The 57671-nt window shown below is 62.8% G+C and carries 47 protein-coding genes and 3 pseudogenes (2 of these 50 cut by a window edge); 30 read left to right on the forward strand and 20 right to left on the reverse strand.

Annotated features, from left to right (window positions below; translation table 11 throughout):
• The 4 genes from H0I86_RS14320 to H0I86_RS14335 all read right to left on the reverse strand — a co-directional run.
• Positions 1 to 1660: the start of a T1SS-143 repeat domain-containing protein gene (locus H0I86_RS14320; RefSeq protein ID WP_180925515.1), read on the reverse strand. 2930 nt of this gene lie to the left of the window's left edge; the window shows 1660 of its 4590 coding nt (coding positions 1-1660); it begins with the start codon at positions 1658 to 1660; the stop codon falls past the left edge of the window.
• Positions 1661 to 1965: 305 nt separating this feature from the next.
• On the reverse strand, positions 1966 to 4794 hold the full coding sequence (locus H0I86_RS14325) for a DUF5801 repeats-in-toxin domain-containing protein (protein WP_180925516.1): 2829 nt from the start codon (positions 4792 to 4794) through the stop codon (positions 1966 to 1968).
• A 173-nt stretch (positions 4795 to 4967) separates the two neighbouring features.
• On the reverse strand, positions 4968 to 5432 hold the full coding sequence (locus H0I86_RS14330) for a VOC family protein (RefSeq protein ID WP_180925517.1): 465 nt from the start codon (positions 5430 to 5432) through the stop codon (positions 4968 to 4970).
• 169 nt (positions 5433 to 5601) lie between these two features.
• The gene (locus H0I86_RS14335) at positions 5602 to 6108 is read right to left on the reverse strand and encodes a hypothetical protein (protein WP_180925518.1); all 507 of its coding nucleotides are present in this window, start codon (positions 6106 to 6108) and stop codon (positions 5602 to 5604) included.
• A 321-nt stretch (positions 6109 to 6429) separates the two neighbouring features.
• Here H0I86_RS14335 and H0I86_RS14340 point away from each other — a divergent pair, with 321 nt between their 5' ends.
• A complete protein-coding gene (locus H0I86_RS14340) occupies positions 6430 to 7428 on the forward strand; it encodes an acyltransferase family protein (protein WP_180925519.1) in 999 nt (332 codons plus the stop codon).
• Positions 7429 to 7587: 159 nt separating this feature from the next.
• Here the strand turns inward: H0I86_RS14340 and H0I86_RS14345 are convergent, their stop codons facing one another.
• Positions 7588 to 9327, reverse strand: a complete 1740-nt coding sequence (locus H0I86_RS14345) for a dipeptidase (protein ID WP_180925520.1) — start codon at positions 9325 to 9327, stop codon at positions 7588 to 7590.
• A gap of 247 nt (positions 9328 to 9574) precedes the next feature.
• Entirely contained in the window at positions 9575 to 10810 is a 1236-nt protein-coding gene (mhpT, locus tag H0I86_RS14350) for a 3-(3-hydroxy-phenyl)propionate transporter MhpT (protein WP_180925521.1), read from the reverse strand.
• A gap of 331 nt (positions 10811 to 11141) precedes the next feature.
• On the opposite strand from mhpT, the gene H0I86_RS14355 reads away from it, so the two are divergent.
• Positions 11142 to 12452: an OprD family porin gene (locus tag H0I86_RS14355; RefSeq protein ID WP_180925522.1), complete on the forward strand. Its 1311-nt coding sequence runs from the start codon at positions 11142 to 11144 to the stop codon at positions 12450 to 12452.
• A gap of 171 nt (positions 12453 to 12623) precedes the next feature.
• Here H0I86_RS14355 and H0I86_RS14360 read toward each other — a convergent pair whose 3' ends face one another.
• Positions 12624 to 13115, reverse strand: coding sequence for a MarR family winged helix-turn-helix transcriptional regulator (locus H0I86_RS14360; RefSeq protein ID WP_180925523.1), 492 nt, complete (start codon positions 13113 to 13115; stop codon positions 12624 to 12626).
• 213 nt (positions 13116 to 13328) lie between these two features.
• On the opposite strand from H0I86_RS14360, the gene H0I86_RS14365 reads away from it, so the two are divergent.
• The 4 genes from H0I86_RS14365 (at position 13329) to souR (ending at position 19103) form a co-directional block, all read left to right on the forward strand.
• The gene (locus H0I86_RS14365; RefSeq protein ID WP_180925524.1) at positions 13329 to 14159 is read left to right on the forward strand and encodes a p-hydroxycinnamoyl CoA hydratase/lyase; all 831 of its coding nucleotides are present in this window, start codon (positions 13329 to 13331) and stop codon (positions 14157 to 14159) included.
• Positions 14160 to 14267: 108 nt separating this feature from the next.
• Positions 14268 to 15716: an aldehyde dehydrogenase gene (locus tag H0I86_RS14370; RefSeq protein WP_180925525.1), complete on the forward strand. Its 1449-nt coding sequence runs from the start codon at positions 14268 to 14270 to the stop codon at positions 15714 to 15716.
• A 99-nt stretch (positions 15717 to 15815) separates the two neighbouring features.
• On the forward strand, positions 15816 to 17699 hold the full coding sequence (locus H0I86_RS14375) for a feruloyl-CoA synthase (protein WP_180925526.1): 1884 nt from the start codon (positions 15816 to 15818) through the stop codon (positions 17697 to 17699).
• 387 nt (positions 17700 to 18086) lie between these two features.
• Positions 18087 to 19103 carry a transcriptional regulator SouR gene (gene souR / locus H0I86_RS14380; protein ID WP_180925527.1) on the forward strand — a complete coding sequence of 339 codons (1017 nt, stop codon included), beginning with the start codon at positions 18087 to 18089 and terminating at the stop codon, positions 19101 to 19103.
• A gap of 19 nt (positions 19104 to 19122) precedes the next feature.
• On the opposite strand, the gene H0I86_RS14385 is transcribed toward souR, so the two are convergent.
• The 5 genes from H0I86_RS14385 to H0I86_RS14405 all read right to left on the reverse strand — a co-directional run bounded on the left by H0I86_RS14385 (position 19123) and on the right by H0I86_RS14405 (position 23845).
• Entirely contained in the window at positions 19123 to 19605 is a 483-nt protein-coding gene (locus H0I86_RS14385) for a DUF4265 domain-containing protein (protein WP_180925528.1), read from the reverse strand.
• A gap of 96 nt (positions 19606 to 19701) precedes the next feature.
• The gene (locus tag H0I86_RS14390) at positions 19702 to 20079 is read right to left on the reverse strand and encodes a c-type cytochrome (RefSeq protein ID WP_180925529.1); all 378 of its coding nucleotides are present in this window, start codon (positions 20077 to 20079) and stop codon (positions 19702 to 19704) included.
• Positions 20080 to 20242: 163 nt separating this feature from the next.
• Positions 20243 to 21064, reverse strand: a complete 822-nt coding sequence (locus H0I86_RS32360) for an immunity protein Imm33 domain-containing protein (protein WP_308416479.1) — start codon at positions 21062 to 21064, stop codon at positions 20243 to 20245.
• Positions 21065 to 21311: 247 nt separating this feature from the next.
• The gene (locus tag H0I86_RS14400; protein ID WP_180925530.1) at positions 21312 to 22523 is read right to left on the reverse strand and encodes an MFS transporter; all 1212 of its coding nucleotides are present in this window, start codon (positions 22521 to 22523) and stop codon (positions 21312 to 21314) included.
• A gap of 272 nt (positions 22524 to 22795) precedes the next feature.
• Complete coding sequence (locus H0I86_RS14405; protein ID WP_180925531.1) at positions 22796 to 23845, reverse strand: NAD(P)-dependent alcohol dehydrogenase; 1050 nt, start codon at positions 23843 to 23845, stop codon at positions 22796 to 22798.
• Between the two features lie 167 nt (positions 23846 to 24012).
• Here H0I86_RS14405 and H0I86_RS14410 point away from each other — a divergent pair, with 167 nt between their 5' ends.
• Complete coding sequence (locus H0I86_RS14410) at positions 24013 to 24963, forward strand: AraC family transcriptional regulator (RefSeq protein ID WP_180925532.1); 951 nt, start codon at positions 24013 to 24015, stop codon at positions 24961 to 24963.
• 260 nt (positions 24964 to 25223) lie between these two features.
• Here the strand turns inward: H0I86_RS14410 and H0I86_RS14415 are convergent, their stop codons facing one another.
• Positions 25224 to 26102, reverse strand: coding sequence for a LysR family transcriptional regulator (locus H0I86_RS14415; RefSeq protein WP_180925533.1), 879 nt, complete (start codon positions 26100 to 26102; stop codon positions 25224 to 25226).
• A gap of 131 nt (positions 26103 to 26233) precedes the next feature.
• Here H0I86_RS14415 and H0I86_RS14420 point away from each other — a divergent pair, with 131 nt between their 5' ends.
• The 10 genes from H0I86_RS14420 (at position 26234) to H0I86_RS14465 (ending at position 38894) form a co-directional block, all read left to right on the forward strand.
• Entirely contained in the window at positions 26234 to 27100 is an 867-nt protein-coding gene (locus H0I86_RS14420; protein WP_180925534.1) for an alpha/beta hydrolase family protein, read from the forward strand.
• A gap of 126 nt (positions 27101 to 27226) precedes the next feature.
• Positions 27227 to 28795: an ABC transporter substrate-binding protein gene (locus H0I86_RS14425; RefSeq protein ID WP_180925535.1), complete on the forward strand. Its 1569-nt coding sequence runs from the start codon at positions 27227 to 27229 to the stop codon at positions 28793 to 28795.
• Positions 28796 to 28806: 11 nt separating this feature from the next.
• Positions 28807 to 29748 (forward strand): ABC transporter permease, encoded by a 942-nt coding sequence (locus H0I86_RS14430; RefSeq protein WP_180925536.1) that lies wholly within the window; start codon positions 28807 to 28809, stop codon positions 29746 to 29748.
• A complete protein-coding gene (locus H0I86_RS14435) occupies positions 29745 to 30614 on the forward strand; it encodes an ABC transporter permease (protein WP_180925537.1) in 870 nt (289 codons plus the stop codon). The genes H0I86_RS14430 and H0I86_RS14435 overlap by 4 nt, the downstream gene beginning before the upstream one ends.
• Before the next feature lie 2 nt (positions 30615 to 30616).
• The gene (locus H0I86_RS14440) at positions 30617 to 32248 is read left to right on the forward strand and encodes an ABC transporter ATP-binding protein (RefSeq protein ID WP_180925538.1); all 1632 of its coding nucleotides are present in this window, start codon (positions 30617 to 30619) and stop codon (positions 32246 to 32248) included.
• A gap of 129 nt (positions 32249 to 32377) precedes the next feature.
• Positions 32378 to 33658 (forward strand): OprD family porin, encoded by a 1281-nt coding sequence (locus tag H0I86_RS14445; protein WP_180925539.1) that lies wholly within the window; start codon positions 32378 to 32380, stop codon positions 33656 to 33658.
• Between the two features lie 67 nt (positions 33659 to 33725).
• Entirely contained in the window at positions 33726 to 35240 is a 1515-nt protein-coding gene (locus H0I86_RS14450; RefSeq protein ID WP_180925540.1) for a serine hydrolase domain-containing protein, read from the forward strand.
• Complete coding sequence (gene aptA, locus H0I86_RS14455; RefSeq protein WP_180925541.1) at positions 35237 to 36562, forward strand: omega-aminotransferase AptA; 1326 nt, start codon at positions 35237 to 35239, stop codon at positions 36560 to 36562. The genes H0I86_RS14450 and aptA overlap by 4 nt, the downstream gene beginning before the upstream one ends.
• Positions 36563 to 36576: 14 nt before the next feature.
• Positions 36577 to 37995, forward strand: coding sequence for an aldehyde dehydrogenase family protein (locus H0I86_RS14460; protein ID WP_180925542.1), 1419 nt, complete (start codon positions 36577 to 36579; stop codon positions 37993 to 37995).
• 611 nt (positions 37996 to 38606) lie between these two features.
• Positions 38607 to 38894, forward strand: coding sequence for a hypothetical protein (locus H0I86_RS14465; RefSeq protein ID WP_038583621.1), 288 nt, complete (start codon positions 38607 to 38609; stop codon positions 38892 to 38894).
• Between the two features lie 85 nt (positions 38895 to 38979).
• Here H0I86_RS14465 and H0I86_RS14470 read toward each other — a convergent pair whose 3' ends face one another.
• The 3 genes from H0I86_RS14470 to H0I86_RS14480 all read right to left on the reverse strand — a co-directional run bounded on the left by H0I86_RS14470 (position 38980) and on the right by H0I86_RS14480 (position 41175).
• On the reverse strand, positions 38980 to 39525 hold the full coding sequence (locus H0I86_RS14470) for a histidine phosphatase family protein (protein ID WP_180925847.1): 546 nt from the start codon (positions 39523 to 39525) through the stop codon (positions 38980 to 38982).
• Between the two features lie 174 nt (positions 39526 to 39699).
• Entirely contained in the window at positions 39700 to 40752 is a 1053-nt protein-coding gene (locus H0I86_RS14475; RefSeq protein WP_180925543.1) for an SDR family oxidoreductase, read from the reverse strand.
• A gap of 3 nt (positions 40753 to 40755) precedes the next feature.
• The gene (locus H0I86_RS14480; RefSeq protein ID WP_180925544.1) at positions 40756 to 41175 is read right to left on the reverse strand and encodes an ester cyclase; all 420 of its coding nucleotides are present in this window, start codon (positions 41173 to 41175) and stop codon (positions 40756 to 40758) included.
• Between the two features lie 117 nt (positions 41176 to 41292).
• On the opposite strand from H0I86_RS14480, the gene H0I86_RS14485 reads away from it, so the two are divergent.
• Positions 41293 to 42195 (forward strand): LysR family transcriptional regulator, encoded by a 903-nt coding sequence (locus H0I86_RS14485; RefSeq protein ID WP_180925545.1) that lies wholly within the window; start codon positions 41293 to 41295, stop codon positions 42193 to 42195.
• 61 nt (positions 42196 to 42256) lie between these two features.
• On the opposite strand, the gene H0I86_RS14490 is transcribed toward H0I86_RS14485, so the two are convergent.
• Entirely contained in the window at positions 42257 to 43021 is a 765-nt protein-coding gene (locus H0I86_RS14490) for a tetratricopeptide repeat protein (protein ID WP_180925546.1), read from the reverse strand.
• Between the two features lie 202 nt (positions 43022 to 43223).
• Here H0I86_RS14490 and H0I86_RS14495 point away from each other — a divergent pair, with 202 nt between their 5' ends.
• The gene (locus tag H0I86_RS14495; protein WP_180925547.1) at positions 43224 to 43724 is read left to right on the forward strand and encodes a GNAT family N-acetyltransferase; all 501 of its coding nucleotides are present in this window, start codon (positions 43224 to 43226) and stop codon (positions 43722 to 43724) included.
• A gap of 78 nt (positions 43725 to 43802) precedes the next feature.
• Here H0I86_RS14495 and H0I86_RS14500 read toward each other — a convergent pair whose 3' ends face one another.
• A complete protein-coding gene (locus tag H0I86_RS14500; protein ID WP_180925548.1) occupies positions 43803 to 44474 on the reverse strand; it encodes a class I SAM-dependent methyltransferase in 672 nt (223 codons plus the stop codon).
• Positions 44475 to 44565: 91 nt separating this feature from the next.
• Here H0I86_RS14500 and H0I86_RS14505 point away from each other — a divergent pair.
• The 3 genes and pseudogenes from H0I86_RS14505 to H0I86_RS14515 form a co-directional block, all read left to right on the forward strand.
• Positions 44566 to 44715 (forward strand): annotated as a pseudogene (locus tag H0I86_RS14505) (purine-cytosine permease family protein); the annotation flags it as partial.
• Positions 44716 to 44890: 175 nt separating this feature from the next.
• Positions 44891 to 47197 (forward strand): AAA family ATPase, encoded by a 2307-nt coding sequence (locus H0I86_RS32150; protein ID WP_258019441.1) that lies wholly within the window; start codon positions 44891 to 44893, stop codon positions 47195 to 47197.
• A gap of 3 nt (positions 47198 to 47200) precedes the next feature.
• A complete protein-coding gene (locus H0I86_RS14515) occupies positions 47201 to 48235 on the forward strand; it encodes an HNH endonuclease family protein (protein WP_180925550.1) in 1035 nt (344 codons plus the stop codon).
• A gap of 25 nt (positions 48236 to 48260) precedes the next feature.
• On the opposite strand, the gene H0I86_RS14520 is transcribed toward H0I86_RS14515, so the two are convergent.
• Complete coding sequence (locus H0I86_RS14520) at positions 48261 to 49244, reverse strand: TerC family protein (protein WP_308416480.1); 984 nt, start codon at positions 49242 to 49244, stop codon at positions 48261 to 48263.
• Positions 49245 to 49547: 303 nt separating this feature from the next.
• Between H0I86_RS14520 and H0I86_RS14525 the strand changes: the two are divergent.
• The 5 genes and pseudogenes from H0I86_RS14525 to H0I86_RS14540 all read left to right on the forward strand — a co-directional run.
• Positions 49548 to 50296 (forward strand): annotated as a pseudogene (locus H0I86_RS14525) (TonB-dependent receptor plug domain-containing protein); the annotation flags it as partial.
• Positions 50260 to 50409: pseudogene (locus H0I86_RS32155) on the forward strand (LLM class flavin-dependent oxidoreductase); the annotation flags it as partial. The pseudogenes H0I86_RS14525 and H0I86_RS32155, both read left to right, overlap by 37 nt.
• Positions 50410 to 50628: 219 nt before the next feature.
• Positions 50629 to 51150 (forward strand): sigma-70 family RNA polymerase sigma factor, encoded by a 522-nt coding sequence (locus H0I86_RS14530; RefSeq protein ID WP_180925551.1) that lies wholly within the window; start codon positions 50629 to 50631, stop codon positions 51148 to 51150.
• Positions 51147 to 52106 carry a FecR domain-containing protein gene (locus tag H0I86_RS14535; protein ID WP_180925552.1) on the forward strand — a complete coding sequence of 320 codons (960 nt, stop codon included), beginning with the start codon at positions 51147 to 51149 and terminating at the stop codon, positions 52104 to 52106. Before H0I86_RS14530 ends, H0I86_RS14535 begins: the two co-directional genes overlap by 4 nt.
• Before the next feature lie 103 nt (positions 52107 to 52209).
• On the forward strand, positions 52210 to 54690 hold the full coding sequence (locus tag H0I86_RS14540) for a TonB-dependent siderophore receptor (protein ID WP_180925553.1): 2481 nt from the start codon (positions 52210 to 52212) through the stop codon (positions 54688 to 54690).
• 58 nt (positions 54691 to 54748) lie between these two features.
• Here H0I86_RS14540 and H0I86_RS14545 read toward each other — a convergent pair whose 3' ends face one another.
• A complete protein-coding gene (locus H0I86_RS14545) occupies positions 54749 to 56401 on the reverse strand; it encodes a hypothetical protein (protein WP_180925554.1) in 1653 nt (550 codons plus the stop codon).
• A gap of 226 nt (positions 56402 to 56627) precedes the next feature.
• On the opposite strand from H0I86_RS14545, the gene moaC reads away from it, so the two are divergent.
• The 3 genes in view from moaC to H0I86_RS14560 are tightly spaced (at most 4 nt apart) and all read left to right on the forward strand, a layout consistent with a single transcriptional unit that may run on beyond the window.
• Positions 56628 to 57113 (forward strand): cyclic pyranopterin monophosphate synthase MoaC, encoded by a 486-nt coding sequence (moaC, locus tag H0I86_RS14550; protein WP_180925555.1) that lies wholly within the window; start codon positions 56628 to 56630, stop codon positions 57111 to 57113.
• Complete coding sequence (locus H0I86_RS14555) at positions 57110 to 57355, forward strand: MoaD/ThiS family protein (RefSeq protein WP_180925556.1); 246 nt, start codon at positions 57110 to 57112, stop codon at positions 57353 to 57355. Before moaC ends, H0I86_RS14555 begins: the two co-directional genes overlap by 4 nt.
• 4 nt (positions 57356 to 57359) lie before the next feature.
• Positions 57360 to 57671, forward strand: the 5' portion of a protein-coding gene (locus H0I86_RS14560; protein WP_180925557.1) for a CopD family copper resistance protein. It continues 132 nt past the right edge of the window; the window shows 312 of its 444 coding nt (coding positions 1-312); the start codon lies at positions 57360 to 57362; its stop codon lies off the right edge, out of view.

Below are 57671 nucleotides of genomic sequence, written 5' to 3' on the forward strand. Positions count from 1 at the left end.
CCTTGGCGGTCAGGGTGTCGCCGACCACGCTGTAGACCAGCGCCACTGCGCCGGACGTCAGGGCGGGCAGGCCGCTGGTGTCGCTCGACAAGGAGTACGTCAGCGGCACATCGACGCCGGACTGGAAGATAGCGCTCACGTTGCCGCTGGCGCTGGTGATTTCGCCAGGCACGTCGCCGACACCGCCGGCGATGCCATTGGCCAGGCCGTCTTCATCGACGGTGCCGGTCTCAGCGGTTCCGGCTGCGGCCGGTCCGTCGTCCTCGAAGATCATCTTCGAGCCGATTTCGGCGGTCGCGGTGGAGGCCTGGCGCAGGGTGAAGGCTCCGATGTCGAAGTCGGCGTGGTTATCGCCCTTGGCGTCCACGGCTGCGCCATTCTCGACCAGCACGCGGTTGTGGTCCGCACTGGTGGTGTATTCGATCTGGTAGCCGGCCTTGACGCCAGTGACGGTGGCCACGCCGCCGTCAAAGCTGATGGCAATGTTCGCATCGTTCACCGAGCCGTCCGAGTTTTCGATCACCAGCCCGGTGCTTTTATCGATGACCTGGACATTGCTGATCGCCACCGAGGTGTCGTTGGCATAGCCGTTGACGAAGTTCACGCCGCTTTCGACCGCGGTGTTGAAAGCACTGATCTTGACCACGGCAGTCTTGCCGCCTTGCAGCTGCACCACATCGAAACTGGCCGTCGTCGCATTAAAGACCGCGGTGTAGTCGATATTGGCTTCGACGTCCGCTTCGTTCTGATCCAGGTTGGGCACGGTCACGTCCTGCCGGGCGCCGGTGACGAAGGTAAATCGAATGCCTTCCTGTTCCACGATCATCTGGTTGTTGGTGCCGAAGGTGGTCGGGCCACCCCCCTGGCTGGTGTTGACGGTGTCGCCGGTGTTGATATTGACGCCCGTCGACTGGTCGGCGGGGTCCTTGCCGGTGGCGATGATCGTCGGATCGCTGATCCGCAGGACACCGTTATCGTCGACCACCGTCGGGTTGGCCTTGGTGAACATCAGGAACAGGTTCTGCCCGGAAGGCGCATTGGCCAGGTTGAACGTCAGGTCCTGGCTGGCGCCGATAAACACCTTGTCCAGCAGGTTGAGGGCATCGTCCGGGTTGCTCGCATCCGGATGCTTGAGCGGTTGGTATTCCACGGTCCAGATCTTGCCGCCGCTGACCGGCGACCCGGTTTCTTCGATATAGGCGGCGAACACGATCGCCCCGTCAGGGCCGCCGGCCCGGCCCAGCAGGATGTTGTTGTCCGTATCGGTATAGAGAAGGATGCTGGTGCCATCGAGGGTATCCAGGCCGCTGTCCAGGCCATCGAGCGGTGCACCGAGGCTGTCGGTGAAGCCGACATCGACATTGATCGCATCGGGCGCCAGGTTGAGGGTGAAGGCATTGCTGCCGGTGTCGCCCACGGCGCCGGTGTAGCCACTCAAGGCGGCGTCCATGGCGGTACCGGCGCCCAGGGCGGTCAGCCGGGTGGCGAAGGCCGAGGGCAGGGCGGCCAGCAGGATGTCATTGTCGTCGGCGTCTCCTGCCGGGGCTGGTGTGACGGTGGCGTTCTGCAACCCGCTGGTTTCGTCCAGCGCAACGTTGACGCCGGTCGCTACCACGAGCGGGTCGCCCGTTAGGGATAGGTTTTCTTGGAGGGTAGTCATGACAATTCTCCTAGGCAGTTCCAGCTATTGGGGCCGCAGCCGGGCCCTCTGCTGGCAGATGCCACAACTATGGGGATGCCTGGGAGATTGCGCATTGGCCGATACTCCCAGGTCGCCTGGGAGTTTCAGCCTATTGGGGTGGGGATAAGGGGTGAGGCGAAGGCCCCGCTGCATTGCGTGCGCTTCAAGCCTGGTGCTGCTCGAGCGTTCGGCGCGGCAAGCATTGCAGCCAGGCCTATTGAGGCTGCAAAAAAAAGCGAGGGCGGTTTCCAGGCCGCCCTCGCTTGGGTTTGCCGTGCCAGGTTTCAGACGCTGGCCAGGACAATATCGGTATTGAGCAGATCGACTCCGAGCAGGGTAATGGTCGTCAATTGCCCGCCGGTCTCGGCCACCGTCACGATGCTGTCGGCACCGGCGTTGTCGACCGATTGCACGACGGCGCCCGGGTCACCGATGAGCACCACAGCATCCCGTTGGCCCGGGCCCGCATCGAAGCCGCTGACCTGATACTGGTTCTCGGCCACCGACAGGTCGATGTTGAAGGCATCCCGCTCACCCGTGGTACCCACCAGCCTGAAGTCGAAGGTCTGGTCGCTCGGGTCGTTGGCGAACAGGTTGGCGTCGAACGCGCTGGTCGCGGTGTCGCCGTCCTTGTCTGTCACCGTCGCGTTGAACGCCAGCTGGATATCGCTGGCCAGGCTCTGGGTTTCCTTGATGAACTGGATCACCGGGACCTTGATCGTGCCCAGGCCCATCGTCAGTTGGACGGCGTCGATCAGGTGGCTGCCATCCCACTGGACGGTGAAGGATGTCTGGCCTCCGGCCTCCGCCTGCAGGTCGGCGGCCTGCACCTTGATGGGCGCGCCCGAGGTCGTGCCGTTGTCGTAGTAGATCGTGTAGTACAGCTCTTCGGTGGCCGGGTTGTAGCCCTGCACCGAGTTGTCGATAAAGATCTTCATACTCGTCAACAAGGTCTCGGGGTTGATCACGAAACTCTCGTCACCGGCATTGATGCCGGCGGTGGTGTTGCCCTCCAGGTTGTTGTTGGCGATACCGATGCCCGAGGTGCTGACGTTCATGGCCGCCGAGCCGATGAACGACGGCAGGGGGTCGGTCTGCAACTGCGCTTCGGTAGGGTCGGGCGCCCCGAGCCCGATACCGGTGAGGATGCTGTTATCGCCGGTTTGCGGCGCCAGTGGATTGGCGGCGAAGAACACCACATCTTCGCTGCCGATTATCAGTGTGCGCACCGGGTCCGGCCCGCCGGCAGCCAGCGAGCCGTCGGCACTGCTGAGGACGATGGTCGAGCGGAAACCTTCCTCCAGGTCCAGGGCATAGGTGCCGTTGGCGTAGGCGCTCAGGGTGTAATGGACAGTGGTATCGGCGGTGGCCGCGTTGTTGTCGAAATCACCGGTCAGGGTTCCGGCGAACTGGTAGGCGCCATTGCCATCGGGTGAAGGCGACTGCTCGACGAGGGTCCCGGTGCCGATGGTGGTGGTGTTGTCCGGCCGGACCAGGGTGAACTGGTCGTTCAGCAGCGAAATGTCCAGGCCGGTCACCCCGAGCCCGTCGGCGCCGGCCGCCATGTTCCAGTAGCCTTGTTGCGCCAGCTGGGTGCCGGTGCCGATCAGGTTGCCGAAGGCCAGGGTCGGCCCATCGTCCTCGAAGATCATGTGCGAGCCGATTTCGGCGGTGGTGGTGGAGGCTTGGCGCAGGGTGAGGCCACCAATGTCGAAGTCGGCGTGGGTATTGCCCTTGGCGTCGAGGGCTGCGCCGTTCTCGATCAGCACGCGGTTGTGGTCCGCGGCCGTGGTGTATTCAATCTGGTAGCCGGCCTTGACGCCGGTGACGGTGGCTACGCCGCCAGAAAAGCTGATGGCAATGCTTGGATCATTCACCGAGCCGTCCGAGTTTTCGATCACCAGCCCGGTGGCGATGTTGATCACCCGAACATTGGTGATGGCCACCGACGTATCGTTGGCATAGCCGTTGACGAAGTTCACGCCGCTTTCAACCGCGGTATTGAAGGCGCTGATCTTGACTACGGCACTCTTGCCGCCTTGCAGTTGCACGATATCGAAATTGGCCGCCTTGACATTAAACATCGCGGTGAAGTCGATGTTGGCTTCGACGTCGGCTTCGTTCTGATCCAGGTTGGGAATGGTCACGTCCTGCCGGGCGCCGGTGACGAAGGTAAAACGAATGCCTTCCTGTTCCGTGATCATCTGGCTGTTGGTGCCGAAGGTGGTCGGGCCACCCGCCTGGCTGGTGTTGACGGTGTCGCCGGTGTTGATGCTGGCGCCCGATGACTGGTCGGCGGGGTCCTTGCCGGTGGCGATGATCGTCGGATCGCTGATCCGCAACACACCCCCATCATCGACCACCGTCGGGTTGGCCTTGGTGAACATCAGGAACAGGTTCTGCCCGGAAGGCGCATTGGCCAGGTTGAACGTCAGGTCCTGGCTGGCGCCGATAAACACCTTGTCCAGCAGGTTGAGGGCATCGTCCGGGTTGCTGGCGTCCGGATGCTTGAGCGGCTGGTATTCCACGGTCCAGATCTTGCCGCCCGACAGCGGCGACCCGGTTTCTTCGATATAGGCCGCGAACACGATCGCGCCGTCAGGGCCGCCGGCCCGGCCCAGCAGGATGTTGTTGTCCGTATCGGTATAGAGAAGGATGTCGATGCCATCGAGGGTATCGAGGCCGCTGTCCAGGCCATTGAGCGGTCCACCGAGGCTGTCGGTGAAGCTGATATCGACATTGATCGCGCCGGGCGCCAGGTTGAGGGTGAAGGCATTGCTGCCGGTGTCGCCCACGGCGCCGGTATAACCGCTCAAGGCGGCGTCCGTTGCGGTACCGACGCCAAGGGCGGTCAGCCGGGTGGCGAAGGCCGAGGGCAGGGCGGCCAGCAGGATGTCATTGTCGTCGGCGTCCCCCGCAGGGGCTGGCGTGGCCGTGGCGTTCTGCAACCCGGCGGTTTCGTCCAGGGCAACGTCGACACCGGTCGCTACCACGACCGGAGCGCCATCCGTCAGGGCGGTGGTGGTCAGTGGGTCGTTGCTGGGGAAGACGGGGTACAGATCGGTAGAGGTATCAGCGGTCAGGTCGGTGGTGGGGGACTGGGGTGTGGTCATGGCAGGCTCCTCGGCGGTTCTAGTTGTGGGGGCCGCACCTGGGCCCCTCTGCTGGCAGGTGTCACAACTATGGGGATGCGCCGGAGGTTGCGCATTGGCCGATTCTCCCAGGCGGCCTGGGAGTTTCAGCCTATGCGGCGGGGGAAAACGGGGGAGCGCTGGCGCCTGTTGCCTTATCTGTCCCCGGCGAATGCCTCCTCGATGAAGGCTTCCAGCTCGGTCTCTTCAAGCAGCTCGATGGAAAAATGCCCGAAGCGTTTCGGTAGCCAGAGGATGCGCGTCCCGCTGGGCGATTGCAGATTGTCGCGCGACAGGGGGTTGCCGTTCTCGTCTTCCGGCTGTACCCCCGCGGCCAGCAACTCGTCGTAGGCGGACTCGATGTCCGGCGTGGAATAGCAGTGACGGTAGATCGTGCCTTCGCCGTTGCTGTCCATCAGCGTCTTGAGATTACCGGCAAAGGGTTGCACCAGCATCAGGCGCTCGGTGCCGAACCCGACGATCGCATAACGCACATGCAGGCCGTCGCGCTGCCAATCCAGGGTCCTGGAAATCCTCGCGCTGAAGACCCGGGCGTAATACGCACAGGCTTGCTCGAGGTCTTTGACGAGCACATCCACATGGCTGAATTTCAATTTCAATGGCTTCTCCTTTTTCCCTGGTGCGATTCGTTTGCCGCAGATCCGGGCAGGCTACCCATTGGCTGCCTCTGGATGCACAAAAAAGCCACTCACTAGAGTGGCTTTTTTCATGCCCGAGAGCTGGCCCCGCAGCCAAACAGTCTTGTCGCAGGACGCTCGAAGCCTCGGCTCAAGGTTTCGGCGGTGGGGTAAAGGTGCCTGGGCAATACGCTGCCTTCCCGTAGTTCTGGGTTTTCTTGACGATTTCGCTCAGGTCCGCTGCGCTGTTGAAGTCATAGGCATAGATCCCAAGCTCAGGGTCGAAGAAGAACAGGTTGGTGGTGTTCTTGTAGATGCCCATCGCATGTCCGCCGCCGGCCACACTGTGGCCCTCGGCGGACACGAAGATGAAGTTCCCTGCCTTCAGGGCCTTCAGCGAATCCACCGTGGTCGGCACCGGGTTGAACGGGTCGAAACTTGAAGTAGGCAGCAGCATGGGGGGCAGCAGGAAAACGAACGTCTCTCCGTCTTCCACCTGATCCTGCAGATCATCGCATTGCTGGGGTGTCAGCTTCATGGCCTGGGCCAGGCCGGAGTTATCGATGGCCGCCAGCCACTTCATCACGGCCGCCTCGCAAACCCCGTGGGGGTGCCGATCGGTTCTGTTGACCCATTTGACTAATAGTTTTCCGCTCATGACCGCTCCTTGGTGATGCCTCTGTCCAGTTGTCCGGTGCGTTGAATGCCTGGCTCGCCGCAGGCGCGACGAAGTCCGGGTTGCTTCAGCCGTTGCAAACAGCCTGTTGAGGTATAGATCGGCTTTTTGGCCTTAACAAGACGCTCACGACCGCGACGCGATGACCGGTGTCGTGGCCTTGTCTGCCGGCATGACTGAAGGTGCCAATACCGATCGCCAAAGGTTGTGGCAGCCCCTTGGAACGCCGCGAAAAAACCTGTCTTCCCCACGCAAAGCAGGGTAGTTTACGCGCCACAATTACAAGGACGTTTGGGGTCGCGAGTGGGTGCGTATCGTCTGTTGTTGGCTGTTCTGGTTGCTGTTTCACATATGGGCAAGACATTCCTGGGGCTCAATCCCGGGGTGATCGCCGTGATTTCCTTCCTGATCATCAGCGGTTTCGTGATGACCTCGCTGATCGAGCGCAGCTACCAGGCGCCGGGAAAAATCGGCCTGTTCTACCTGGACAGGGCCTTGCGGCTTTACCCGCAATTTCTGTTCTACTTTGCCGCCTCCTGCGCGGTGATCTATTTCCTGCTGCCCGGCACGCCGCAAGCCGCCGAGCTGACACTCGGGAACATCGCCGCCAGCCTGCCGATCGTGCCCCTGGGGTTCTATATGTTCGGGGCGGCCGGTGTGGAGATCTTGCCACCGGCCTGGTCGCTGGGGCTGGAGATGTGCTTCTACCTGGTGATCCCGTTCCTGATCCTCTACGGCGTGCGCGGCGCTGCCTTTGCCCTGTCTGTGGCGGTCTTCCTCGCCGCGTGCCTGGGCTTCATCGACACCGACCTGTACGGCTACCGGCTATTGCCCGGTGTGCTGTTCATGTTCCTGTGCGGCAGCTACCTGTACCAGGCGCGGGCGAAGGGGCTGCTGATCGCTGGCGGCAGCGCCGTGGCTGCGGCGATGATCTTCGTGGCGATCATGGCCGGCTGGATAGAGCGCCGGCCGTTCAATGCCGAGGTGACCGCCGGCCTCGCGCTGGGCGTGCCCGCGGTGTACCTGCTGACGAAGCTCGGATTCCACCGGATCGACGAGCTCCTCGGGAACATCAGCTACGGCGTGTTCCTCAATCACTTTGTGGTCATGTACCTGCTGCGTGCGTTCTGGCCGGTGGCCTACGAGGCGCCCATCGTTGCCAGCGTGCTGGCGCTGTCGCTGTTATTCAGCGGCGTTTCGTACTACTGCATCGAACGGCCGGCGTTGAAGCTTCGCCATGGGCTTCGGGGCGGCGCGAGGTATGAGGCGGGGGCGGCGCAGGGGCGGGAAGTGGCGGCTTGATGCTGGGGGCTGGTGTTTTTGAGCGCCACCTGACCGGATCGATCACCGGGCATCTGTCCGGCGGTGCACCAGATCGGGGGGAGGGAATCGAAAGTCGCCCATGACGGCGCGACCCGATCGGCACGAGTGGACCCGCCAGGGCGGCGGGTCCGAAAGGGCTCAGAGTCTCGGCAGCTGGCCGATGCGACCGAACATTTCAGTGACGATCTGCAGGTCCAGCTGGAACTGCTCGACGGTCTTGAACTCGTTGTCGTTGTGGCCGGTGTACTTGACCTCGGGACGGGCCAGGCCGAATTGCACGCCGTTGGGCAGTTCATGCACCGAGGTGGCGCCGGCGGAGGTGCCGAACTTGTGCTGCATGCCCAGGTTCTCGCTGGCCACCGCCAACAGCGCCTTGACCCATTCACCCTCGGGGTTGCGGTACATCGGCTCGGCGATCTTGTAGTCGAAGTTCACCGCGACCTGGTTCTTCTTGCTCCAGGCGGCCAACTTGTCGGCAATTTCCTGTTTCAGCACCTCCGGGGTCTTGCCCTTGGGCACGCGCAGGTTGACCGCCAGCTTGAAGGCCTGTTCATCCTGGCCGACATAGGTCAGGGAGGTGGTCAGTGGGCCCATGAAGTCATCGGCGAAACCGACCCCCAACTTGTTGCCCAGGTAGTCCAGGCCCCAGTTGTCGGCGGCGTAGCGGGCCGCGTCGGTGATCGGGTTGTGCTTGAGCGCGACCTTGCCGTCGAGGCTGTTGATGAAGTCGAGCATGCGCGCCACCGGGTTGACCCCGGACTCGGGCTCGGAGGAGTGGGCGGACACGCCGGTGACTGTCAGCTTGACGTCCTTGCCTTCGACCTTGGCGGCCACGCTGAAGTCGCCGCCGTGGGCCTTGGCGTATTCGCTGCCGGCCTTCTGCAGGCTGGCGGCCAGTTCGGCGGGCTGGTCGGTCACCAGGGTGGCGACCGAGGCGCCCGGGATCTGGTTGGTGGCCAGGCCGCCGGTCATCGAGACGATCTCCGCGCCTTTGCCTTCGGCGGTACGCCGCGGGAAGCTGGCCATGACGGTGCCGTAGCCTTTCTCGGCGATCACCACCGGGTAGCCGCCATCCAGCGCCAGGTTGTAGTTGGGCGTCGGGTTGCGTTCGAAGTAGTAGGGGATGGCGTCGCCGCTGGTTTCCTCGGTGGTGTCCACCAGCAGCTTGAAGTTGCGCGCCAGCGGCAGCTTCTCTTCCTTGATGATCTTCATGGCGTACAGGGCCACGACTATGCCGTTCTTGTCGTCCTCGGTGCCGCGGCCGTACATGCGGTCGCCGACCAGGGTGACCTTGAACGGGTCGAGCTTGGTGCCGTCCTGCAGCACCCAGTTCTCCGGCGTCACCGGCACCACGTCGGCATGGGCGTGGATACCCACCACTTCTTTGCCGCTGCCTTGCAGGGAGATCTCGTAGACGCGGTTGTCGATGTTGCGAAAGTTCAGGTCGAAGCCCTTGGCCAGGGCCTGGATCTTGTCGGCGATCTTGAGGAACTCGGGGTTCTCGTGCTGGGGCACGCCGTCGACGCGCACGGTGGGGATGGCCACCAGTTCGCGCAGGGTTTCGGTGGCGGCCTTGCCGTATTTCACCCGCGCATAGAGGCCCAGCAGGCGATGGATCTCGTTCTGCTGCTCGGCGGAAAGCGCCTTGTTGTCGAGAAAGGCATTGATGGCCGGGCTGAGGTTGGCGTTCTTGGCCAGCTCGCTCTTGCCCAGGGTGTCGAGGAACTGGCGGAAGTCCTTGACCGAGGCATCGGCGAAGCTCTTGAGGATCGCCGCGTTCTGCTGCGGGGTGATGTTGGCGTGGGCGGTGGTGGTGAAGGCTGACAGGCTGGCCAGCATCAGGGTGGCCGCGGCCAGTTGCTTGAGGGAGAAATCCATTGCGGGAGGCGTTCCTTGCAGATTGTTAGGAAGTTCTGATCAACCTTCCCAACCTAACATCACGAGGGAAGGCTACGGGAGCCCCCGAAGTGGGATCTGTCGCACAGAAATGCAAAAGCGGCGCAGAAACGAAAAAGCCCCGGGAGGGGCAGTCCTGAGCGTTCCGCGCGGGCGGGGCGCTGTTTCAGCCTGGGCAACCGCGTTGCGACGGCAGTCAACCAGGCTGATGTCCTGCTGGGTCAAGGCTTCAGGGTTTGGGTGCGGCCGGGTTCGCCGCAGCCAACCCGGGTTCGACCCGCGACGCCGGGCGGGCGATCACGCTGATGATGCTCAAGGCGGCAATCACCAGGCCCGGCGAGGTCGCCAGCAAGACCCCGCTGGTGCCGGCGCCGGCCGCGAGGATCTGCCCGGCGGCCAGGGGGCCGGCCACCGATCCCAGGCGGCCGATGGCTACCGCGGCACCGACGCCGGTGGCGCGCACCAGGGTCGGGTACGAGGGTGGGGCCAGGGCGTACAGCACCAGTTGCGCGGCCATCACGAACAGCCCCGCGGCGAACCCGGCGCAGGCCATGGGCAGCAGGCCCGCCGACAGGCCGACCCCGGCCAGCGCCGCGAGCAGCCCGGCGTAGACGAACAGCACCACCTTGATGCCGTTGCAGCGATCCAGCAGCAGGCCGCCGAGCAGCGAACCGAGGGCGCCGCCGAGGTTGAACAGCATCTGCACCAGCCCGGCCTGGGGTTTGCTGAAGCCTTGTTCCAGCAGCAACGACGGCAGCCAGTTGAGCAGCATGTACATCACCGTCAGGGTGAAGAAATAGCTCAGCCACAAGGCCAGGGTGGTGCGCGCCCGGCCTTCGCCGAACAGCGCCTGGCCGGTGGAGATGCGGGTCAGGCCGGGGTTGCCTTGTTGCTGGCGAAAGGCGCTGGACTCGGGCAGCAGCAGGAGCATCAGCGGCACCACCAGTAGCGGCGCCAGGCCGCCGACGATAAAGGTCGCCTGCCAATGATCGGTGAACAGCATGGCCACCAGCGCCGCCAGGGCGCCACCCAGGGGTACCCCGGCGTACATGATGCTGATGGCGGTGCCACGGCGTTGCTCGCCCGCGGCCTCGGCGCACAGGGCGATCAGGTTGGGCAGGGCGGCGCCCAGGCCCAGGCCGGTCATGAAGCGCGCCAGCAGCAGGCCCGAGAGGCTGGCGACATAGGCGGTGGCGAGGGAGAACAGGCCGAACAGCAGCACGGCGCCGATGAGGATTTTCTTGCGGCCGATGCGATCGGCGATCCAGCCGCCGAAGAAGGCGCCGGGCAGCAGGCCGACGATCCCGGCGCTGAACACCCAGCCCAGCATTCTCGGGTCCAGGGCGAAGCTCTGGCGCAGGCCCGCGGCGGCGGTGCCGGCGGCTTGCAGGTCGAAGCCTTCGATCAGGGCAACGATAAAACACAGGGCGATGGTCAGCGTCGTGCGACGCGATGGAGTGTCCATGGCAAACCTCATTGTTGTTTTTGTTGGGGGCGGACGCAGTGGAACGCGCCTGTTCGCTCGAGCGTTGGCAGGCGAAATTAAGATTAACAAAGATAACTAAAAATTGAAGGGTGGCCGGATCAGCCTGAAAGATCGATTTAGTTTTATGTAAATCAATTACTTATCGGTCTTGTCCGGTGTTATCTGGTAAATAGATAATAATATTAATGTTCGATTATCGGTCATTATGGATTGACGCCAGCCCTTGGCTGTTTCCATTCTCTGGCCGTGGACGCCTGCCATGGCCAGGCGATCCCGTTCCGCAAAACAACAACAATAAGTGGACTCGAACATGCCGAACCTCTCACGCAACGCCCTCGCGGCGCCGCTGGCCCTACCTGTTCGCCTGTGCTGCCTGGCCCTCTCGGGGCTGGGCGTGGTGGCCGCTCCGGCGCAGGCCGCGGGCTTTATCGACGACAGCCACGGCACCCTGACCCTGCGCAATTACTACCTCGACCGCGACTACAAGGACGACGGCGCGAAAACCGCGGCCCGGGAATGGGCCCAGGGGGCGATCCTGAACCTGGAGTCGGGCTTTACCCCGGGGACCGTCGGCTTCGGCATGGATGCCCGCGGGCTGCTGGGGATCAAGCTCGACTCGGCGCCGGACCGCAGCGGCACCGAACTGCTGCCGGTGTCGGCCAGCGACAAGCGCGCGGCGGACGAGTATTCGCGCCTGGCGATGACCGCCAAGCTGCGCCTGGCCCAGACCAGCGTGAAGACCGGCGATGTGTCGATCTTCCTGCCGTTCGCCTTTGCCAGCCCGTCGCGGCTGCTGCCGCAGACCTTTCGCGGCACCACCCTCAGCTCCAAGGACATCGACGGCCTGACCTTTAACACCGGCTATATCGATCGCATCAACAAGCGCGACTCCACCGACTACCAGGCGCTGAGCATCGCTTCGCCGAACCGGCGCTTCAACGGCGCGGTCACTTCGTCGCACATGGCTTACCTGGGGGGCGATTACCAGGTCGATCCGGACCTCAGCCTGCGCGCCTACCACGCCGAAGTGGCGGACCTCTACCAGCAGGACACCCTGGCCCTGCTGCATAACTTCAAGCTCGGGGACGGGGTGCTGAGCAGCGACCTGCGCAGTTTCTTCAGCCGCGAAGACGGCAGCGCCAAGGCCGGCAAGGTGGACAACCGCAATCTTTCGGCGCTGTTCGCCTATCGCTGGGGCGGGCATCGATTGAGCCTGGGCTACATGCACGCCAGCGGCGATACGGCGACGCCATATCTGTCGGGCACCGAGTTGATGGGCATGAGCGAACTGACCATGAGTTCCGATTTTCTCAATGCCCGGGAACGCACCTGGCAGGCCATCTACGACTACGATTTCGCCGCCGCCGGGCTGCCCGGGCTGAAGAGCCGCCTGCGCTACGTGCGCGGCGACCATATCGAACTGGCGGCGCTGAATGCCGAGGATCGCAAGGAGCGGGAGTTCCAGATGGAACTGGGGTACGTGATCCAGAGCGGGCCGCTGAAGAACCTCGGGCTGCTGGCGCGCAAGTCGATCTACCGCAACGATTTTCCCGCCGGCGCGGCGTTCCGCGATGAAAACCAGACCCGCTTCCTGGTGCTCTACACGCTGCCGATCTGGTAACGCCAGCCGCACCACCGGCCCTGTAGCCGCTGCCGAGCCCGCGAGGCTGCGATCGGCAACGCAGTTGCCGCAAAACCTGCATCCGCGATCTGCCTGAATAAAGGCGTTCGCCGGGTTGCGACGGCTGCGCCGCCGATCGCAGCCTGCGGCAGCGGCTACAGGGATCGCGGGTTACTGTTGATAGACCTTTTTCAGCAGCCTGAGCAGTTCTTCGCGTTCCCGGTCGTCGAGGGAGGCGGTGGCGTCCTGGTCGCTCTCGGCGGCGATCAGCTTCAGTTCCTTGAGCAGGGTCTCGCCGGTCTTGCTGAGAAAGATCCCGTAGGAGCGCTTGTCCGGTTTGCAGCGCACCCGCACCGCCAGCGCCCGTTCTTCCAGCTTGTTCAGCAACGGCACCACCTGCGGCGGCTCGATGGCCAGCGCCCGGGCCAGGTCGGCCTGCATCAGCCCGGGATGTTGCTCGATGATCGCCAGGGCCGAGAACTGCGCCGGCCGCAGGTCGTGGCTCGACAGGCGGCCAATCAGGTTCTGGAACAGTTTCAGCTGCGCCCGGCGCATGGCGTAACCGATCAGGTCGTCCAGGGCAGAGTCCAGGGGCGCCTGGGTTTCGCTGTCGGCGACGGGAGCCTCGGCGGCGGTGGCTATCTTGTTGGAAGACTTGGCCATTGCAGGGGAAATCCTCGGGCTGGCAGTTAAGAAGGCTATCTAGTTTGCCGGGATTGACGGGGGATAGCCATGGCCGATGGCAGATGTCTTGCTGTTGAAGCGCTCCGGGCACTTGGGAAATGTTTGTTAATTTTATTAATAGTTAATTGACATAACTAATTAGGCGATTTAGTTTTTGCCCATCTCAAGCCAAGAACAAAGAGAGCAATCGCCATGAGCAACTACGAAGGTCGCTGGACAACCGTCAAGGTCGAGATCGAAGAGGGGATCGCCTGGGTCATCCTCAACCGTCCGGAAAAACGCAACGCCATGAGCCCGACCCTGAACCGCGAGATGGTCGAGGTGCTGGAGACGCTGGAGCAGGATCCGGCCGCCGGTGTGCTGGTGCTGACCGGCGCGGGCGAGGCATGGACCGCGGGCATGGACCTCAAGGAATACTTTCGCGAAGTGGATGCCGGCCCGGAAATCCTCCAGGAAAAAATCCGCCGCGAGGCCTCGCAATGGCAATGGAAGCTGCTGCGCATGTACGCCAAGCCGACCATCGCCATGGTCAACGGCTGGTGCTTCGGCGGCGGCTTCAGCCCATTGGTGGCCTGCGACCTGGCGATCTGCGCCGATGAAGCGACCTTCGGCCTCTCGGAAATCAACTGGGGTATCCCGCCGGGCAACCTGGTGAGCAAGGCCATGGCCGACACCGTGGGCCATCGCCACTCGCTGTACTACATCATGACCGGCAAGACCTTCGGCGGGCAGAAAGCCGCCGAGATGGGCCTGGTCAACGAGAGCGTGCCGCTTGCGCAACTGCGCGAAACCACCGTCGGGCTGGCGCGCAACCTGCTGGAGAAGAACCCGGTGGTGCTGCGGGCCGCCAAGCATGGCTTCAAGCGCTGCCGCGAGCTGACCTGGGAGCAGAACGAGGATTACCTGTACGCCAAGCTCGACCAGTCGCGCCTGCTGGACACCGAAGGCGGCCGCGAGCAGGGCATGAAGCAGTTCCTTGACGACAAGAGCATAAAACCCGGCCTGCAGGCTTACAAACGCTGATGCAAACCCGGCGGGCGGCAGCGTCCGCCCACTGTTCGGCGCAGCGCCCAGGCGCCGGCGTGAACCGCTCCACTGTATTCCCGATAAAGACAATAAAGAGGAATCACCATGCTGGACGTGCCCCTGCTGATCGGCGGCCAGTCGTGCCCCGCCCGCGACGGTCGAACCTTCGAACGGCGTAACCCGGTGACCGGCGCAGTCGTCTCGCGCGTCGCCGCCGCCACCCTGGAAGACGCGGACGCCGCGGTGGCCGCGGCCCAGGCGGCATTCCCGGCCTGGGCGGCGCTGGCGCCCAATGAACGGCGCAGCCGCCTGCTGCGCGCGGCCGGGCAATTGCAGGCCCGTAGCGCGGAGTTCATCGCCGCGACCGGCGAGACCGGGGCCATGGCCAACTGGTACGGCTTCAATGTGCAGCTGGCGGCGAATATCCTGCGCGAAGCCGCCTCCATGACCACCCAGATCAATGGCGAGGTCATCCCCTCCGATGTTCCCGGCAGCTTCGCCATGGCCCTGCGCCAGCCGTGCGGCGTGGTGCTGGGCATCGCGCCGTGGAACGCCCCGGTGATCCTCGCCACCCGCGCCATCGCCATACCGCTGGCCTGCGGCAACACCGTGGTGCTCAAGGCGTCCGAGCTGAGCCCGGCGGTGCATCGGCTGATCGGCCAGGTGTTGCAGGAGGCCGGCCTCGGTGACGGGGTGGTCAACGTCATCAGCAACGCCCCCGAGGATGCCCCGGCCATTGTCGAGCGGTTGATCGCCAATCCGGCGGTGCGCCGGGTCAACTTCACCGGCTCGACCCGGGTCGGGCGCATCGTCGGCGAGCTCTCGGCGCGGCACCTCAAGCCGGCCCTGCTGGAGCTGGGCGGCAAGGCGCCGCTGCTGGTGCTGGAGGATGCCGACCTGGATGCCGCGGTGCAGGCCGCGGCCTTCGGCGCCTACTTCAACCAGGGGCAGATCTGCATGTCCACCGAGCGCCTGATCGTCGATGCGCGGGTGGCCGAGGACTTTGTCGCCAGGCTGGCGGCGAAGATCGCCAGCTTGCCGGCGGGCAACCCGGAGGCCGCGGATTCGGTGCTTGGTTCGCTGGTGGACGCCAGTGCCGGCACGCGCATCAAGGGGCTGATCGATGATGCCCTGGGCAAGGGCGCGACCCTGGTCGCCGGTGGCCAATTGGCCGGCAGCATTCTGCAGCCGACCTTGCTCGACGGCGTCACCGACGCCATGCGCCTGTACCGCGAAGAGTCCTTCGGGCCGGTGGCGGTGGTGCTGCGCGGCGAGGGCGACGAAGCACTGCTGCGGCTGGCCAACGACTCCGAGTTCGGCCTGTCGGCGGCGATCTTCAGCCGCGACACCGGGCGCGCCCTGGCCCTGGCGCAACGGCTCGAATCGGGCATCTGCCATATCAATGGCCCGACCGTGCACGACGAGGCGCAGATGCCGTTTGGCGGGGTCAAGGCCAGCGGCTACGGCAGTTTTGGCGGCAAGGCGGCCATCGAGCAGTTCACCCAGTTGCGCTGGATTACCCTGCAGAACGGTCCACGGCACTACCCGATCTGAACTCCGGCCCCCGGACTCAACAATCACAAGGCCCCAGCCCCTGGCTGCCAGGTCCCCGGCCGAGTTCGCCGGCGACGGGCCTTGATGGAGGACAAACACGTGAATTCCGAATTCAGATCGCCAGCGCCGAACGCGGCCGACGCGCCGCCTTATCGCCAGGTGGCCATTGCCCATCCCGCGGTCGAGGTCAGCGAAGAGCAGGGCATCCTGCAGATGCGTTCCCTGGAGCCCCTGGCCGAGCTGCCGACGCGCTTGCTGGACCGCCTGGTGCATTGGGCCTGGGTGCGCCCGCAGCAGACCTTTGTCGCCGCGCGCCAGGACGGCGGCGACTGGCGCCGGGTGAGCTACGCCGAGATGCTGGCCAGCGTGCGGGCCATCGCCCAGAGCCTGCTGGGGTATGGCCTGTCGGCCGAGAAGCCGCTGGTGCTGCTTTCCGGCAACGATATCGAGCACCTGCAACTGGCCCTGGGGGCGATGTACGCCGGCATTCCCTATTGCCCGGTGTCGCCGGCCTATTCGCTGTTGTCCCAGGATTTCGCCAAGCTGCGGCATGTCTGCGACCTGATGCAACCCGGGCTGGTGTTCGTCAGCGATGGCGCGGCCTTCCAGCGGGCGATCGATGCCGTGCTGCCGGGCGACACGCCGCTGATCGTGGTGCGTGGCACCGTGGCGGGCCGGCCGCAGCGCGATTTTTCCAGCCTGTTGCAACACCCCGGCGACGCCGAAGCCGAAGCGGCGTTCGCCGCCACCGGTCCGGACAGCATCGCCAAGTTTCTCTTCACCTCGGGTTCGACCAAGCTGCCCAAGGCGGTGGTCACCACCCAGCGCATGCTCTGCGCCAACCAGCAGATGCTGCTGCAGACCTTCCCGGTGTTCGGCGAGGAACCCCCGGTGCTGGTGGACTGGTTGCCGTGGAACCACACCTTCGGCGGCAGCCACAACCTCGGTATCGTGCTCTACAACGGCGGCACCTTTTACCTGGACGATGGCAAGCCGACGGCCCAGGGTTTTGCCGAAACCCTGCGCAACCTCAAGGAAATCGCCCCCACCGCCTACCTGACGGTGCCCAAGGGCTGGGAAGAACTGGTCAACGCCCTGGAGCAGGACGGCGAGTTGCGCGAGCGCTTCTTCTCGCGCATCAAGCTGTTCTTTTTCGCCGCGGCCGGCCTGTCCCAGAGGGTCTGGGACCGCCTCGACCAAGTGGCCGAAGCCCATTGCGGCGAACGCATCCGCATGATGGCCGGGCTCGGCATGACCGAGGCGTCGCCGTCCTGCACCTTCACCACCGGGCCCTTGTCCATGGCTGGCTATATCGGCCTGCCAGCCCCGGGTTGCGAGGTGCGCCTGGTGCCGGTAGACGGCAAGCTGGAAGGGCGTTTTCGCGGGCCGCACATCATGCCGGGCTACTGGCGCGCGCCGCAGCAGACCGCCGAAGCCTTCGACGAGCAGGGTTTCTACTGCTCCGGCGATGCGCTGAAACTGGTCGACGCCGCCGATCCGCAACTGGGCCTGATGTTCGACGGGCGCATCGCCGAGGACTTCAAACTCGGCTCCGGGGTGTTCGTCAGCGTCGGTCCGTTGCGCAATCGCGCGGTGCTCGAAGGCTCGCCCTATGTGCAGGACCTGGTGGTGACCGCGCCGGACCGCGAATGCCTGGGGGCGCTGGTGTTTCCGCGGCTGTACGAATGCCGGCGGCTGGCCGGCTTGCCCGCGAATGCCAGCGATGCCGAGGTGCTGGCCAGCGCGCCGGTGCGGCGTTGGTTCGGCGATTGGCTGCAACGGCTCAACCGCGAGGCCAGCGGCAACGCCAGCCGCCTGGAGTGGATCGCGCTGCTCGACGAACCGGCCTCCATCGACCGTGGGGAAATCACCGACAAGGGCTCGATCAACCAGCGCGCGGTGTTGCAGTGGCGGGCGGCCAAGGTCGAGGCGCTGTATCGCGGCGAGGAGCCATCGATCCTGCGCGCTGAGCCTGGCCTGTGAGTGTCGCGTCCCCCTGAGGGCCGCAATGTCGCCAGTGCCGTGACCACGGCACTGGACATCACCCGGAAGCGCTTCGCCATCGCCGCCGAGGTCGCCATCTTGCGCAAGAGTCTTTTGGCGCATGGTCATTCGGACCACCTTCGCCTATGACCCGAGCATCCAGGTGGCGCCACAGCGGACCGCTGCGCTGAATGTGCGTTTTCCTCAAGTTGCAATCCACATCCCTGGCGTTCAACTGAGCCGGCTTCTGGCCCACGACTTTTTTCTATAGCCTACGGCTCCGCTTCGCCCGAGCGATGGTGGGTGGCGCGAGCAGGAATTTTTTTGGATGCCTGGATTCGACATACACTGGATCTGCGTTCGGTAGGGTAAAAAAGGCGAGGGCGTATGGCGGTTGAACGACGGGATTTCAGTGGCGGCATGAAGGGCAAGAACCTGAGGTATCTGGAGGAGCTGCGGCTGGCGCCCGCGGCCCACACTCGGGCAGGTTTCCTGCTGCTCGAACACTTCTCGTTGCCGGCCTTCACCCAGGCCCTGGATACCATCATCACCGCCAACCTGCTGCGTCCCGCCTTGTTCTCGACCAAGACCTTTGGCTTGCAGGACGGCGAAGTCACCAGCGATCTCGGGCTGGTGATCCGCCCCGATGCGCGCCTGAGCGCTCCAGCGCTCAAGGATCTCGACCTGCTGGTGATCTGTGGCGGCTACCGCACGGAGCTCAAGGCCGATCCCGAGCTGATCAGCCTGCTCAAGACCGCCGCCGAGCTGGGCATCACCCTGGCCGGGCTGTGGAACGGGGCCTGGTTCCTGGGCGTCTCGGGGTTGCTGGAGGGTTACCGCTGCGCGATCCATCCGGAACACCGCCCGGCGCTGACGGAGATTTCCAAGGTCGCCCATGTCACCAGCGAGGCCTTTGTGGTAGACCGCGACCGGCTCACCGCCTCCAGTCCCGCCGGGGCCTTCCATATGGCCCTGGAGTGGATCAAGGGGCTGTATGGCAAGGCGCTGGTCGAGGGCATCGAGGACATTCTGTCGTTCGAGGAGTCCCGCTACCGGCGCATCAAGCCGACCCTGCATGTCTCGCTGAGCGCGCCCTTGCGCGAGGTGGTCAAGCTGATGGACGCCAACCTGGAAGAGCCGCTGCAAATGGAGCAACTGGCAGAGTATGCCGGGCGTTCCCGGCGGCAGATCGAGCGCCTGTTCAAGGAGCAGCTGGGCACCACGCCACAACGCTATTACCTGGAATTGCGCATCACCGAGGCGCGCCGGTTGCTGCAACACACCGAGCTGTCCCAGGTCGAGGTGCTGGTGGCCTGCGGCTTCGTGTCGCCGAGCCATTTCAGCAAGTGCTACAGCTCGTATTTCGGCTACCGGCCCTCGAAAGAAAAGCGCCTGGTGAAATGACTGCGGGCGTCAGCATCTATCAGTTTTCGAGCCACCAATATAAAAGTGTCTCATCCTCGTCATCATCCAGGTTTTTATAGATATTGCAGTAGTACCACTGAATCTCTGTCCTATCTCGAAACCTGTTAAAGAAGTTGTTGATCTTCTCCATTCCATTGCGCGCGGGAATCGCCAATGACAGGTTTCCCTCAAATACACCATCCAGTGTTCCACCCAGCTCACAAACCACAGCGTTTTCCAGCCGGGCTATTTCTTCTTGAGGAATAGCGTCCGAATAGATCTGGACGCAAAAGTTTCCGCCTCGTTTCAAGACAACGGCAGGTGCTTCTCTGTCTTTGATTGAAACAATATCTCCTCGTGCCAGGTTCAGCGCGATACCCGGAGAGGAGAGCAACTCGTAAGTATCCTGATCGATCTTGCGAGCAGGCAGCTCTTCAAAAAAAGGGCCGTCATCATCTGTTACATAAACTTGAATCAGGACGGTTGCTTCTTTATCGTTCATGCACTGCTCCGTGGATGTAACTCTTTGCTGAATAATTTGCTTGCAACCAACCCTGAAATGGCTCTTGGGTTTCTGTGCCCACATCTCATCTCAAAATCATCGATTTTTTGAAATAACACCCGTCATGTATTGATGCAGGTCGCGCAGATCCTTAATGCTCCAAGCGTGCGGCGGTATCTTTACACCGTTCTCTTGCAAGGTTCTTGGAATCAGGTCTCCATTTGGACGAAGTATGATCGATGACACAATAACGCCCGGATAATCATTGAGCCGTTTCTTGAAAGTGGATGTTGTAAGGTCGGGTGTTGGCGGGTTGCTTTTATTGGCCAAGGGGCCGGTTCCCTTGATATCGGCTCCGTGGCACACGGCACATCTCTGTGAGTAGAGTGTTTTCCCATTGGCATTGTCCGCGAAGGACAGGGGTGTTTGAACGAGCGCTAGAATTCCTAGCGAAGCGATGAATAGTACTTTCACTTTCCATGTGGCCTTGTTGTATGAATTAGTCTGAATCGAGGGTAAACCCCGGTGCTACCACTGCAATATGACGGTTATTAGAGGCCCGCCATTCTCCTTCGGGAAGCCCTTGCTGGCAAGGATCGCCCAGAGGGGCTAGTGAACCATCTCGGTTAAATGATTTTCACTCGCTGTCAGCTTCCATCCAAACATCTTCGTAGCCTTCGTTGTCGATAATGAACCTGGCGCCAGCGGGTAGGCAGAGGTAATTCATCACCTGTGGCAGCATTTCCCTTAGATGCTCAGTGTGAGCCGCTTGATAAAAATCATCAGCGCTCGAATGTTCTCCACAGTGAATAAACCAACTGACATTACCGCCCTCCGGCAGCGAAATTCGTGTGCCATAAATAGGTGACTGGCCCAGCGTGGCAATCGCAATGGCGACCATCTCGTCTGGAGGCAGTACAGGTAGTCCGTATTTTTCACAGATATCTTTCTGCATGTTAGGCAATGCCTCGGAATACTTCGATCTGGAACGAGCAAGCGTTTGAGGGGGACATAACTTTTGAAAGTACTTGAAAAACGCTTGCGCCGCGTCCGGGTCCAGGTTCTTCAAATAAAGATAAAAATAAAATAGCGGAGTTTCTTCACCCGAGTTATCGCGTAGCCAATCGCTTTCATTGCCAAAACAGCAAATGACACTGCGAGCCAGGGCGGAGCACGCCGGGTCCGACTCGCGATATGTTTTTTCCATGGGCCATAGCTTGAGAAAGGATTCTTGCCTCAGGCTCTCATTGGACTCCAGTGTTCCAGGGACAATGGCCTGTTTCAAATAGCCAGCCATCTCTTGAAGTTTTTCGTCAGAGATGTTTTTTAGTTTTCCATTCTGGACAAGTTCAAGCAGGAGTTTTGCATAGTGGCGCACCATGTCATTAATTGAAATTCCCTTGCCAAGCAATTGTGATTCAAGAGACTCAATGTCTTCGATTTCTTGAGGGTCGATCATATTGCTTTTTGGCGCCTGTAAATGACATGGATTCAATCGTTATCGAGAGGCTAGGCTTTTAAACCAGGGCAAAGGCAGTTGTCAAAGACAGCTCTTTAGGCGGAAGGCCTTATTCGGCTCTACCTCATCAGCCGCTGAGACAGTCCGTTCATTGTTTAGGTCGAACGGTGGGCCATGGCGAACGCTTGCATCCATCCCAAAATCGCCTTCCAGCAAGTGCTCATGATCCTGACCCGTTGCATCCAACTCACGCCGCCACGTTCGATGCCCGGAAAGGCGCACGCGTGGCGGCGCGGGCCACCAATGCCGCCAGCACGGCAGCCACCACCAGCACTGCCGCGCTCAGTTCGAAGGTCGCCTGATAACCGCTCAGGTCGAAGGCCAGGCCGCCCATCGTGGCGCCCGCGGTTATCGCCAGCTGGATGATCGCCACCATCAAGCCGCCACCGGCTTCCGCATCGTCCGGCAGGGCGCGGGTCAGCCAGGTCCACCAGGCGACCGGAGCGGCGGTCGCCACCAATCCCCAGAGGCCCAGCAGGACGCTGGTGACCGACACCGAAGCGCCAAACGCCACCAGGGCCATGGCGATCGCCGCCATCATCAGCGGGATAATGATCAGCGTGCGATACAGGGCGTTTTTCAGGAAGGCTTCGATCAGGAAGGTGCCGGCCAGGCCGGACACGCCGATTACCAGCAGCATCAGTGACAGCGTCGATACCTGGACCTGGGTGACCGTTTCCAGGAAGGGCCGCAGGTAGGTGAACAGCATGAACTGGCCCATGAAAAACAGGCTGACCGCCAGCATGCCCAGGGCCACCGGGATTCTTTTCATCAGGCTGAAGACATTGCCGGTGCCGGCGGCCGGCTGCGCTTTCAGGGGCGGCAGGCTGACCAGCAGCCAGACGGCGGCGAGGGCAGCGACCGGCACCACGCAGAAGAACGCCCCGCGCCAACCGATCAGGGAGCCGAGGAAGCTGCCCAGGGGCGCGGCGATCACGGTCGCCAGGGCATTGCCGCCGTTGACGATGGCCAGGGCGCGCGGTACCTGGTTCTGTGGCACCAGGCGCATAGTGGTGGCCGCCGACAGCGACCAGAAACCGCCGATCGCCACGCCGATCAGCGCGCGACCGGCCATGAAACTCAGGTAGTCCGGGGCGAATGCCACCACGGTTCCGGAGACGATCATCAACAGGGTCAGGGACAACAGCAGCCGCTTGCGATCGACCCGGGCCGCCACCGAGGCGATCAGCAGGCTGGTGAACAGGGCAAACAGGCCGGAGATGGAAATGCCCTGGCCGGCTTGCCCCTCGCTGACCTGCAGATCCGCGGCGATAGGTGTCAGCAGGCTGACCGGCATGAACTCGGAGGCCACCAGGGCAAAGGCGGCGAGGGCCATGGCCAGCACGGCGCCCCAGGTGTGCCGGCCCTCGGGCGATTCGGCGTGGAAGATAGCAGTCATGGAGACAGGTTTCCTGTGTGGCTGGAAGCACCCGTGCTGACCGACAGCCTTGTGGGCCGGATCTTGCGGGCGCTTCGGTTCATAAGTGGGTGCACGGCAGGTGCGTGAATGAGGACCGACAGCCTTGCCTGTCAGCCGCCCCGGCGCTGGAGCAGGTCCAGTCGCGGCCGGGGAAAACGCGGCACCGGAACCGGCACCGCGAAGCAAAGGGGGCCCAACCTGGGCACCCACCGGACTACTTAAGGTGGCTCGGGATCAGGCGATTGCCGTGCTCAGCCCGCGAGGGTGGCGTTGTCGATCACGAAGCGGTACTTGACGTCGCCCTTGAGCATGCGTTCGTAGGCGTCGTTGATCTGGTCCGCGCGCACCAGTTCGATGTCGGCGACGATGCCGTGCTCGGCGCAGAAGTCGAGCATCTCCTGGGTCTCGGCAATGCCGCCGATCATCGAGCCGGCGAGGGTCCGGCGCTTCATGATCAGGTTGAACACATTGGGCGAGGCGTGGGGCGTCGCCGGGGCGCCCACCAGGGTCATGGTGCCGTCGCGCTTGAGCAGTACCAGGAACGCGTCGAGATCGTGGGGCGCGGCGACGGTGTTGAGGATCAGGTCGAAGCTCTTGGCGTGGGTGGCCATTTCCTCGGCGTTGCGCGACACCACCACTTCGTCGGCGCCCAGTTGCAGGGCGGCCTCGCGCTTGGAGTCGGAGGTGGTGAAGGCCACCACGTGCGCGCCCAGGGCATGGGCCAGCTTGATGCCCATGTGGCCCAGGCCACCGATGCCGACCACGCCGACCTTCTTGCCGGGCCCGACGTTCCAGTGGCGCAGCGGCGAATAGGTGGTGATGCCCGCGCACAGCAGCGGCGCGACGGCGGCCAATTGTTCCTCGGGGTGGCGGATGCGCAGCACGTAGCGCTCGTGGACCACGATCTGTTGCGAGTAGCCGCCCAGGGTCCAGCCCGGGGCATCCGGGGTCGGGAAGTTATAGGTGCCGATCATGCCGTCGCAGTAGTTCTCCAGGCCGTCCTCGCAGTCGGCGCAGTGCTTGCAGCTGTCGACGATGCAGCCGATGCCGACCAGGTCGCCCGGGCGGAAACCGTGCACATGGGCGCCGACCGCCGCGACCCGGCCGACGATCTCGTGCCCGGGCACGCAGGGAAATTGCGTGCCTTGCCACTCGGCGCGCACCTGGTGCAGGTCCGAGTGGCAGATGCCGCAGAAGGCGATGTCGATCTGCACGTCATGGGCGCCGGGGGCGCGGCGGGTGATCTGCAGTGGTTGAAGAGGTTGGTCGCCCGCATGGGCGCCATAGGCGTTGACTAACATTGCACACTCCATCCAGCGTTACGTTGGACGGTCATTTTCCCGGCCAGGCCCAAGTAGCCTGTAGTGCATTACGCTGGAGTTCTTGCCCGATTCTCTGGACTTTGCTTTTTTCGGTAGGACGCCCGCAAGGGCCGGGTTAACGTTTGGCGAGGAGGGTACACACCGACATGACACGCAAACACGACACTCACACCCAAACGCCCCAGGAAACCCTCGCGCGCATCATTGGCGCCCGGATCAAACACTCGGGAGACTGCTCGACAGCGATCCCCGGCCTGGGTTTCTTTCGCCGCGACATCCCTTCACCGCCCTCTGTGTGCATGGTCGAGCCGAGCATCATCCTCGTTGCCCAAGGGGCGAAACAGCTGTGGGTCGGCGGCGAAGCCTACCCCTACGACACCTCGCGCTTTCTCGTCACCTCACTGGACCTGCCAGCCAATTCCGAGGTGACGGCGGCCAGCCTGGAACAACCCTGCCTGGGGCTGGGCTTCAAGCTCGACCCGCGCATGCTGGCGGAACTGGCCGCCCAGGGCGGGCTGCTGCAACCTCGCGATCGAAGCACAGGCAAGGGCGTGGGCATCGGCACCGCGACATCGGCCATGCTCACCTCGTTCGTGCGCCTGCTGGAATTGCTGGACGAGCCCGAAGCCATTCCGGTGCTGGCCCCGTTGATCCAGCGCGAGATCCACTACCGCCTGCTGATGAGCGACCAATCCGCGCGGCTGCGGCAGATCGCCTCCGTCGACGGCCAGGGCCACCGCATCGCCAGGGCCATCGACTGGCTGAAACTGAATTACACCGCGCAACTGCGCGTCGATGAACTCGCGTCCCGCGTGCAGATGAGCACGCCCACCTTCCACCACCACTTCCGCCAACTCACCGCCATGAGCCCGCTGCAATACCAGAAATGGCTACGACTGACCGAAGCCAAACGCCTGATGATGAACGAACACCTGGACGTATCGAGTGCCGCCTTCAAGGTCGGCTATGAAAGCCCGTCGCAGTTCAGTCGGGAGTACAGCCGGTTGTTTGGCTTGGCGCCCAAGCGGGATATTGCGCAGTTGCGGGCTTGTGGGGGAGGGGGTGAGCAGGAGGGGCTGGGGCTTACGGGCATTTGATTACACCCTCAATTGAACGTCTGCGGTTTCTAATGAGAGACCGCAAACACCCTCGAAGCAATCATTTGCGAAGGGCAGCAATCGGCCAATTGCGGCCTGTTGCGAACGGCTGCATTGACCCTGAATGGCCAGTCGTCAACGTCATTTCGGGGTCGAAAGGTGCTTGCTCCACAAGTGCGGGAAGTCCTTCCAGAGAGACAGGGGTGCAGTTCACGGCCTTTCCCGATGACAGACACTAATGAACCGCGCTAAGGGAAGGGTTACTTTGCCACAGCCGACATCAGCAACTTGCGAATTTCCCCTGTAATCGCACTTTTGGTGCCTTGTTCCAATATCCCCACCCGGCGTACTGCCAGGTCGCCCGGCAACGGCAGCACCCGCAGGCTTGGGTCTTTGTGCCAGTCGAAATTTTTCAGCAGCGGCACAATCGCCACCCCGACTTGCTGGCGCACCAGGTCGGCGATTCCGATGATCGAGTTCAGTTCCAGGATCTCCAGCGGTTCGACCGATTCACTCTTGATGATCGACTGCACCTTGCGACCCACTGCCGTGGACCTGTCGTAGCGAATAAACGGCTGGGTTCTCAGCAACTCCACTGCATCGTTGATGCCGGCGGTCTGTGTGGCATTGGCGAGCATGACGATCGGTTCGTTGTACAGCAGGGTCCAACTCAAGCCATCGAAGTTTTGCCGCGCGGTCTCGATCAGCAGCGCGGCGTCGAGTTTGGCGGCCTGCACCAGGTTGACCACTTCGTCGGAACGGGCGGTCATCAGGTTGACCGATATCCTGGGGTGCAGCTTTTTCAGTTGCACCAGGCAATTGGCGAGCAGGCCCATGCCAGAGGTAATGCCGCCGATCGACACTTCGCCCTCCATGGCCTCGCCGTCGGGGGCTTCGGTGATCATTTGCTCGTAGTCCGCCAGCAGACGCTTGGCCTTGGGCAGCAATAACACACCATCGCGGCTCAGCTTGATTTGCCGCTGGCTGCGGTCGAACAACGGCCGGCGCATTTCCTCTTCGAGTGCGCGCATTTGTTGGCCGACGGCGGCGTTGGTCAGTGCCACGCGGTCGGCAGCGGCGGCAAAGCTGCCGTACTCGGCGACGGCGATAAACGTCTTGAAAAACCGAATGTTGCTCATGGGTCAACTCGCAGCCATGGGTAGAGCTTGATCGTAAAGGTTTTGTTTGCCCTGGATAAAGTTTAATTAGTTTTTCTTTTTATAGCGCCCGACCAATACTCAAGTCCGAACTGACTCGGCGAACTTTCCACATGAGCAATCCAGATACCAACCCCATCGACGCGGCCTTGCGTGCGGCCAAAAACGTGTATCACCTCGGCGCTACCACGGTGTACTCGCACCGCGAGGACAGCCGTTTTGCCTACACCCTCTATGTGCCCGAAACCATCGAAGACAGCTCCCGGCCAGTGGATCTGGTGGTGTCGCTGCACGGCTCGACCCGTGCGATGGAGATTTATCGCAATGGCTTCGCGGAGTTTGGCCGCTGGAACGATTGTGTGATCCTGTCGCCACTGTTCCCGGTCGGCGTGCTGGGTGACAGCAACGGCGATGGCTACAAGCAACTGGTCGAGGGCGATATCCGTTACGACCAAGTATTGCTCGACATGATCGCCAGCGTCGGCAAGCGCTACGGTCGTCGCTTCGATACCTTTGCGCTGTTCGGCTATTCCGGCGGCGGACAATTCACCCACCGGTTCTGCTACCTGCACCCCGAGAAACTCTGGGCGGCGTCCATCGGTGCGCCGGGCTCGGTGACCTTGCTCGATTCCGAGCAGGACTGGTGGGTCGGCGTGCGGGACTTCGCGACGCGCTTTGGCAAACCGTTGAACCTGCAAGCCTTGCAGCAACTGCCGGTGCACATGGTGGTCGGCGATTCAGACCTCGAAACCTGGGAAATCACCCACCGCGAAGGGGGCAAATACTACATGGCCGGTGCCAACGCTGCCGGACGCACGCGCCCGGAGCGCCTGGCCAGCTTGAAGGCGAGTTTCGAAGCCGCCGGCGTGCAAGTGCACTTCGACCTGTTGCCCAACGTCGCGCACCAGGGCATCAAGGCCATGCCGGCTGCCCAGGACTTCTTCGCCAAGGTGTTGCGCCGCAAGCGCAGCCTTGGCTGATACACCGCTGGTAGATGCACTCAGAACAGGCCGTATAACAATAACCAAGGATTCACTCATTCTGATGCCGGTCCTGCCTTGGCCCTCGCCACTGACCGGAAAATTTCTTCAAGGAGTCTTTCTCCCGTGAATAGTTACGTAAAGACGGCACTGGCCGTCGCGATGTCGGCGTGCACCTTTTCCATGGCCGTCGCGCAAGACAAGGTCATCAGCGTTGGTCTCAATGGTGATATCCGCAGCACCGACCCGGGCGTCAACCGTGACGACAATACCGATGCGGTGATGATGCATATCGTCGAAGGGCTGGTGGCGTATCGCGAAGACACCAGCATCGCGCCGATGCTGGCCAGTGCAGTCGCTGTCTCGCCGGACGGCCTGCGCTACACCTTCAGCCTGCGAGACGGCGTGCACTTCCAGAATGGCCAGCTGTTGACGGCCAAGGATGTGCAATGGACCTGGCAGCGCTACCTGGACCCCAAGACCCAGTGGCGTTGTCTGGCGGAGTTCGACGGGCGTGGCGCAGCCAAGATTGTCGATGTCGCCACCCCTGACCCGAAAACCGTGGTATTCACGCTGGACCAGGCCAACGGTTTGTTCCTCGCCGCGATGGCTCGCCCGGATTGTGCCGGCAGTGGCATCCTGCACCCGGACTCCCTGGCCGCCGATGGCAGTTGGCGTGCACCGATTGGCACCGGGCCCTTCACCCTGGGCAAATGGCAGAAGGGCCAGTACGTCGAACTGGATCGCTTCAAGGAATACACGCCGCGTGCCGAGGCCGAGGCGGACGGGTACACCGGCAACAAGCAGGCGTTTGTCGACAAGGTGCGTTTCGAGGTGATCCCCGATTCGGCCTCGGCCAAGGCCGCGCTGTTCTCGGGTGGCGTCGACCTGCTGCCGGACGTGACGGCGATGGACGCCGCACAACTCAAGCAGGTCAAGAATCTGCAGATCCAGGTCAGCCCGATCATGACCATCAGCGGCCTGCTGTTCCAGACCCGTGACCCGTTGCTCAAGGACGTACGCATTCGTCGCGCGGTGGCGTTGTCCCTGGATTACGCACAGATGGTGGCGGCCTTGTCCGATGGCTTGTCGGTAGTTAACAACTCGGTCATCCCCACCGCCAGCCCGTACTACGATGACACCGCGCACCAGGGCTACACCTACAACCTCGACGAGGCCCGGCGCCTGTTGAAAGAGGCCGGTTACGGCGGCGAAAAAATCCGCATGCTGGTCAACAAGCGCTACCCGCAGATGTTCGACATGGGGTTGCTCAGCCAGGCCATGACTCAGGCGGCGGGGCTGAATATCGAGATGGAAACCCTGGAGTGGGGCACGCAGCTGGAGCGCTACCAGACCGGCAGCTACCAGATGATGTCCTTCTCCTATTCGGGGCGTTTCGATGCGGCGCAGAGCTACGAATCAGTGATCGGCGACAAACAGAAGGAGCCGCGCAAGGTCTGGGACAACCCCGAAGCCTTGGCGATATTGCGCGAGGCCCAGCGTGAGGTTGACCCCGCCAAGCGCCAGCCACTGTTCGACAAGCTACACACCTTGATGCTCAAGGATGTACCGATGGTGGTCATCTACAACGGTACCGCCATCGGCGCCATGGGTAAGCGCGTTGAAGGTTATCGCTCCTGGCCCGTTGCCAAACCGCGCCTGTGGGGCGTGAAGCTGGCCGACACTTCCAAGTAAGGCGTACCGCTATGTTTCGATTCATATTGCACAGGCTCGGCATGGCGGTGCCGACCCTTCTGTTGATCTCGGTGATTGTATTTGCCTTGATTCGCCTGATCCCCGGCGACCCGGCGTTGTTGATGCTGGGCGACATGGCCGACCCGCAAAGCCTTGCCGACATGCGCAGCAGCCTGGGGTTGGACCACTCGGTGGTGACCCAGTACCTGATCTGGATCAAGTCGGTGCTCAGTGGCGATCTCGGGATGTCCATCAGCAGCCGCCAGCCGGTATTGGAGTTGCTGATCGAACGATTCAGCGTCAGCGCCACAGTGGTGCTCGTCGCGGTGTTACTGGCGACCCTGCTCGCGGTGCCGGTGGGTTTGCTCGCTGCCTGGAAGCAAAACAGTGCGCTGGACTTGGGCCTGGTGGCTACGGCGACGTTGCTGCTGTCGGTGCCGAGTTTCTGGTTGGGCTTGTTGTTGCTCTATGTGTTTGGCATTCAGCTCGGCTGGTTGCCGGTGATCGGTTACGTCGGCTTTGCCAGCGACCCGATGAAAGCGTTGACCTATGTGGTGCTGCCGATCATCACCCTGACCCTGGTGGAGTTCGGCGCCATTGCGCGGATGGCGCGGGCCAGCACCATCGAAGTGCTGCGCCTGGAGTACATCGCCCATGCTCGGGCCAAGGGGTTATCGGAAGGGGCGGTGCTGTGGAAACACGCTCTGCGCAATGCGTTCGCGCCCACCTGGACCTTGATTGGCCTGATTCTCGGCAATTTGCTCGGCGGCATTGCGGTACTGGAAACCGTATTCACCTTGCCCGGTATTGGCCGCTTGATGGTCGATGCGATCTTCTCCCGTGACTACCCGGTGCTGCAGGGTTGCCTGCTGCTGGTCACCTGCATCTACGTGTTGGTCAACCTGTTGGTGGATCTGTTGTATCCGCTGTTCGATCCAAGGGTGAAGCTATGAACCTCAAGACTCCTGCCTTGCCGGCAGGGCTGGATAACCAGCCTCGACGTGCCTGGCGTTACCCGCCGTTGAATGCATTGATCGGCGGCAGCTTACTCGCGGCACTGGTATTGCTGGCGTTGCTCGGCGTGGTGTGGACACCTTATGACCCGCTCAAGCTGGACCTGTTGTCGCGCCTGCACGCGCCAAATGCTGTGCACTGGCTGGGCACCGACGAATTCGGCCGTGACGTGTTCAGTCGATTGATCATTGGTGCACGCACCAGCCTGTGGATCAGCCTGCTCTCGGTGAGCGTGGCGGTTATCTGCGGCACGGTAATCGGTATGCTTGCCGGTTACCTGCGCGGCTGGACCGACCGCGTGCTGATGATGTTCAACGATGCTCTGCTGGCGTTTCCGGGCATTCTCATGGCCCTGGGCATCATGGCAATCATTGGTGCCAGCCAGTACGGCATCGTGCTCGCCCTGGGCATTGCCTATACCCCGTCAGTGGTGCGGGTAGTGCGGGGCAGTGTGTTGTCGTTGCGTGAGCTGGAGTTCATCGAGGCCTCTCGGGTGATCGGCAACTCCGAGCTGTACACCATGTTCCGCCATATCACCCCCAACTGTCTGGCGCCGCTGTGTGTGCTGGGCACGAGCATGTTCGGCTGGGCGTTGCTCTCGGAGAGTGCGCTGAGCTTCCTTGGTCTGGGCGTACCGCCGCCGGCCGCGACCTGGGGCAGCATGCTCTCGGCGAGCCGCACCTACATCTCGACGGCGCCGTGGCTGGGGATCTTCCCGGGCATTTTTATCAGCCTGACGTTGCTGGCTATCAATCTGTTCGGCGATGCCTTGCGTGATCGTCTCGACCCGCGCATGAGGAAATGAGCATGAGTGTTCCAGTGCCATTACTGGCCGTTGAAAATCTACAGATTCGCGTCGGTGCAGACGGTCCGCTGGCCGTCGATGATTTCAGCTTCACCATGGCCCCTGGCGAGATCGTCGCGCTGGTAGGCGAATCGGGCAGCGGCAAGACCATGGCCGCACGCGCTGCCATTGGCTTGCTGCCGGCACCGATGCAGGTGTGTGGTGGACGCATCACCTTCCAGGGCGAACCGCTGGACAGCGGCAATGCCAAGGCGATGCGTGAAGTGCGCGGTGCGCGGATCGGCATGGTGTTCCAGGAACCAATGGTCTCGCTCAACCCCGCGCTGACGATTGGCCGGCAGATGAGCGAGGCGCTCAAGCTGCATACCGCGCTGGATGCGGCGACGATCCGCGAGCGCTGCAGTGCCATGTTGCAACGCATCGGTATCAAGGATGCCGAGAAATGCCTGGGGTCCTACCCGCACCAGTTCTCCGGCGGCATGCGCCAACGCATCATGCTGGCCTCGGTGATGTTGCTGCGTCCGGCGCTGCTGATCGCTGACGAGCCAACCACGGCGCTCGATTGCCTGGCACAACTGGACGTGATCGAGTTGATGCTGGAGCTGACGCGCGAGCAAGGCACCGCGATTTTGTTCATCAGCCACGACCTGTCCCTGGTGGCGCGTTATGCCCACAAGGTAGTGGTGATGCGTGCGGGCAAGGCGGTGGAGCAGGGCCGTATCGAAGACATCCTGTTCGCGCCGAAGGCCGACTACACCCGGCAGTTGCTTGAAGCGCTGCCACGGCGCGGCGAGCTGGTGCCATTGCCGGCCACCGACAACGCGTTGTTACAGGTCCGGGATGTGTGCATCGAACACCCGGGGCCGCGCAGTTTCTGGGGGCGCAGCGTACCCAGGCGCGTGGTGCATTCGGTGAACCTGAGCATTGCACCGGGCGAGACCTTGGCCTTGGTCGGTGGCAGCGGTTCGGGCAAAACCACCCTCGGGCGTGCAGTGGTCGGGTTGGTCGCGCCATGCGCTGGGGCCATCCTGTTCCAGGGCGTGGATATCCTCAAGGCCGCCAACCGTGGACACCGCCTGCAATGCCAGATGATTTTCCAGGACCCGTATTCTTCCCTCGATCCACGCATGACCGTCGGCCAGATCATTGCCGAGCCGCTGCGCCATGAGCCGGGGCTGACGGCCGCGCAAAAACGTCAGCGGGTCACCGAGACCCTGGTTGACGTCGGCTTGCCCGAGCAGTTCCGTGAGCGCTTTGCCCATCAACTCTCCGGTGGCCAGCGCCAGCGCGTGGCGATTGGCCGGGCGCTGGTCAGGCGGCCCAAGCTGGTGATTGCCGATGAGCCGATTTCGGCGTTGGACATGACCATTCAAAAGCAGATTCTTGAGTTGTTCGAGCGCTTGCAACGCCAATACGGGTTCGCCTGCCTGTTCATCTCCCACGACTTGTCGGCAGTGGAGCGCATCGCTCATCGCGTGGCGGTGATGAACCAGGGCGAAGTGGTTGAAATGGGGCCGCGCGACACCATTTTCGACACCCCACAACATCCCTATACCCGCCGGCTGCTCGCAGCGGCCAGCCCCTTGGAGAAACGTGCGGATGGCAGTTACCGCCTCCGCGCCGGTGTGATTTAGGTACTGCTGCACCCCAGGCCATGTTTTGAAACCCAACCCTTCGTCAATCGGTGATTGGCGAGGCGGGCGAAGCCATGGCCGAAGAAAACAAAAACAACCCCACTCAACCTGTCTGCCAGGAACCTACACATGAATAACCGCATCAACAAAGTTGTCACCAGTGCCAGCGTCATGGGCGTCGGTTTCATGCCCTTGTTTGCCCAGGCCGACTTTGTCGCCGACAGCAAGGCCTCGCTTGAATTGAAGAACTATTACTTCAACCGCGACTATCGCGAGTCCAGCGGACAGAACAAGCGCGCCGAGTGGGCGCAGGGGTTTATTCTCAACCTCGAATCGGGCTTTACCGACGGCACGCTGGGTTTTGGCCTGGACGCGGTCGGCATGCTGGGCGTGAAGCTCGACTCGAGCCCGGATAACTCCGGCACCGGGCTGCTGGCGCGCTCGAGCGTGGCCGAACCGGGCTCTCCCAGCTATGCACGCCGTGCCCATGACAATTACTCCAAACTCGGCATCACCGGTAAGGCGCGTATGGCCCAAAGCGAGCTGCGTGTGGGCTATATGGTGCCGGACCTGCCCACCCTGCAACCAAACCTCAGCCGTCTGTTCCCGCAGAGTTTCAGTGGCACAGCGCTCACCTCCAAGGACATCGACAAGCTGACCCTGACCGTGGGCCAACTGGACCAGGTCAAGCAACGCGACTCGACCCACTACGAGGACATGGGCCTTACCAGCCAGTACGGCGCCTACAAAAGCAGCGCCAAAAGTGATGAGTTCCGCTACGCCGGCGGCGAGTACAAGCTCACGCCAACCACGGTCGTTACCTATCAGTACGCACAACTGGAAGGCCTCTACCAACAGCACTACCTGGGTTTGAAAAATAGCTTCAAGTGGGGCCCCGGTACGTTCAAGACCGACATTCGTTACTTCAACGCCAGTGAAGACGCTGCGGCCCTGGCCGGCAAGGTGGATAACCGTGCGTTGAGTACCCGTATCGGCTACAGCCTCTATGGCCACAACCTCAGCGGCGGTTACCAGGAACAATACGGCTCGACGCCGTTCACCTACGTGGACGGCACTAACACCTACCTGTTCACCGAGTACCAGCTGGCCAACTTCTCCCAGACCGGCGAGCGCGTGTGGCATGCCCGCTATGACTATGACTTCGCCTCGCTGGGCCTGCCGGGCCTGCTGTTCTCGACGCGTTATGCCACGGGCGACAACGCCAAGGTCATCGGATTCAAGGGCGAAGGGCGCGAGTGGGAGCGCGATTTCAGCCTCGGCTACGTCGTGCAAAGCGGCACGTTCAAGGATGTGTCTCTGCGTTGGCAGAACGCCAGCGCCACCAGCAACTTCACCCGTGACACCAACGAAAACCGAGTGATCCTGGGTTACACCGTGGCGCTCTGGTAGCAGTAACGGCGTGCAACAGGGTCAGCCTGTTGCACGCCAAGGCAGTGGAAATGAGGGGATAGATCAGATGACGAGTTTGCCGTTGCGGCGGGCACTGCCCAGCCAACAACGCGTATCGGCGCGTGGCGTGAGTGATTTCATTGATGCGGTGAACGCTGCGGGCCTGGAGTTGCACAGTTTCATGCTGTACCGCGACGGTGCGGTAGTGGCCGAAGCGTTTTGGGCGCCTTATCGCGCCGATCGGTTGCATGTTCAGCATTCGGTCACCAAAAGCTGGGTATCCATGGCCATCGGGCTGTTGGTGGATGACGGCGTGCTGTCGCTGGACGCCAAGGTGGTGGACTTTTTTGCCGCAGATTGCCCGGTACCTATCAGCGCAAACCTGGCAGCCATGACCGTGCGCGATTTACTGACCATGCGCACCGGCCATCGCCAGGGCATTTCCGGCGGGGCCTGGCGTGGGCGCAATGAAAGCTGGGTCAAGCTGTTCCTCGATGAACCGGTTGAAGACCCACCAGGGCAGCAGTTTATCTACAGCAGCGCCTCGAGTTTCATGCTCTCGGCGATTGTCAGCGTGGTCAGCGGCCAGACCGCCTTTGAACTGTGCAACGCACGTATCTTCCAACCCATGGCCATGGGTGCCATCGAGTGGGACCTTGCACCTGGTGGCTTCAACACTGGCGGCAATGGCCTGAGTTGCAGCACTGAGGACTTGCTCAAGTTCGGTGTGCTGCACTTGCAACAAGGCAACTGGGAAGGACAGCAGTTGCTATCCCGGGAATGGGTGGCCGAAGCCACCCGTGGGCATGTCGACGATGTATGGATGGGTGCCTTCGACGGCAAGTGCTACCAGGGCCGCGACTCGAGCGACGCAGGTGTCACGCGCCGCGAAGGCTACGGCTACCAGTGGTGGATGACCCTGCACGGTGGCTACTACGCCTCCGGGGTATTTGGCCAGCAGTGCATCGTCTTGCCACGCCATAACGCGGTGATTGCGTTTACCGCCGGGCTGCCCTTGGGCGAGCGGCGCTTGCACAGCCTGCTCTGGGAACATCTGTTGCCGGCGCTGGGTGTACCCGCCGACGGCGCGGCGGATGCCGAGTTGGCGGCGCTGTTGGCAAGCCAGCGGCGGCCGTCCCTCTCAGGGGCGTCGACCTCGCCGCGTCACGTCGAGTTCAACGGCACGTTTGTGGTGGAGGCCAACGAAGATCAAGTCAGCGAAATACGTTTGGTGCTTGGCACTGACCATTGCGACTTCTACCTCACCGACCCCCGTGGCACCCACTGCATTCGCGCCGGGCTGGCCAACGGCATCGAAAGCCAGACCAGCATGACCGGCCATTATCTGCATCACCAATACCAGCCGGAACTGACCCCGGTGGTGGCGCAGGCGCGCTGGACCGACGACGGGGTGTTAAGCATGACCTGGCAGTTTGTCGAGATGGCGTTTTGTGACCGTGTCAGCTGCCGTATTGAGCGCGGCATGTTGTATGTGGACCGCAGCGTCAACGTTAACGCAGGCCCGTTGCAGCGCCCGACGCTGACCGGCCATCCAAGAACAGCTTTGCAGGAGTCGCTATGAACGATATTTCCAACCCGACAGGTTCCGAGCGTGGCGCGTTCTGGGCACCGTTTACTCCGATGCGCCAGTTCCAGCAACAACCGATGATGTTCGCCAGTGCTGACGGCATGTACTACACCACCACCGATGGGCGTCGTGTACTCGATGCAATGGCGGGGCTCTGGTGCGTCAACGCCGGGCATGGCCAGCCGAAAATCGTCGAGGCCATTCGCGAGGCGGCGGGGCGCCTGGACTTTGTCTCGTCATTCAAGATGAGCCACCCCCACGCCCTGGAGATGGCCGAGCGCCTGATCGACATCAGCCCGGCCGGCATGGAGCAGGTGTTCTTTACCAACTCAGGTTCCGAGGCCGTCGACACCGCGTTGAAGATTGCCCGGGCGTATCACCAGGCCCGCGGCGACAGCCGCCGTACCAAGTTTATCGGACGTGCCAAGGGCTATCACGGCATGGGTTTCGGTGGGCTGTCGGTGTCGGGTATCGGCCGGCAGAAGCGTGACTTCGGCCCGTTGTTGGGCGAAGTGTCACACCTGCCGCTGCCTTACGACGCGGGTATGCGTTTCAGCGCCGGGCAACCGCAGCAGGGCGAACATTACGCCGACGCGCTGACACAATTGTTGGACATTCAGGATCCGAGCACTGTGGCCGCGGTGATCGTGGAGCCGGTGACAGGCTCCGGCGGGGTGTACCCGCCGCCCCAGGGTTATCTGCAACGCTTGCGCGAGATCTGCACCCGGCACGGCGTGCTGCTGATTTTCGACGAAGTGATCACCGGTTTTGGCCGCATCGGCGCCAGCTTCGCCGCCCAGGCGTTCGGCGTAACGCCAGACCTGATCACCACCGCCAAAGGCCTGACCAACGGCGCCGTGCCCATGGGCGGCGTGCTGGTAAGCGGTGCGGTGTACGAAGCGTTCATGGCCGGGCCGGCGAACGTCATCGAACTGATGCACGGCTATACCTATTCGGCGCATCCGCTGGCGTGTGCGGCCGGGCTGGCGACCATCGAGGTGCATTGCGAACTGGGCATCAATCAACACGTCAACGCGGTCAGCGGGCCCTGGCAGTCGGCCGCGCTGGCTCTGCAGGGTGTGGGGCCGGTGCTGGACGTACGCACCATCGGTTTGCTTTGCGCCGTCGAACTCGAGCCGCGCCCCGGTGCCGCCGGCGCGCGTGGCAGTGAAGTTGCGCAGTGGTGCTTCGAGCACGGCGTACTGGTGCGCGGTTCGGGCGACACCATCGTGATTTCACCGCCGTTGGTGATCAGCCAGCACGAGATCGCCCAGGTGTTCAACACTTTGGCGGGTGCCTTGAATCAGGTTGCCTGAAGGGAGTCGATGGTATGTACGATTTGTTTGAGTTCTACATTGACGGCGCCTGGGTCAAGCCCCACGGCGAAACCGTCGAGACAGTGGTAAATCCGTCCACCGAGCAGGGGGTTGCGCGCATCATCCTAGGCGACGCTCGCGATGTAGACCATGCGCTCGGTGCTGCCCGGCAGGCTTTTCCGGCGTTCGCCGCGAGTTCGCTCGAGGCACGTATCGACTTGCTGCAGCGCATCATCGAAGCCTACAAACGCCACAGCGAGGCGTTGATCGAGGCGGTTCATCTGGAGATGGGCGCGCCGCTGTCCCTGGCCCGAAGCGCGCATGTCCCGGCAGGCCTGGGCCATCTGGCGCAGGCGCTGGAAGTGCTGCGCGAGTACCGCTTCGAACGGCGCCTGGGCCAGACGCTGGTACTGCGTGAGCCTATCGGCGTGTGCGCCCTGATCACCCCCTGGAACTGGCCACTCAATCAACTCACCTGCAAGCTCGCACCCGCCCTGGCGGTGGGCTGCACCGTCGTACTCAAGCCAAGTGAGTGTGCGCCGTTGTCAGCGTATATCGTCGCGCAAATCCTGCATGAGGCCGGGGTGCCGAAGGGGGTGTTCAACCTGGTCAACGGTAATGGGCCGGGGGTTGGCGCTGCGCTGGCCAGCCATGCCGAGGTGGATATGGTGTCGTTTACCGGCTCGACCCGCGCTGGCATCGCAGTGGCCAAGGCGGCGGCCGATACAGTGAAGCGTGTGTCCCAGGAACTGGGCGGCAAATCCGCGAATATCCTGCTCGACGATGCCTACCTGCCTAGCGCGGTGCGTCACGGGGTACAGGCGTGCATCCGTAACAGCGGCCAGTCGTGCAATGCGCCAACGCGCCTGCTAGTACCGCGCGCGCAACAACAGGCGGTGATTGATATCGTCCGGGGAGTGCTGGCGCAGGTGTGCTTCGACGACAGTAACCCGACCTCCGCCATCGGTCCCGTGGCGAATGCCCTGCAATTCGAACGGGTACAGGCCATGATCGCCCAAGCCATCGCCGAGGGTTCGCGATTGATCGCAGGAGGGCTGGGACGACCACAAGGGATTGAGCGCGGCTACTACGTGCAACCTACGGTATTTGCCGACGTCACCCCGGACATGCTGGTGGCGCGGGAAGAAATCTTCGGCCCGGTCCTGGCGATCATGCCGTACGACAGCGAAGCCGAGGCGATAGCCATCGCGAACGACAGCCCTTACGGCTTGTCAGGTTACGTCACCTCGACCAGCCTCGAACGCAGCCGCAGGGTTGCACGGCAATTGCGCACCGGCATGGTCCATCTCAATGGCGCCCGGGCCGACCAGGCCGCGCCGTTTGGCGGCTATAAACAGTCGGGTAATGGGCGTGAGTGGGGGGCGTTGGGGTTTGAAGAATACCTGGAGAGCAAGTCGCTGTTTGGGTATTAACGGCTTCAGAGGCGCGCAACGGGGCGACAGATAAATCAACGGCCCCTTTGCGCTCTGGTTGGCGCTCACACGCGAAGAAAGCCGGCCGCTTTGGTTTGCCATGATAGATCCCCGGATAGTGAGCAGTAGCGAAGGTCAAAAGCCTATCAAGACAAGGCAGCAGGCCTTACCCCTGCGATCAAACAGAATTGCAGTCTTAATGATGAATGGATCGGATAATTGTCGGTTCGACGGGGTCACGAAAATTACTAAGCGTGAGGCAGGCAATGGTGGCCGAATTTTCCTGTACGCATCGGAGAGTGGTCGGCTGCTGCATGAAGGGCCAGTAGAGGATTCATCGACAGGCAGCGTTGAGGTTGTTCTGTATCCTCGCAAAATGTGCGAAACGTCCTCACGGAGGCTGCGGTAGCCGTTTTCCATTAGCCATTGGCGCAGCCGCCGCTCGCTACCGTTGGGCGCAGGATCAGGCGCGCCTTGCAGCTGCCGAGAATGTCGCAGGTCGTTCGGGAGGAGATGTACCTGGCTACGCAATCTTGTGCTTATATCGCCGCTCTCGAAAAGGCCAGGAACATCAGGATGAAGACCCAACAGCTACCAACGATGCCGCGCTCATGAAAACGCTGTTGATCGCAACCGCCTTGACGCTACTAGCGGTGTTCTATGTCGGCTATTACCAGGCGCTCGAGGATGGCGATATCGAGACGATTGTCTTCATAAAGCAGCACCCGACGGTTCAGATGAAGTTCTACAACCTGCACGCCAACGATGGCGAGATCAGGAGAGTCGAGCGCCTCTCTGAGCAAGAGCGACGCTGGATTATCGATTACTGCCGCTACCGGCTGGGTATCGACACTGCCTTGACCCGTCAGGACGATGTGGAAACCTGCGGGAAAAAATAGCCATTGAGTGGCCGCCCGGAATGCTGCGCGTCGCTGGCTGGCGGTGAACGCGGCACTAGACAGCTCTGTCGCTCAACGGCACCGCTTAAACACCTCTATATCGATACACCGTTGCACTCCAGTACCGACTGCCGCCATTAGGTGCTTGGCGAGTCCATCCCTCTGCCTCCAGTTGCCTGGCGATCAGTCGATTCATGAAGCCATGACCGAGCAGCAGAACCGGTCCATCGCTGGCAAGGGCCTGAAGACGTTGCGCGGCGGTGTTGGCGCGGGTCTTTGCAGTGGCGACGGATTCGACGCTGGGTGAGTAGCCGCACAACCACAGGACCCGAAGGATAAATGCCCAGGTAAACGGCGACAGCCGTGGCCGTTTCCAGCGTCCGTAAGGCAGTTGCGCTTCACCGAAAAGCGCGTCGACCAGGGCGGGTTTCAGGCCAAGCGCCTGGACAGAGGTCAGCGCCCGTAGCGCGTTGCTTGAGACAATCACCCTGGCGGTTGCGGCGAGTTGCAGGCTGGCCTCCGGGACGGGTTGTTGGGTGATTTCGCAGCGGTTGTATTGTTCGATCCAGTCCTGCATATCGAGCGCGGACAGTTTGTCGGTGGCGGCCAGCTTTGGCTGGCCGTGGCGCATCAGGATGATTTCCCTGTTCACAGTCTTTTACGTCCTTGAGGAGCTTGTGGAGAGGGTACGCTAAGTGCGGTTTCGAGCGCTCGAGACATCGCTCTGATGCCAGTACGAAACCGCAGCAATGCGAGGCGCGACCAGCGGCTTTGCGGGCGCGACGGTCACGCCATTTGCAACAAGTCAGTCTTCGGCCATGACGCGGGTGGGTCTTGCGCGCTGGGTTTTAAACCAGTTGCGGTCGCGGTACCACGCCACGGTGTCGGCGATCGTCAGTTCCAGCGCCCGGAAGGTCAGGCCCAGTTCTTCCTCGCTCTTGCGGTGGTTGAAGCGGGTGCGGTCCTTCTCCCGTACCAGCAGGCGCAAGGTGGCCATGCTCAGCAGGATGGGCCTGCCGGTCAGGCGCGCGTAGACCTCCTGCACCGCCGCCAGGGTGTAGAGAAGGGGGAGCGGCACGTAGCGCGCAGGTGTCTTGACCCCGGCGATACGCCCGAGCACAGGCACCAGTTCGGCCATGGTCATATGCCGGCCCGCCGCCAGATAGCGTTCACCGCTGCGCCCGTGCCTGGCCGCGGCAATCTGCGCCAGGGCCACATCGCGGGCATCGACGACGGAAAAGCTGCCGGGGATCAGCCCGGGCAACTTGCCGCGCAGGACATCGTTGACCAACTGCCCCGAGGAGGTCGGGCCGAGGTCGCCGGGGCCCCACATCCAGCCCGGCAGGACCATGCAGGCCTGCATTTCGGGATGGGTCTCAAGGAACGCCAGGATGGCTCGGTCGGCGAGGATCTTGCTGCGGTAGTAGTCATCGGCGTTGGCGTCGGCGCGCAGGCAGGTCTCATCGATGGAGGTGCCAGGCGCGCCGTCGAGCACGGCAATCGAAGAGGTATGGATAAACCGGCGGATACCGGCGCGGTAGGCCTGGGCGATCAGCTCCTGCGTGCCGATGACGTTGATCTTTTCGAGTTCCTGCCAGTGGCTGCCGCCCTGGTAGTTGTCGCGAAAGAACGCCGCGGTATGAAACAGCGTATCGCAGCCTTGCAGGTCCGCGGCGAAGGCCTCGACATCGCCCATGTCGCCCACGATCAGCTCCACGCCCGGCAGGTTCTTGAACTGCTGTTCACCCTTGGCCCTTGAACGCACCAGGGCCTTGACCGCGCAGCCTCGCGCGACCAATTCCCGCACCAGGTTGTTGCCCAGCAAACCGGTGGCGCCAGTCACGAATGCATGACGCATGGTTCAACCCTCGCTCGGTTCGGCTGACGGCATCAGCACCGTGCTGTCGAAGAACACCTCTTCATGGATGGCCAAGCCGTCCTTGAAGGTGAAGTGGGCGGCGTAGTACACGGCAATAAAGCGTCCATGGGGTGGAATCACCCGGCCCGGCAGCACCAGGGGCGCGGCGAAGGTGCCGCTGAGCATGGCCGTCAGCGCCAGGCGATCGACGCCGACGGCGAACGGGCTGAGGATCACGTGGGCATCGGGGAAGGCTTCGAACAACGCGATTTCTCGGTGGCGCATGGCTTCGCGACCCACTTGTATCCCCGCGCCATCGAGGTAGGTGAAGTCTTCGCTCACCAGCGCCAGCATCGCCTCCACATCACGGCGATTGAAGGCATTGGCGGCGTGTTGCGCATAGTCGTTGGGGCCAATCGGCATACAGTCCATTCCATTCGTTTCCAGGGCCTGTAGATATACCGTCGAGACCCCCTCTCGAAAAACAGCGGCTCCTGCATAATGGCTTTGCATATCTGCAAGGCAGGGAGGAGATGAAGCATGGTGTCGGAAGCGAATTGGGACGATCTTCGCCTGTTGTTGGCCGTCTCGCGGCGTGGCAGTTTTCTGCAAGCGGGCCAGCTGCTGGGGATCGCGGCGTCTACGGTGTCCCGCCGGTTGACTCAGCTTGAGAGTGCCCTGGGCGAGCCGCTCGTCGAGCGCGGCGTCGAGGGGTGCTGGTTGACCTCGCGGGGCCAGTCCCTGGTGGAAGTGGCCCTGGCGGCGGAAGCGGGCTTGAGGCGGCAAACCGTTGCCGGCCTGTCCGCGCTGGACACCGAGCTGTCGGGCAGTGTCCTGGTCAGTGCGGGGGAGGGCTTTGCGTCGTGCGTGCTGGAGGCGGCGAGTCGCTTCACCGCGCTTCACCCGCGTTGCACGGTGGAGTTGCTGGTGGCCGCCGACTTTCACAAGATCGTCCGTGGCGTGGCCGACATTGCAGTGCGTACCGCCCACCTGGGCGAGCCGTCGCTGATTTACCGACCCATAGGCCGGCTCGCCTACGGGGTCTTCGCCGATGCGGATTATCTGCGGCGCTTTCCACAGGTGACGCCGGCTTCGGCAGTCAATATCGGCCTGCTGCCACCGCTGGACATGTTGCCGCAAGTGCGGGTGGCCAAGGCCGCCGGCCTGGAGCGCGCGCAGATCAGCGTGAACTCGTTCGCCTTGCAACTGGACGCGGTGCGGCGAGGCCTTGGGGTAGCCGTGCTGCCGCGTGTGCTGGCGCAGGACCTGATCGAGTTGTTCCCGGAGCTCCAGCTTCCCGATATGGAGGTCTATCTGGTGACCCGGCCACAGGCCTTGAAGCAGGCTCACATCAAATGTTTTTTTGCCATGCTGGAGCAGGTGCTGCTCGAAGCCCTGGCCCTGGAGAAGGTTGAAGATGGTGCCTTGGGAGGCGAGGGCTGAGGTGTGAAGCGCCCCCGGTTTTCCCGGGTGTTATGCATGATCGGCAGAGAGCGGTCAGAACTCACCCCTGTACCAGGTAAGCTCCGGACGGAACCCGATCGCGCAGCTTCTTGCATTTGCCGGGCTTGGGCTGATGCCCCGGCGGGCGATCGGGAAACCAGATTCGACATTTACCCGGAGGCGGTCGATGGCCACGGGGAATCTCAATCTCGTCGTACGTGGAGGCTGGCTCGGCGGACGTCATTCGCAGTTGCCCTTCGGGGCTTGGCCTGTCATCCGTTGGCCAGTCTGCTGTGCTCTCCGCCGCTTCGCGGGTGAAGGTCTCAGGGCGGCGTTCAGTGTCCGGAGGGGGCTGCTCGGCGGCGACAGTTTCTGCTTCACGGCGCCTTTTAACCTCTTCTTCCAGGCCCTCCCGTACGGCAACCAGGCGCTCGTCGGTGTTGGGTGGGTTATTCGACGCCTGGGCCTTCTGCGCCGCCTGGATCAATTGGAGGTTGCGATTGCGTAACGCGAGGTTGCGACCGACCCGCATGTTGGAGCGCGTCGCCAGCGCCTCAGCCTGCTGATACTGCCCCTGCTGAAGACGCAACACGCCGAGGTAGTGCAGGGTCGCGGGATTGTTCGGTTGGATATGCAGGGCTCGTTCCAGTGTGGCAGCGGCCTGGTCCAACTGGCCATCTGCATACTGCTGCGAGGCAGATTCAATCAGGGTGGTTGATGCGGTGTTACTTTGCTGAGAGGCTTTGCGCTCGGCCGCAACCGAACAATGCGACGCGACTGCGCAGAGCGCCAGGATCAGACCTGGCAGAAAACGCTTGGTTGGCATCAGGGGGCAGACTCGGTTGATCATCGACGGCACTGGCGTAAAACAGGTCTTCAGCGTTGCTCGGCCGGGGGTGTGTTCACTGTCCCGTCATGACCGATGAAGGGGCTGCTATCGACCTGGCCAGTCACCTGAAGTTCCCGCAGGAGTGGCCAGCAGATGGGCAAGTCCGGGCAATGACCCATGAGAAAAAGGAGAGGTGTGCATGCAGTCGTTCAAAGTGCGCGAGCTGAGCCATACGGATACTGAAGCGCTGCTGGCCTTCGAAACCCGGAACCGTGAGTGGTTCGAATCCCATATCGAGGCGCGCGCCCCTGCTTTTTATTCGGTGCAGGGTGTCGCCGAACATATCGAAGGCTACCTGGCCGATTTCGCGGCTGGCACCTGGCACCCCTGGGTGATCGAGGATTGCAGCGGAACAATCATCGGCCGCGCCAACCTGAAAAACATCGATAGCGCGCAGGGTTCCGCCGAAGTCGGCTATCGGATTGCCCAAAGTGCTTGCGGCCAGGGGCTTGCGACACAGGCGCTGCGGCATCTGATCCAGCAAGCGCGGACGCGTTGGCAACTGACGCAGCTGGTGGCTTATGTCTACAAGGAAAATCTCGGCTCGACCAAGGTGGTGGAACGCTGCGGGTTCTTGCCGGAGCCATCCGCAGAAGACGGCAAGGCGGGAGCCGAGTGCCGATTCGTTCTCTCGATCTGATAAGGGTTCTAGCCGTTTACCGCCCTCGCGACTCTGACTGCCTGCAACCGCCACGTCGCGCCAGCCAATTGCACATCCTCACCCGCGCCGCTCGGCCACCAGCAGCAACGACTGCGGCACCGGGCTTTGCGGGTGTTGCGGCTCCTGCAGGCTGGCCAGCCGCAAGCCGGCCATGTCCAGGGCATTGAGCCAGCTGGACAGGGTGCGGAAGTACCACGGCATGGGTTGCCACTGGCCCTTGAAGCCGGCGAAGGTCTCTTCGCGCCAGCCGTCCTGATAGTCGCCGGCCGCCGCGCTCCAGGGGTGCAGGGTCTGGATCGCCAGTGCGCCGCCCGGGGCGAGCAGGGCGTGCATGGCGGCCAGCAGCGGGATGATGTCCTGGTGCAGCAGGGCGAAGTTGGCGCAGATCAGGTCGTAGTCGCGGCCGATGTCCACCTGCGCTTCCACCAACGCGGCATAGCTGGCCACATGCACCGTTGCCGAGCCCGCGGCGCGCGCGGCCTCGACCAGGGTCGCATCGCCATCCACCCCGACCGCCTCGATGCCCCGCTGCGCCAGGGCCCGCAACAGCCAGCCTTCGCCGCAGCCCAGGTCTAGCACACGCTGGGGCTGACGGCCCAGCACCGCCAGCAGGATCGCCTGGTCGGTGACTTCGACGCGGCTTTCGATGGCGCCGCCGCGGATGGCGTCGATCCAGGCCTGGGCGTTGTGCTGCCAGCTGTGCAGCAGGGTGGATTCGGGAGCAGGCATGTGGGTGTCGTCCAGAGTGGGTGGTCGGGTCTGGAGGGTGGCTAGCGCTGACGTTAGCAGGCCGGGCGCCTGTGTCCAATACGCCGGTCTTCTGTATGTCGAGTCCTACGCCAACCTGGTGGAAGGTGTGGACCTGTGTTGGCTGGTGGGGCTGCTGGTGAGCTGTCCGCTGCATTACTGCCTGGCCACCCGTAGCCGGGAGGAGTGGGTGAAGGCGGCGCGCTTGGGATTTGTCGACTGATAGAGCGGTTGGGTGAAGCAGGGCGCCTGGGGTGAAGATCCAGGCATCTTGTTCATGGATACAACGTTTTGCGGGAGATGAAAAACGCCTCTACTTTTTGCCTCGTGCCGATTAGATTTGCCGATTTTCGACAGATGGCGCGATAGCCCCCGCCCGTATCTCAAGGAGGAGAGTCATGCAGTGCTTCGATCGTAGTGCCGTACCACCGCCAAGTCTGTTGCGGAGCCGGGAGGCCAGCACTGACAGGCAGGTGCTGGTGGAGTATTTTCTGGCCGACAAGACCAAGAGGGCACAGAGTCGGGTGCCGGAATCGCTTGTCGATCTGAATGAAGACTCTGTCCGTCTTGGCCTGAGCCGGCTGTTTCACGGCAAATGTGCGTTCTGCGAGCGGGCAGCGGTCCCCACGGCCGTCTATCGATTTCGTCCGAGGTCACAGGCAAGCCCATTGAAGCGAACGCCGGATGCCCACCTGTATTACGTCTGGCTGAGCAGCGCCTGGGAAAATCTCTACGCCATCTGCATGGGCTGCGAGCCCGAGCGAGTGGACTACTTTCCTGTTCAGGGCAGCCGCTCGCCTTTGCCTTCGGTGCGGCAGATTGAGCTCTATGTACTGGAAAACATAGGACTATGGCACGACTACCCGCTCAAGGAGCGTCAGGTCCTGCTCGACCCCTGCGAGCAAGTCGACCTGGCCCGTCATCTGTCAGTCGATCTCTCGGGCCAACTCTATGGGCTGAGCGAGCGTGGAGCTGAAACGATCGAGCATTTCAAGCTCAATCGTCTCCAGGTACTCAAGCAGCGCAAGATCAAGCTGAAGGAGTACTTTGACGAGCTGATCGACAACTGGTTCTTCCGGTCGGAGGACGAAAAACCGCCGTTCATGCTCTTCGACTTTGCCACGCTGGACTTTGGCGGCTGCTGGTACCTGCTATGCCGGCGTCTCGTCCTGGCGCTTGCAAAGTCCAAGGTGTCGTCGGCGGAACTTGCTCCTGAGCGTATCGAGGAGACATTGCGAGCACTCTCCCATAGCGCTGACGTCTTCGAATGGAATGGAGACCTTGAGTCCCGGCTGGCAGAGTCCGTGGTACAACGATTCGCCCCAGCCTCGCAAAGAGTGAAATCCTTGCCCCGTGAATATCCGGCACTGGCATCGATTCGCTTTAACAATTTCAAGGGCATCGAGCAGCTTGAACTGCAGATGCCCGCTGTACAGTCGACGCGGATTTCAGGTACGAGGCCAGCTCAACCGGCCCTGCTGATACTTGGCGAAAATGCCGCTGGAAAAAGCTCCATCCTGGAGGCCACGGCCCTGGTGCTCAGCGGTGACAAGGCCTGCAGCAAATTGCCGATCGACATTTCCTCGTTGCCCCTGGACCCCGAACTGCTGGGGGTAGAGCACGCGCCGCGATGCCGCTCAGCGTCCGTGGTCGCGATGTTTCAGGATGGTAGTAAGCGCGATCTGACCGTCGAGGAGGGGATGTTCTGGCACGACGGCACCCACGTCGTGCCTCCGGTCTTCGCTTACGGCGCATTCCGGCAATACCAGAAGCAGGTGCGGCGCTACAGCCCGAGCAAATCGATCATCAATCTTTTCGACTCGACAGCCTTGCTGTCCAACCCGGAAAAGTGGCTGCTGGGCCTCAAGCCGGACGAGTTCAACACCGTGGTGCAAGCCCTGCGGGGCATCCTGTCCATCGAAGGCGCGTTCGACGTCATGGAGCGCGACGAGCAGAACCAGCGATGCCTGATCGTTACTGCGGCAGGGGATGACCAGCTGTTGTGCCGGACACCGCTGAGCCTGGCTTCCTCCGGCTATCGTTCGGTACTGGCGATGGCCTGCGACATCATCCAGGGCTTGATGGATCGGCGTATCAATCCGTATTTCGAAAGCCTGGAAACGGCCCAGGCGGTAGTGCTGATCGACGAAGTGGAAGCGCATCTGCACCCGCGCTGGAAAATCCAGATCATGCGGGCGCTGCGCCAGGCACTGCCCCAGGTCACCTTTATTGCTAGCACTCATGATCCGCTGTGCCTGCGTGGCATGCAGGACGGTGAGGTGATCGTCATGCAGCGGGTACCCAGCGAAAAACGCTCCGATATCCAGTGGCCGGTGATGGTCGAGCAACTGGTCCGCTTGCCGGAGGTCAGCCAACTGACTGTCGAGCAGTTGCTCACCTCGGACTTTTTCAGCCTGACCTCCACTGACCAGCCAGATACCGAGCGTGAATTGGCTCACCTGGCCGATCTGCTGAGTGCCCGGGGAAGAGGGGAATTGCTGGCGCCGCCACAGCAGGAAAGGCTGCGTAGCCTTGAGCGCAATATCAGCGCTGCCTTGCCGGTCGGCTCCACCGAGGTACAACGGCTGGTACAGGAGGCTGTTGTCGAGTACCTGGATAATCGGCGGCGGGTATCGACGCACAAGCTCGGGCAACTGCGGGTCGAGGCCAAGCAGCGCATCCTCGGCATTCTGGAGGGGCTCTGAAGCATGCGCGCCGTCAGTCGTGAGAGCGTGGTCGTTCCCGATGTTATGTCGGGAGACGAGTCGCCGGCGAACAAGGAACTGCAGAAATTCCAGGACTACTTCAATGCGCCAGCGGGGGCGTTGCCAGCCTTTGCCGTCTACAGGTCAGACAGCGTCAAGAAGCAATTGCATGAGTTGTTCCATGGCAAATGTGCCTACTGCGAGAGCTTCTACTATGGCAGTGCGCCGGTGGATATCGAACACTACCGACCCAAGGGGCGGGTATACGAGGAGCCGGACCATCCCGGCTACTGGTGGATCGCCATGGACTGGGAAAACCTGTTGCCTAGCTGTATCCATTGCAACCGACGCAGCGGGCAGGTGACGCCCAGGCTTTCCGCCAGCCTGGTCAGCCTGGTCAATGAAGGAAAGGCGTTCAGTCGTTCCAGTGTGATGCAGACTGGCAAGCAGGACAGCTTTCCGATCCTCGGCCAGCGAGCGGCGGTGGGAGTCCGGGACTTTAGCGCTGAACAGGCGTTGCTGCTGGATCCGTGTCGGGATCAGCCGCAGGAGCACCTGCGGTTTCATGTCGATAGCGGCAATCTGATCGGCCTGGTGCTACCCAGTTCCCATGACAGCGGTGGCCTGGCCTTGGCTGGCGGTGTGGCGGGGATCAGGCCGGAACTGCAATCGGTCATCGAGCAGGCCCTGGCCGATGGGCTGAGCCTCAGGGGCGCGGTGTCGATCCATGTCTATGGGTTGAACCGGCTCGGGCTGGTGCAAGAGCGCACGCGCGTACTGCGTCAGTTGGAGTTCCTGGAAATGCTCACGGTGGAAATGGGTTTGATGGCCCAGGAGTTGGACCCTGACCCGGATATCCCGATGGCCGACGGGCCTGATCGGGACAGCAGGTTGCGCGACAAGCGTATCGCCAAGCGCTTGCGCTTTCTTCAGGAGCAGATTCTGGGGCAGATGAAAGCGCTGGCCAGCCCCGAAGCGCCGTATTCGGCCATGGTCCGGGAGTGGGTCGAGGGCTTCAAGGCGCGCCTGTTGGCCTGATCAGGGTGTCGCCGCTCAGGCCCTCCTACGGCGTTCGCATCCGGTCCTCGTCAGACGATTTGTTGCGACTCACGAACAGGCTCAACAGCACCGAAACCAGAATGATCCCGCCGACGACGGCCAGCGACCATTCCACCGGCATGTGCAGCCACGGCATCAGCGTCATCTTGGTGCCGATGAACACCAGCACGATCGCCAGCCCGTACTTGAGCAGATGGAAGCGGTCGGCCATGTCGGCCAGCAGGAAGTACAGGGCACGCAGGCCCATGATCGCGAAGATGTTCGAGGTGAACACAATGAACGGGTCGGTGGTGATGGCGAAGATCGCCGGGATGCTGTCGACCGCGAACATCAGGTCGCTGGCCTCGATCAGCACCAGCACCAGGAACATCGGCGTGGCCCAGCGCTGGCCGTTTTGCAGCACAAAGAAGTGCTCGTCATGAAACCTTTTGGTAATGCGCAGATGGCCTTGTACCCAGCGTAACAAGGGGTTCCTGGCGAGGTCGGGCTGCTGGTGGGCGAATAGCAGCATCTTGATCCCGGTGATGATCAGGAACACACCGAACGCATACAGCAGCCACGCGAACTGCGACACCAGCCACACGCCGGCGAAAATCATCGCCCCGCGCATCACGATCGCCCCGAGCACCCCGTACAGCAACACTCGGCGCTGCAACTCCGGCGGCACGGCAAAGTAGCCGAAAATCATCACGAAGATGAACATGTTGTCGATCGACAGCGACTGCTCGATCAGATAGCCGGTAAGGAATTCCAGGGTCTTGTGTCGTGCGATCTCAGGCCCGAACTCGGCCTCTAGGTACCACCAGAGCAACCCCGCGAAGACCATCGCCAGCGTGGACCAGGCAATCACCCAGCACGATGCCTCGCGCACCGATACACGGTGTGCCTTGCGCCCGCCGAGGACAAACAGGTCCACGGCCAGCATGGCAAGAACGAAGGCGATGAAGGCGAACCACATCCAGGGTTCGCCGATGTGCAGGGACTGCATGCCGTTCTCCCGGTCTGGGCTTGTGCTGGCACCAACGGTTCATGCTAGCGGCGAGATTGCCGTGAAGAAAAATCGATTATTCCTGAGCAGTGATTCGTTATTTACGAAGTGTCGCTGAGGCTTATGTTCTGGCTTATTCGATAAAGGTATTTAAAAATTTATCTTATAGTTCTTTATGCTATATGTCCGGTCAGCTGGATCCATTCTTAAAACAGAATCGATGATCGCCACCGTCCGCCGCACGGATCGCTCGTCTGCATGCCAGGCGTTGTTCGCCCTGGTTTTAGCGTCAAGGAGAGCGGTATGGGGGGCTACACAAAACACCTTCTGTCCACGGCGATCGTCTCGGCCAATGTGCTGGGCGCCGTGCTCTGGAGTGGCGGCGCAGGGGCCGCGCAGGCCACGGAAGACAGCGACACGTCGGCCCGGCTGGATACGCTGATCGTCACCGGCACCCGGGCCCAGGAACGCACCGCCAGCGCTTCGCTGTCACCCATCGATGTGATTTCTGGCGAGAGCCTGCGCAGTTCCGGTTCCAGCGAACTGGCCACGGTGCTGGCGAAGTTGATCCCGTCGATCAACTTCCCGCGCCCGAGCCTGGTGGACGGCGCCGAGCTGACCCGCCCGGCGCAGTTGCGCGGGTTGTCGCCGGACCAGGTGCTGGTGAACGGCAAGCGCCGGCACACCTGGGCCTTCGTCAACCTCGGCGGCGCAGTGGGGCGCGGCTCGGCACCGGCGGACCTGAACGCGATCCCGCTGTCGGCCATCGACCATATCGAGGTGCTGCGCGATGGCGCCTCGGCGCGTTATGGCTCGGATGCCATCGTCGGGGTGATCAACATCATCCTGAAAAGCGCCGACCACGGCGGCTCGATATCCACCAAGTACGGGCAGTACAAGAAGGGCGACGGCATTCAGCGCCAGGTCGCCGGCAACAGCGGTTTTGCCCTGGGGACAACGGCTTTGTCAGCCTCTCCGGCGAGGGTGCGAACAACGACTACACCGACCGCGCCGGTTTTCCTGGTTGCCGGGCGGCCTCGACGACTTCGTCGCCAAGGTCATTCCCGAATTGCAGGAGAGGGGGATTTTCCGTCGCGAATACGAGGGTGCCGCCTTGCGTGAAAACCTCGGGTTGCCGCGGCCGGCGAACCGGTTTTTTGCCTAGGGATTGCCCATCGATACCGGGTGCTGACCCGGCAAGCGTTTCAACCTGTACTGACAGATGGCCCCACAGTCGAGAAAAGCGTTGGCCGGCAACCGCACGGCCTCGTTCCAGGGGGAGGGCGCCTGTCCCATCGCGACAGGCCCTTCATGTATAGGTTGCAACCCGCGATGACACGGATGACAATGCGAGTCATTATCAGTCGCGAATTATTCCATCGTCATGCCCGCCAACGACCTGTCCTTACGCAGCGCTGTCAACGATCTGTATTGTGACCACCACGGCTGGCTCCAGGGCTGGCTGCGCAAGCGCCTGGGCAATGCCTTCGATGCCGCGGACCTGACCCAGGACACCTTCGTCCGGGTGATCAAGGCCCGCTCCGCGCTGGACATTCGCGAGCCGCGCTCGTACCTGTCGATGATTGCCAAGGGGCTGCTGATCGACCTGTTTCGCCGGCGCTCGCTGGAGCAGTCCTACCTCGAAGTGCTGGCCGCCATGCCCGAAGCCCTGCAGCCATCGCCGGAGGAGCAGGCGATGCTGTTCCAGGCGCTGATGGAAATCGACCGCCTGCTGCAAGGGCTGGGGCCGCGGGTCAAGCAGACCTTCATCCTGTCGCAGTTCAATGGCCTGACCTACCCGCAAATCGCCGAGCAGCTGGGCGTCAGCGTGCGCACGGTGAACAACCACATGGCCAAGGCCATGGAGCATTGCTGCCTGATGCAGATCCAGTTGCAACTCGCATGAGCCTGCCTGCCGAGGAAGTGAAGGCCATCGGTGTCGCGGCGCGCTGGTATGCCCGCTTGCATTCCGGCACCGCGACCGACGCCGATCGCGCCGCCTGGGACAGCTGGCTGGCGGCCGATCCAGTGAATCGCCAGGCCTGGCAACGCATGGCCGCGGTGGCCGAGCAGATGGCCAGCGTGCCGGGCGCCCTGGCGGCGCCGACCTTGAGCAAGGCTGGCAACAGTTCCCGGCGCCAGGTGCTGCGCAGCGCCTTGCTGCTGACCTCCGCTGGTACCCTGGGCTGGCTGGGCTGGCGCAGCCAGGCCGCGCAGAACCTGATGTGCGACTACCGCACCCGGGTCGGCGAGCGCCGCGAATTCCGCCTGGCGGACGGCAGCAGCCTGCTGCTCAACACCGACACCTCGGTCAACCTGCGCTTCGATGGGCGCCAGCGGGTGCTGGAGTTGCTGTGGGGCGAGATCCTCGTCAGTACCGCGCCTGATCCATTGCAGCGACCGTTCAAGGTGGTCACCCGCCACGCCGAGGTGCTGGCGCTGGGCACTCGTTTTATCGTGCGCAGCCAGCCCGGCGGTGGCGAGGTGGCGGTGCTGGAAAAAGCAGTCGAGATCAGCCTGCCGGGCAGCGGTTCGGTAATGCGGGTCGAGGCCGGCAAGCGGGTGGCGTTCAACGAGCGCAGCCTGGGCACGCCACGTGGCAACGATGTCTCGGTGGGCGCCTGGCAGCAGGGCAGCATCATCGCCATCGACCGTCCCTTGGCCGCGCTGCTCAACGACCTGTCGCGCTATCGTCCCGGCGTGCTGCGTTGGGACCCGGCCATCGGCGAGCTGAAGGTCTCCGGGGTCTTTCCCATCGACGATACCGACTTGGCCCTGGCGGCGCTGGAGAGCGGGTTTGCCTTACGCGTGACCCGCTACAGCCGTTTCTGGGTCCAGGTCGCCCGGGCCGATTCACGCTGACGCCGGGCCTTGGATAAAAAAATCTTCGGCGCCTGCACTTTTCGGCCGCACCGTTCGGCTCATCCCTCAGTGAGTTGTCATTGACCGTTTTGGGGGAGGGAGCATGTCTCGGGTGAACGCGCCAGGTCGTCTGGCGAATGCAGTGAAAGTCGCGTTGTTGGCAACCAGCATGGCCAGCGCCTGCTCGGCGAATGCCGACCAGGCCGCAGGGGCCACGGCGCAGCAGAGCCAGGTCCGCGCCTATGACGTCGGCGCCGGCAGCCTGGTGGATGTGCTGACCCGTTTTTCCAGCGCCGCCGGGGCGGCGATTTCCTTTGATGCGCGCCAGACCCAGGGCCGGCAATCGCCCGGGCTCAAAGGGCAGTTCGGGGTCGACGAAGGTTTTGCGCGGATTCTGCGCGGCAGTGGCCTGCGCGCCGAGCCCCAGGCCAACGGCAGCTATGTGCTGCGCGAGGCGCCGGTGCTCGGCTCGGCGCTGGAACTGGGCGCCACCAACATCAACGGCCAACTGCTGGGGGCGACCACCGAGGGCAGCGGCTCCTACACCACCGGGGCGGTGACCATCGGCAAGGGCGAGCACTCGCTGCGGGAAACCCCGCAATCGGTGACGGTGATGACCCGCAAGATGCTCGACGACCAGAACCTGCACAGCATCGACCAGGTCATGGAAAAGACCCCGGGCATCACCGTCTACGACTCGACCATGGGCGGCAAGTATTTCTACTCCCGCGGCTTTCGCATGTCGGGCCAGTATCAGTACGACGGCGTGCCGCTGGACATGGGCAACCAGTATGTCCAGGCCGACAGCTTCAGCGGCGACATGGCCTATTACGACCGGGTGGAAATCCTCCGTGGCGCGGCGGGGATGATGAAGGGCGCGGGCGGCACCGCCGGCGGGGTGAACTTCGTGCGCAAGCGTGGCCAGGGCACCCCGCAGACCGAAGTCACGCTGTCCGGCGGCAGCTGGGACAACTACCGCGGGCAGGTCGACACCGGCGGCCCGCTCAACGAGTCCGGCACCCTGCGTGGTCGCGCGGTGGTGGCCGAGCAGAGCCGGCATTACTTCATCGACGACGCCAGTCGCAAGGACCAGGTGTATTACGGCGCGCTCGACTTCGACCTGAACCCCGACACCACCCTCGGCCTGGGCATCGCCTATGAGGACGTCGACGCCAACCCATGCTGGGGCGGCTTGCCGCGCTACAAGGACGGCAGCGACCTGAAGCTGGGCCGCTCGACCTGCCTCGACCCGTCCTGGAACACCTGGCGCAGCAAGCGCACCACGGTGTTCGGCGACCTCAAGCACCAGCTCAACGACGACTGGGCGCTGAAGGTCGCCGGCGTCTACACCAAGAACACCCAGGACATCAAATACGCCTTCGCCTCCGGCACAGTGACACCCGGCATCGACACCACCGGCATGCTCGGCAGCATGTACGACTACGACCAGGTCGATTACGGCCTCGATGCCTACCTGGATGGCAAGTTCAGCGCGTTCGGCCTGCAACATGAGCTGGTGGTGGGGCTCAACGGCAGTCGCGCGGACAAGGACGATTTCTTCTCGGTGGCCTTCCTGCCGCAGCGGCAGAACGTGTTCAACCCGGACCGGCATATCCCGGAACCGGACGACAGCTACTTCATCGAGAACTCGAGCCGCGGTGGCCCGGTGAAGACCGTCACCGAACAGCGTGGCCTGTACTCGACCCTGCGGCTCAAGCTGGCGGAGCCCCTGACCTTTGTCGTCGGCGGCCGGGTCAGCTGGTACCGCTCGAAAAGCGATTCGGTGTTCCTCAGCTCGGGCACCTCGGAGCACGCCAGGAGCACCGAGACCGGGCAGGTCACGCCCTTTGCCGGCCTGTTGCTGGACCTCAACGACAACCTCACCGCCTATGCCAGCTACGCGGAGATCTTCACGCCCCAGGGCAACTACCGCTCGCAAAGCGGCTCGGCGCTCAAGCCGCTGGTGGGGGAAAGCTATGAACTGGGGATCAAGGGCGAATGGTTCGAAGGGCGCCTGAACAGCTCCTTCAACCTGTTCCAGACCGTGCAGAAGGACCAGGCGCAGACCGACTACAACTCCAGTTGCGCATCATCGGACGGCTACTGCTACCTGAACTCCGGCAAGGTCCGCGCCCAGGGCTTCGAAGCCGAGATCAGCGGCGAAGTCATCGAGCGCCTGCAACTGCTGGCCGGTTACACCTACACCCAGACCAAGACCCTCGACGACATCGACAGCGGCCTCAATGGCGCCGCGTTCAACAGCTATGTACCGCGTCATGTGTTGCGCTTGTGGGGCGACTATGCCCTCGACGGCGCGTTCGAGCGCTTCAGCATCGGCGCCGGGGTCAACGCGCAAAGCGACAACTTCCGGGTATCGCCGGCCAACGGCGAAAAAATCACCCAGGCCGGCTACGCGGTGTGGAACGGCCGCATCGGCTACCGCATCGACGACACCTGGTCGCTGGCGCTCAACGGCAACAACCTGTTCGACAAGCGCTACTACGCCACCATCGGCACCGAAAGCTTCGGCAACTACTACGGCGACCCACGCAACTTCACCATGACCCTCAAGGCGCGGTTCTGAGTCGGCCAGCCAATAAAAAACGCCACTCCCGGGAGTGGCGTTTTTGTTTGTGGCTGGTTTATCCGATCTCTACCCATTGTCGGGCATTGCCGGCACCCAGCAGATCAGCGACCGCCTTCACCGCAATCCGGCCATCCACGGTGCCCAGCGCCAGCTGCCCGGCGTGGGCGTCCATGGCGTGGATGATGGTCGGCAAGCCATCGATCCGCGCCTTGGCGTTCAGCCGCAGTTGGCCGGTCCGGGCCTCGATCAACAGGAGTGTCCCATCCAGGAACGCCGCCGCCACCAGGCCCGCTTCGGGTAGGTGGACGATCGCGCTGGGCGAGGCCGGGGTGGGGTGGCGCCACGGTTCCTGGCCGCGATCCAGGTGCCGGCGGTAGATGAAACCCTGGTATGGGGCGCAGACCGAAGGGGTGTAGTGCTGGCCGGCGATCACCACGCCCGTGCCCAGGGCATCCGCCACATAAGCGCCGCGGCATTCCATGGCGTGGCTGGCCTGGCTGCCGTCCTGCCTGAGCAGCGGCCAGAGTCTTTGCAGGGTGCCGTCAGGCTGGACGAGGCACAGGTACTTGTGTTTATGGGAGCTGGCCGGCGTGCCCTGCAGCGCGAAAAGATAGGGTGCGCCGCTGATGCCGATGTAGTGGTTGAAGCAGTCGTAGTGGCCCACGTCGACAGGCTGGACGCTGTCGCGGCTGGGGTCCAGCAGCAGGTCGACGGCCTTCGAGCCGGGGTCTCTCAGGCGGTTGCGCCGCCCCAGGAGGCGGCCGTCGCTGGCTGCCGAAAAGGTGTATTCATCGTCGTAGTCCTGCACCAGGACCAGGCCGTTGTCCGTCAGGGCATACAAGCGCGAATCGCGGCGATAGGCCTCGGGGCCGTCCTGCACCTGCACCCCGTGCACATGCACGCCGGCCCCGCGCAGGATTTCGGCGCCGTAGCCTGGACCCCTGTGGTGGGCGAGTCGGGTGCCGTCCGTGCTGTAGATATCCAGCAGGCAGTCGTCATGGGTGACGCCTATCCGGTCCGGGCCGAGCCAGGCGATATCGCGGATCGCGCCCCGGCATTCCAGCTCGGGCACGCCCAGCCAGCGGGCCAGGCGCACGGCCGGCGGGCTCTGGTCATCTGCGGCAAGGCCCGAGGCAGCGACGGTCGCGGTCGGGTCCAGTTCCAGCACCTCTGAGGTTCGGGCTGTCCACGCTGCTTCACTGTCGTCGATCTGCACCAGAAACAGCGTGTCGAGGATCACCGACCAGTCGCTGTCGTCCAGCCCGTCCCATTCTTCGTTCCATGGCCGCACCCAGGCTTCGATCCGCTCGCCGCTGGCGTCGTAGCGGCAGCGCACGACTTCGGGAATATCGGCATAGGGACGCCGGCTTTCACCGGTCTGCCAGTTCCACACCGCCAGCTCGCCTTCGAACAGGTAGCCGCCGTCATAGCGGCCGGCACCGACGACGATACGGGGCAGGGTGGGGTGGAAACCCACGTCGTTGATCGGCAGGCGCAGTTCGTCGAAGATGGCGAACGGCACCGGCTCGCCACGCCGGTACAGGCCGAGCCGATAACGCAACCCGGTGCCGCCATAGGCCGCCCGCGCGGGCGGATTGACCAGCAACGCAAACTCCGAGACCACGGCGACGATATCCCCCGCCGGGTGCAGGAACGCGCCGGTGATCCTGCCGGTTCCGTGCAAGGTGGGGTCCATGATGCTGGTCATTGCTATTCCCTGAGTGATGGTGTGCTGGCGTTGCCTGCGCATGCTACCCGCAGCCCGCGCGCGCGGGAAATCCTCACGCCAGTCTTGGCGGTTGGTCTTGCAATGTCGGCTTTCTTGATTGACATCAACCGTGCCCGCGGGCCGGCGCAGTAGTCTCGTTGCCATCCAACGGTGTGCGAGGGCGATCCCGTCGCGCTTTTCGCCGCCATGACTAAGGCTCCTGTCCATGAACGACGCGGTACTGACCCACCTCGATTCCCTCGGCCGTGCGCGCATGGTCGATGTCACCGATAAACACGTGACCTTTCTCGAGGCGGTGGCCGAGGCCTGGGTGCATATGCGTGCCGAGACCGCGCGGTTGATTGTCGGCGGTGGCCATCCCAAGGGCGATGTGTTCGCGGTGGCGCGCATCGCCGGTATCCAGGCGGCCAAGCGCACCAGTGAGCTGATCCCGCTCTGTCATCCGTTGCTGCTGAGCAGTGTGGTGGTCGAGCTGAACCTCGAGGACGAGCACCGCGTGCGTATCGTGTCGCGCTGCAAACTGGCGGGGCAGACCGGGGTCGAGATGGAGGCGCTGACCGCCGCCAGTGTCGCCGCCCTGACGCTGTACGACATGTGCAAGGCAGTGGACCGCGGCATGCATATCGAGTCGGTGCGGCGGCTGCGCAAGTCCGGGGGCAACAGTGGCGACTACCAGGCGTCGTCGGCATGAGGTTGCAGGTGCAGTATTTCTCCCGCTACCGGGAAACCCTGGGCTGCGCGAGCGAGGTGGTCGAAGGTGACTTCGCCTGCCTCGAGCATTTGCGCCGGCACCTGGCGAGCCGCTGCGGCATCTGGCGGGTGCTGGCCGAACCGAGCCTGATGTGTGCCCGCAACCAGGATATGTGTGGGCTCGACGAGGCGCTGGACGACGGCGACGAGGTGGCGTTCTTTCCCACGGTGACTGGAGGCTGAAGCGATGATCTATCCGCTGCTGCTCAGCCTGCACCTGTTCGCCGCGCTGGTCTTTATCGGCACGGTGTTTTTCGAAGTGCTGTTCCTGGAACACATCCGCAAGCAACTGCCGGCCAAGCTTATGGTGCTGCTCGAACAGGGCATCGCCGGCCGTGCCCGCCAGCTGATGCCCTGGGTGCTGCTGGCGCTGTTCGGCGCCGGGCTGGGCATGGTCTGGGGGCGTTATCTGCCGGTGCTGGCCGCGCCCTTGGCGTCGTCGTTCGGCACCTTGTTGCTGCTGAAGATTGTGCTGGCCGCCAGCGTGCTCGGGCATTTC

It is taken from the genome of Pseudomonas chlororaphis subsp. aurantiaca (genome assembly GCF_013466605.1).
Lineage (GTDB): Bacteria > Pseudomonadota > Gammaproteobacteria > Pseudomonadales > Pseudomonadaceae > Aquipseudomonas > Aquipseudomonas chlororaphis_I.

Coding starts and splice junctions, on each gene's coding strand:
- H0I86_RS14325 (WP_180925516.1), bottom strand. CDS start 4,794: ATGACCACACCCCAGTCCCCCACCACCGACCTGACCGCTGATACCTCT.
- H0I86_RS14335 (WP_180925518.1), bottom strand. CDS start 6,108: ATGAGCGGAAAACTATTAGTCAAATGGGTCAACAGAACCGATCGGCAC.
- H0I86_RS14345 (WP_180925520.1), bottom strand. CDS start 9,327: ATGGATTTCTCCCTCAAGCAACTGGCCGCGGCCACCCTGATGCTGGCC.
- mhpT (WP_180925521.1), bottom strand. CDS start 10,810: ATGGACACTCCATCGCGTCGCACGACGCTGACCATCGCCCTGTGTTTT.
- H0I86_RS14355 (WP_180925522.1), top strand. CDS start 11,142: ATGCCGAACCTCTCACGCAACGCCCTCGCGGCGCCGCTGGCCCTACCT.
- H0I86_RS14360 (WP_180925523.1), bottom strand. CDS start 13,115: ATGGCCAAGTCTTCCAACAAGATAGCCACCGCCGCCGAGGCTCCCGTC.
- H0I86_RS14365 (WP_180925524.1), top strand. CDS start 13,329: ATGAGCAACTACGAAGGTCGCTGGACAACCGTCAAGGTCGAGATCGAA.
- H0I86_RS14370 (WP_180925525.1), top strand. CDS start 14,268: ATGCTGGACGTGCCCCTGCTGATCGGCGGCCAGTCGTGCCCCGCCCGC.
- souR (WP_180925527.1), top strand. CDS start 18,087: ATGGCGGTTGAACGACGGGATTTCAGTGGCGGCATGAAGGGCAAGAAC.
- H0I86_RS14385 (WP_180925528.1), bottom strand. CDS start 19,605: ATGAACGATAAAGAAGCAACCGTCCTGATTCAAGTTTATGTAACAGAT.
- H0I86_RS32360 (WP_308416479.1), bottom strand. CDS start 21,064: ATGATCGACCCTCAAGAAATCGAAGACATTGAGTCTCTTGAATCACAA.
- H0I86_RS14400 (WP_180925530.1), bottom strand. CDS start 22,523: ATGACTGCTATCTTCCACGCCGAATCGCCCGAGGGCCGGCACACCTGG.
- H0I86_RS14405 (WP_180925531.1), bottom strand. CDS start 23,845: ATGTTAGTCAACGCCTATGGCGCCCATGCGGGCGACCAACCTCTTCAA.
- H0I86_RS14410 (WP_180925532.1), top strand. CDS start 24,013: ATGACACGCAAACACGACACTCACACCCAAACGCCCCAGGAAACCCTC.
- H0I86_RS14415 (WP_180925533.1), bottom strand. CDS start 26,102: ATGAGCAACATTCGGTTTTTCAAGACGTTTATCGCCGTCGCCGAGTAC.
- H0I86_RS14420 (WP_180925534.1), top strand. CDS start 26,234: ATGAGCAATCCAGATACCAACCCCATCGACGCGGCCTTGCGTGCGGCC.
- H0I86_RS14430 (WP_180925536.1), top strand. CDS start 28,807: ATGTTTCGATTCATATTGCACAGGCTCGGCATGGCGGTGCCGACCCTT.
- H0I86_RS14435 (WP_180925537.1), top strand. CDS start 29,745: ATGAACCTCAAGACTCCTGCCTTGCCGGCAGGGCTGGATAACCAGCCT.
- H0I86_RS14440 (WP_180925538.1), top strand. CDS start 30,617: ATGAGTGTTCCAGTGCCATTACTGGCCGTTGAAAATCTACAGATTCGC.
- H0I86_RS14445 (WP_180925539.1), top strand. CDS start 32,378: ATGAATAACCGCATCAACAAAGTTGTCACCAGTGCCAGCGTCATGGGC.
- H0I86_RS14450 (WP_180925540.1), top strand. CDS start 33,726: ATGACGAGTTTGCCGTTGCGGCGGGCACTGCCCAGCCAACAACGCGTA.
- aptA (WP_180925541.1), top strand. CDS start 35,237: ATGAACGATATTTCCAACCCGACAGGTTCCGAGCGTGGCGCGTTCTGG.
- H0I86_RS14460 (WP_180925542.1), top strand. CDS start 36,577: ATGTACGATTTGTTTGAGTTCTACATTGACGGCGCCTGGGTCAAGCCC.
- H0I86_RS14465 (WP_038583621.1), top strand. CDS start 38,607: ATGAAAACGCTGTTGATCGCAACCGCCTTGACGCTACTAGCGGTGTTC.
- H0I86_RS14470 (WP_180925847.1), bottom strand. CDS start 39,525: ATGCGCCACGGCCAGCCAAAGCTGGCCGCCACCGACAAACTGTCCGCG.
- H0I86_RS14475 (WP_180925543.1), bottom strand. CDS start 40,752: ATGCGTCATGCATTCGTGACTGGCGCCACCGGTTTGCTGGGCAACAAC.
- H0I86_RS14480 (WP_180925544.1), bottom strand. CDS start 41,175: ATGCCGATTGGCCCCAACGACTATGCGCAACACGCCGCCAATGCCTTC.
- H0I86_RS14485 (WP_180925545.1), top strand. CDS start 41,293: ATGGTGTCGGAAGCGAATTGGGACGATCTTCGCCTGTTGTTGGCCGTC.
- H0I86_RS14490 (WP_180925546.1), bottom strand. CDS start 43,021: ATGCCAACCAAGCGTTTTCTGCCAGGTCTGATCCTGGCGCTCTGCGCA.
- H0I86_RS14495 (WP_180925547.1), top strand. CDS start 43,224: ATGCAGTCGTTCAAAGTGCGCGAGCTGAGCCATACGGATACTGAAGCG.
- H0I86_RS14500 (WP_180925548.1), bottom strand. CDS start 44,474: ATGCCTGCTCCCGAATCCACCCTGCTGCACAGCTGGCAGCACAACGCC.
- H0I86_RS32150 (WP_258019441.1), top strand. CDS start 44,891: ATGCAGTGCTTCGATCGTAGTGCCGTACCACCGCCAAGTCTGTTGCGG.
- H0I86_RS14515 (WP_180925550.1), top strand. CDS start 47,201: ATGCGCGCCGTCAGTCGTGAGAGCGTGGTCGTTCCCGATGTTATGTCG.
- H0I86_RS14520 (WP_308416480.1), bottom strand. CDS start 49,244: ATGCAGTCCCTGCACATCGGCGAACCCTGGATGTGGTTCGCCTTCATC.
- H0I86_RS14530 (WP_180925551.1), top strand. CDS start 50,629: ATGCCCGCCAACGACCTGTCCTTACGCAGCGCTGTCAACGATCTGTAT.
- H0I86_RS14535 (WP_180925552.1), top strand. CDS start 51,147: ATGAGCCTGCCTGCCGAGGAAGTGAAGGCCATCGGTGTCGCGGCGCGC.
- H0I86_RS14540 (WP_180925553.1), top strand. CDS start 52,210: ATGTCTCGGGTGAACGCGCCAGGTCGTCTGGCGAATGCAGTGAAAGTC.
- H0I86_RS14545 (WP_180925554.1), bottom strand. CDS start 56,401: ATGACCAGCATCATGGACCCCACCTTGCACGGAACCGGCAGGATCACC.
- moaC (WP_180925555.1), top strand. CDS start 56,628: ATGAACGACGCGGTACTGACCCACCTCGATTCCCTCGGCCGTGCGCGC.
- H0I86_RS14555 (WP_180925556.1), top strand. CDS start 57,110: ATGAGGTTGCAGGTGCAGTATTTCTCCCGCTACCGGGAAACCCTGGGC.